Here is a 57671-nt window from a genome sequence, read left to right as displayed (position 1 = left end):
TACTAGAAACAAAAGAACGGCTTGTAGAAATAGAAAAAACGAAAGAAAAGTTATTTCAAGAAACCATTCTCTCGTACAAAAGGCAGCTGGACGAAAGTGATGCTTGGATTGCCGGTCATTTTGCTGATATTGACAGCCGGACGGCGGAACCGGCAGAAAAAGAGCTGGAACTTCCTTCTGCTGCGGCCGGGACTGTTCAGGCAGAAGACTTGCTTAAAGCGGTCACCGAACAAGTCATCTCCCTGCAAAAACAGTTTGCACAATCAGAGTCCCGTGATCAGTCGTTTGAAGAAAAGCTGGACGCGGTGAAAGAACGGGCTGATGAAGAAAAACCGTTCCAGAAATATGTCGTCAAGCTTGAAAAAAAGGCGTTAAAAGATACGCGGGACAGCACAAAAAAACTGCTTGAGTAACGCAAGCAGTTTTTTACTGTTTTATTCAGCAGCCGTATCATTTGCCGTTTCTTCTGTTTCCTGAGAAATTTCTCCCTCAAGAATATATTGGCCGCGGTATGGTTTTTTCACTTCCGGATACATTTTAATTAAACTTTGCATAAACGTTGTCATATTAGGAATTTCAAGGCCGCTTTCCTTCTCAATTTCCTTTTGCAGCTCCGAACTTTTGATCGCCGCATTGTGGCGCTTCAAAGTTTTAATGGCTGCTTCGCGCAGTTTTGCCGCTTTTGAACCCGGTCTTGCCGTCCCTCTTCTTCTTCTTGTAGAACCATCCGGAATGCCGGCGGGAAGGGACGTAATAGACTGCATTTGCGGCTGGGAGGATTGAGGCTGTGTCTGCGGCTTTTGGTAGCTTCTCATTTCCTGTGCCGCAAGCTCTGCAAGCACTGGGAGAGAGTCGCTTTTTTTCTCCGGACGAAACTCTTTTTTTGTATCAGACAGGCTGCCCGTATTGTCTAATTCTCTCAGTTTTGCATATATTTTATCTCGTTCTATTTGATATTCACGAATGACTTTTACCTCTGCCTCGTTCAATTGTTCTAAACGTAAGCGCAGCGCTTCTCTTTCATTAAACATGTGTAAAACCCCCTGTCAAAAATTTAAACGCTTTTATTTAGATATTAGATTACAAAAGTAATTTTATCAACTATTATTTTAGCATTTTACTATTTTATTTACTCTATGAAAAATTGCTTATTTTCTGAAAATGGTACTTTCTATACAAAAACCCTCGTCATATAGGGGATTCTGGGCGATGTGCCATTTTATTCAAACCCTTCAAAATATAACTTGAAATTACTTGTTTAATGAAAATTAGCGTAATATCTACAATTTTCGACTATAATATGTAAAAGCTAAAGATATGGAGAAAACATGCGATACAGCGTGTTTTCTCCCGTTTTTCTTCATTTTCGTTTTCACTCCAGCTCAACAATCACACATGTCATTTTGGAATTTTTTATCCGATAAGCACAAAAAAACCCTATTACCTAACGGCAAAGGGTTTGCAGAACCGAGACAATAGTCCGACGGAGATTGTCCCAATTATTCAGAAGCCTGCTCCATTTCTGAAAGTACGCGGCTGACGCGTTTTTCAAGCATTGTCATCCCGGCTCCTCCCGCTTGAAAATGACGGAGCTGTCCGGTTTTATCAAAAACGTAATAAGCCGGCACATATTGATTCTCAAATGCTTCAGTCAGCGTATGATCGCTGTCCACGTAAATCGGCTGAGAGATATCGTGTTCAGCCGCTGTTTCCTTGATTTTCTCAAGGTCAAGATCATCTTCGGAACGGGGCATATGAACGGCTACCACATTCAGCTGATCTTTATATTTATTACGAAGCCCGTTCACCTCAGGCATCGCTTCTTTACACATGCCGCAGCTGACGGACCAGAAGTGAATCAATGCCGGCTTTTCACCGATCAGCTGTTCCTTCGTGACTTCTCCGTTAATCCAGGCTTTGGCGCCTGTCAATTCAGGCATTTGCTGATGTAATTTCATCTGATGTCCCTCCTTATGAAAAAGATTTGTGATCTTTCGTCCGCACTCTCACTTCGCTCGGGCAACATCCGGCTGTTTTCCCTCCAAAGTAAATGATTTGGCTGAACCGACATGTTAAAATGAGAGCGGAGATTCTTTAGTTAGTATCTTCACGAAAATAATGAGATTGAAACCGTTCAATAGAATAAATCATAACTGTAAATAACTGATTTCTATTAAAAGGTTTATCCTATTGTAAAACGGGTAAATAACTTTTAGCTTTTTCTGCAATAGACTTGAAAGGAAGACATCACTATGATTGATTTAAAACACTTTGATTGGGCCGGGCTCATCACTTCTGCGGGGATTTTCATCATAAAGCTGGCACTTATTATTTTAGCGTATTTTATTTTCAGAACGGCAGGCAAAAAGCTGATCAAGCATTTGTTTCTGAAATTCGAGAAGCAAAACAACCTCTCCACAGGCCGCGCTTATACTTTGCGGAGTCTCGCGCTTAATGTGTACGGATACATACTGATTTTCGTTTTTATCGTCATGATATTGGATTTATTCCACTACAATCCGAGCGCTCTCATTGCCGGTGCCGGCGTGGTCGGTCTTGCAGTCGGCTTCGGCGCTCAGGGACTTGTCAGTGACATTGTCACCGGATTTTTTATCCTTTTGGAAAAACAGATCGATGTCGGTGATTATATTACAGTTGCCGGCTACAGCGGCATTGTCGAGCAGGTCGGTCTGCGTACGACGCAAATCCGGAGCTTTGACGGCACGCTTCACTATCTTCCCAACCGGGGGATCACAAATGTGAGCAACCATTCTCGCGGAACGATGCAGGCGCTTGTCGATATTAAGGTGCCGCTTGAAAAAAATCTTGATGAAACCATTCAAGTCCTGCAAAACGCCTGTGACAAAGCAGCCCTTGAGCTTCCGCAGATTAAGGAAGGACCGGACGTCATCGGGGTTCAGGATTTAAGCACATCAGAAATGGTCATCAGAATCATCGCCAAAACAGAAAATATGGAGCAATGGCGGGTTGAACGCGTGCTGCGGAGAGAAATGAAAATCGCGCTCGACCGGTTGAAAAGCGCCTCTTCTGCCGAATAGAAAAACCGAAGCGTAAGCTTCGGTTTTTTCTTTTTAATGAAATTTTTTTTCTACTTCGCTGCAGATTTCGTCAGCTGTCATTCCGGAAGCCGTAATGACGGGAGCCTGAGTTGACGTATCGGCAATGCCTTGGACATTGCTGTCAAGTCCGGTTACGACACAGCAGTCACAATCCTTCGCATCCTCAGGAGTCTTCATCATCACTACGTCATATCCCTTTTGTTTTAACGCCTGTTCTACATCCGATAAAGATTGTTCAATTCCAATTTTTTTCGTCATATTGAACACCTCCGTTACGTAGAATGCTCAAGTTTTGTTAGATTATTCTTCTTTTCGGATTTAATTGGCATACTCCGAAAAATATCCGACCATGACATTTACTGCGGTTTCCATCGCAGCTTCATCCGGATTCAGCTTTGCGTGATGAAGCCCGTGGGAAGAATCGGCACCGAGCCAGAACATGAAGCCGGGATATTTTTTCAGCATATACCCGAAATCTTCTCCGGTCATCGCTTCTTTCGCCGTCTTCACTTCTGCAAGACGATGATCACTGACAAATTGCATAAATTCTTCGGTCAGGCCGCTTGTATTATAAACTTGATGATAAACGGACGGGTACGTGACCTTCCCTTTGCAGCGGAAGCCGATTTCAATTCCTTTGACGAGTTCTTCAATCCGCTTTTTCACCATATACATTGATTCTTCAGAAAGCGTCCGGATCGTTCCTTCCAGATGAGCACGCTCTGCGATAATATTTTGCGCCGTGCCTCCGGTAATCGTTCCGACAGTAATTACCGCGCTGTCAAGCGGGTCCGTATTTCTGGATATGACCGTCTGCAGCTGCGTGACAAGCGTGCTTGCGGCGACGACCATGTCATCTGCTGTATGCGGATATGCCGCATGTCCGCCTTTCCCCTCAAGGTCGATGACAAGCTCGCTCGTATTGGCAAACAGCAATCCGCTTTTGGTGGAGATTGTGCCGACCGGCAGTTCAGGTGCTATATGGAGAGCCGTGATCAAATCCGGCGTCCATTTTTTCAGCACATCGCTTTCAAGCATCGGTTCCGCTCCGCCCGGTCCTTCTTCAGCCGGCTGGAATAAAAAGAGCAGATCATGCTTGACCGGGTGATGGACAAAGTGATCAATAATGCCGAGCGCGATGGACATGTGCATATCGTGGCCGCATGCGTGCATAAAACCGGGATGTTCAGATGCAAACGGAAGCCCCGTCTGTTCTTCAATCGACAAAGCGTCTATATCCGCTCTGTAGGCGAGCATTTTTTCCGGAGCCGTGCCGTTGACTTTGACAAAGATGCCGGTTCTCCACGTTTCGATTTCAATTCGTTCTTCCGAATATTGTTTCAATATATTCAGCAGGTACTGCTGTGTTTTATATTCCTGAAAGCCGATTTCCGGGATGCGGTGCAGATCTCTCCGGATCGCTATGAGCCGCTCTTTTTCCATATGTATTCCTCCTTAAGATAAGAATAAGGCGTGGATTTTATCATCCACGCCCATTCTATCAAACCATTCCTTACAGCTGGCGTAATTCCTGTTTGATTTCTGTTTTGCCTTTTGTTTTTTCATCGATATCTTTGATTTTTTTCGCTGGTGTTCCTGCTACAACGGTATATGGCTCAACGTCATTTACTACGATAGCTCCCGCAGCGACAACCGCGCCTTTTCCGATTGTTACGCCTTCAAGCACAACCGCATTCGCGCCGATTACAACGTCATCTTCTACGACAACAGGCTTAGCGCTTGGCGGCTCAATAACGCCCGCTAATACAGAACCCGCTCCGATGTGACAGTTTTTTCCGACAGTCGCGCGTCCTCCGAGCACAACGTTCATATCAATCATTGTGCCTTCGCCGATGACTGAACCGATATTAATGGACGCCCCCATCATGATAACGGCATTGTCGCCGATTTCGACTTGGTCGCGGATAATAGCGCCAGGCTCGATGCGCGCTTTTACATCTTTCAAGTCAAGCATCGGAATCGCAGAGTTGCGGCGGTCATTTTCAACGACGTAATCCTCAATTTTTTCTTTGTTTTCTTCAATTGCCGCTTTAATGTCAGCCCATTCGCCAAAAACAACGCCGGATTGGCCGTTCAGGAATGTTTTAGCGGAATCGCCAAAGCTGATTCCCTCAAGATCGCCTTTTACATACACTTTTACAGGCGTTGATTTTGTACTATTTTGAATAAATGAAATAATTTCATTTGCATCCATCATTTTCATATGTATTGTCCTCCTCTGATTTTCTACCTCATTACTGTAACAAAGGAAGGATGCAAAAACAAGAAAAAAAGGAACAAGCCTTTATTCTGCCGGCTGTCTGCACAGTGCGGCAAACTGTCTTCCGAATTCCCTGAGCTCTTCTTCCTCGCTGCCTTCAGGGTTGTTTTCAATTTTGACCGGTGGCAGCACCACCCGTCCTCCCCGAGCCGTGATCACTTTTTCTAATTCGTCAACCGCTCCGCAAAAAAACGCGTAGGACGTATCTCCGGAACCGAACAGAGCAAAGGTCTTCCCTGCAAACTCCAGGTTATCCATATCTTCAGCGATATCGAGCATTTCATCAGGAAGATCCCCGTCTCCCCACGTATATGTGCCCAATAAAATATACTCATAGTCATTAAAAAGTTCGGCATGGATATCCATCGCTTCATATCTGTCAACAGATGCTTGTGCTTCGATCAGCCCTTTTTCAATCAAATCCGCCATTGCCTCGGTGTTTCCTGACATTGTCGCATAAACAAGCAATACTTTCCCCATCTCCGTCTCTCCTTTATGTATAGAAACTAATGTGCGAGCCGGCCCGCCTCATACGGTCTGACAAACTTACATTCGTAAAGGCCCGCGCAAAAAAAGCTTTCTTTCTGATTGGCCACCCGCCATCCGTGACCGCGGATCGTATCAAACCATTTTAATTCTCCGGCGGCGAAATCAGCTTGGTAAATGCGCGAAAATCCGTTTTCGTCCTGTGACGAAGTGACATAAATAATACCGGCATCCTCAGAAACGTCGAGAAATGATTTTTCCCGTACGGCAGGCGCGGCTGAAATGGCAAACGCCTCGTCCGTCCGCACGTTTCGGACGGCAACCTCGCCCCGTTCTCCCTTTGCCGCACCCTTTGCGGCAATGAGCCAGTCCTTCTTGTACATAAGCATGGAAGCCGTCATGCGCTGTCTTTCACGGCTTATACGCCGGATGCGGCCTTCTGTCAGATCGTACGCCCAAATGCCGCCATAATTCATATGAATCCGGGTGCCGATATAAATCGTCTGAGCGTGCAAACAAAGCGAGCGGATGACAGGCGGTTCCTTTAAATGTGCAAAGGGCTTAGCCACATGCCAAGTGACGCCGAAATCATCAGATAAGTAGAGGCAGTGCGTGCCGTGTGCACAGACAACCCCGTCATTCCGCCCGGCAACGGCCCAAACGGAGGCGCTGGTCGGAAATCGGGATGCCGTCCAGGTCTTTCCCTGATCGGCCGATCTGAGGACGGCGCCTTTTTCCCCTGCCGCGAATATGTAAGGCCCGATGTAGGTCAGCACATGAATCTTGCTTTTCATCCGGTACAGCCTTTTCCAGCCTTCTTCTGCAGAAAAATGAAAAATGCCTTCGCCTTTTACTGCGACAAAAAATCCTGAAGACACTGATGCCATGACAGCCGTCGCGCCTTTATGAAACATGGCACCGGTCTCCTTGGTGAGCGGCCCATGCAAGAAAACCGCGGACAAATTCTTTGCAGCATTCCTGATCCTCAGCCGTCTCAGGCGCCAATTCGATTTTCAGCGTTTCCGGATATAAATTGGCTCCGGCCTGTTCAAACGCATCGCAAAACAGCGTAACCGCTTCGCAAAACTTCGGATAGGCGTGATCGCCTGAACCGAAACAAGCCGTTTTCAGTCCGTTGAGCTGGCGGTGCAGAATATCTTCATAAAAATCTTCCGCTTCGTAAGGAAGATCACCATCTCCCCATGTGTATGTGCCGACAAAAACATAATCATATGCTTCGAGACAATCCGCACCTGCCTCATCCATGTCAAGGCAGTCAATTGCAATCTGATGCTCGCTCAGTGTTTCTTTTATAATGCCGGCAATATCCTCCGTATTCCCCGACATGCTTGCGTATATCATTAATGCTTTCTGCATATGATCACCCCGTAATTGATAATGATTTTCATTAACATATACATTACTTTAAATGATAATGATTTTCATTGTCAATAAAAAATAAAAAAAGACAGCCTATTGCTGTCTTTCTAAAAAGGGCTCTCCTGCTTCAGCATATCTTTGATGACAGAAACGAAAGCCTGCACCTGTTTTAATTCAAATGCCGGCTCATAACCGAGCAGCCATGTGTCGCGGCCGATCGGATGATCCTTTGCATCAAGCAGGGGCATTTTATTTACTTTGTCTTCCTCATCTAAGGTGACTGACGGCAAAATGGCATAACCGATTCCGTGCAGCGCCATCTGCTTGCACGTTTCAATCTGATCGACGAGGATCGTCTGTTTCGGCGAGGTTTTGAATTTTTGATGCCACCAATGCTGAATTTCCTGAAAATATGTACTGTCACTTTTGAACTGGATAAACGGCCGGTCGGTATGGGCTATATCATCAATGCAGGAAATTTCCGTATCGACCAAATATAAATGATCGGTCATTAGATATTCTTTTCGGCCTTTCCATTCCGGGTTTCCCCGGATGATGCCGATATGTACCTGATCTTCATACAGACTTTTCAGCATTTCGCTGCTCCATCCTGTAATGAGGGAAACCTTTGCATTCGGATAACGCTCCACATATGTTTTTAACACTTTCGGAAGCCAGTGCTGCCCGATAATGGAGGCGACGGCAAGCTTCAATGTGCCGTGAATTTCCCCTTCAAGTTCATCAATATTTTCTCTTATTCTCTCTTGCCGGTCCGTGACATCATTTGCAAATTGTATGATTTTTTCTCCTGCCGGCGTTACCGTGAGTCCTTTTTGAGATCTTAGAAAGATCTTTGTTCCCCAGGCTTTTTCAATGGTCTGCAATCGCTGGGACAGAGCCGGCTGTGACACGAATAACCGTTCGGCAGCCTTCCTCATGTTTAATTCCTCAGCTAAAATTACGAGCATATGAAGCTCTTGAAGCTGCATGTCGTCCTCCTTTTCAATGCCTTTTCGTATTTCTTATCTACCATTCTAATAAATTAAAGGCTGCCGAAGCAAGTGCGACCAATATGTATACGTTTTCTTTTTCTGGCATGCAAAGAACAAATAGGCTGATCGTGCGAGCCTACTTATTCAATGACCTGATATGACTGCTCAGCTGCTTTAATACGACTCTTCTCGTAAAGATGCCTTCAAAGACGCCTTCATCATTTTCAACGCAGACAAAGCCGTTGTTAATGACCATGCTGAACCCTTTTATAATCGGATCATTGATGTGGAGACGGGGAATGTCTTTCAGCATGACCTCCTCAACCGTAATTTGATCCAGCTTCTCAAACTCAATCCGCTCAAGTCCGAAAATGTTGTTCATAATCATATTTGTGCCGATCAAACCGTGCAGACGGTACGAAGCGTCAAGGACTGGAATAGCGGTATAGCCGGTTTTCGTCAGCACTAAAAGAGCATGCTCAAGGTTGTTTCCGACTTGTACGTGCGCCACTTTATCCGCCTCGATCATAAATTGTCCGACTGTTGCATCAAGAAGCTGATCTGATTGTAAGCTAATCATGTCACTTCGACCCCTTTACATTTTTCATCAAACCATGTATTCCCTATATCGCAATAATATAAACATTATCATTTTTTGTCGAAAAGTTTCCGTCAATAAAAAAGATACTCTTTGCAATCGAGTATCAATTTATAGGCCGCTGATTAATTTTCGTTCCGGAAACGGTCATAAAGCGTTACGAGTTTTTTATAAGTGGTTCCATCAACGCTTTTTGACCCTGCTTCTATATCGTTGATTTCGCTGGTCAAAAGCTCAATGGCATATTCATGATTGATCAGGATATTCAGCAGAAGTTTTTGTTCTTCTTCCGTAAATCGTTCACCGATAAGACTCATACGTAATCAGGCCCCCTATTTTTAACTGAATACCTCTGAAAGCAAGATGATATTTGCTTTCAGCTCTACCGCTAGGATAAGTAAACAGAAAAAAATCGTCAACCGCATAATTCGACAATTTGCGGATTCTGTATGACATATTATTTTGTGTAACGATTGGCATAACTGAATGCTGTGCAGGAATCGGGCTTGATTTTCGCTTCAATGCCCATCGAGGTAATACGGCCGGTCATTTCTTGTATCAATTCTTTTGTCAGCCCTTTTTGGCCGATATCCAAGTGCACTTCAAATGTAAGATCCGCTCCTTCATCAGCGAAAGGCAGGAGCAAATCAGTAATTTCCATGAAACGTCCGTCGAGGATATGCGCAGCCATCTCCTGGCTGAATGCGGTTTCCAGCGAAATTTTTTCGCGAAGGCTATGTATCGGTCTGGCGAGATCGTGATTTTTCAAACAGCCCCAAGCTCCCTTGCCTGTACGGTGCAAGTGTATAGCCGTAATAAACTTCGTGAAGTCGCGGTAAACTTGTGAATCAGTCCCCACAGACAGCACGTATGCTGATCGGGGGTCTTTATTGACAAAGCGTTTCAGCCGCTCCATCACGTCTTGAAAGGTCATCTGTGCCTCAGAAAGATTATAAAACAGAAAAGAATCAGCCATGTACGGACACTCCTCTTTCCAAAATCTACAACCAAACGAACGAGCACGGTTCCTTTGCATGATTTAATAAAGCTCCGCTTGCGGAAGACGGGAAGCTTGGTCAGCCTGAAAAATCAAACCAAATTACTGAAGGAGCTCAAAAATTTCAATAGAAATCATGTCAATGTTATCAAACGGATATGTGTTAGGTTTTTCACCTTTTTGGAAAACCGTCAGCTCAAACGTTTGATTCTTTTCAAAATATTTAACACTGCATATTTTCTCACCATTTACTTCGAAGTAACGCTGCATCGGCTCATTAGCCGCTTCGGCTGTTTCTTGCAGACTTTGCAGCCGTGTGATGATACCCATTAATTGTGACATTCTAAAAAAAGACTCCTTTCAAAAAACAACTTCAAATCAACAAGTATTTATTATAATACAAGTTCTACAGAGCATCATACCATAAAGTAGACCGGGATGGCATTTTCCCGCTGGATTTTCAATAAGAAAATAAACGGGAAAACCGTGTTTTCGAATAGTTTGAAGCTTTTTTCGGAATGTCATACACCTTTTATAAATGATTTTTCGCTTTTTGAGCCGCCATTGTCAGATGTATGTGAGAAGAAGCCTTTTTATGCGCAGGACGGCATAAAAAAACTTGGCGGGGGTAGCGCCAAGCTTTTTCGGATCTTGATCTGATAGAGGGGTTGGGGAACAGAGAGTAACTTCTCTCTATAACTAAATGATAATGATTATCAGTATCATTGTCAATCATTTTTTTAAACTTTTTCACATTTATAAAAAAAAGCGGCTTACAGCAGCCGCTTTATAGTAATCCGTCCTGTTCATATAAATAAGAGTAAGGCAGATCGATAAATAAATACATATTGTCATCCATCGGGTATGAAAAGGTTCTGATCATCTCACCCGTTTCAATATCACTGTACAGGTCACTGAAAAAGCCTTTTCTTGAATTACGCATCTTCATGATGTTTTCTAGAAAGTACGGACGCCAGCTCCAGTTTTTCTCCATGTATTCAGGCTGATAAAGCCATTCGCCTGATTGCTTGAACACATTTCCCGTCAGCTGATAGCCTTCTTCATCACACATATAAATTCTGAAGCAGCAGTCCGTCAGGTTTTCCGCCAGTTTCTTAATAAACTCATCATCCGCCTGATGGGTTTTCTTCAGCTCGGAAACTGCCTGATTGACCCGCTTATAAAAATTCTCAGAGTGTTCGTATACTGTCTCCAGCTTCTTTTTTTCTCTCGTGATAAATTGCTGAAACTCTGTTTTCAAGCGTGCTTTTAACAGGCTGCGGTCTATAAAATCGCCGCTCGGCGCCTGCAGATAATAGCCTTGAAAAAATCGGCCTCCGTTTCTCCATGCGTACTGGAGCTGGAAATCAGCTTCTATATCTTCATACAGCAGCGCGGCGCCGATTTTTCTCGCCAGCAATGAAATGCTGTACAGCACATGCTCATAGGATGGTGACGGCTGAGATACCTTCAGCGCCTGCAAATCTATTTTCAGAAGGTCCGGTGAAAGGAGCGCGATTCTGTCCAGGTTGCTGCTCTCCTTACCTATATTGTCCACCGCGATTTTAATGCCGTATGTACGATAGTAGGCAAGCATATGGTACAGCTGTTCAATGTCGCCTTCGAAATTGTGCTCGGTGATCTCAAGCACAATACGGTTCAATTCAATGCCCTGCTCTTCGTATTCTTTCAAAAGCTCAAGAAAGCTTTCGCCGTGGTCAAGCATTAATACATTCGCATCCTGATTGATAAAAATCAACAGATCACGATCAGCTTCTTTAAACCTCTCCAGCGCCTGCCTGATGACTCTGTCATCGACCTCAAGCTTATATTCTTCCGGAATGCCGGAATCTAAGAAAAACGGCCCTAGGCTCTCAATCTCCGCATCTGCCAAAATCCGGCCAAGCACTTCGTAGCCTACGACTCTTTGTTCCTCAGCGTTAAAAATCGCTTGGTAATACGGAATGACATCATCAATATTCGTCAGTATATCAAGTGGGTCCAACATGTTATCACCTGCTTCTCTATCTTTGTCTGATTATACACAATTATATCAGCACCACAAATGTTTAGATTAGGGGAAAAGGAGGCAGTATGGCAGCAGCTTAAAGTAAAAGGGGGACATTTTTAAGATCACTCTTTAGAACGGTTCATTAAGGACGTTGTTCATTTGTTTCACAATCACAAATAAAAGTATAAATATAAGAGCATTATAACCGGCAGCTGTCCAAAAATAATGGCTCCAATCAGTTCTGTTATATATCCAATCATCCTCATGTTCCAACTGAAAGAAAGTTCCTTTTTTATCTAAAGTGCCAAATGTAAGAGTTGTTAACCCGCCAACACTCTTGGAAACGTCAACTCCATACATTGAACCGGCATGATCAGTATGATTTATTGGCATATACGTATAATCAGATAAAATTGTTTCCGCCAGCTTAGTTGGCAGAGACACATATAATACAGCCGATGTATCGCCTCCGAGCCCGCTCAAATACTCCCTGGCTTTAATAAATTTCGTTTCATCAGGAAAATCGATGTGATATAGCTTTTCAAATCTGATTATTTCATCAGATGTAAGATGGGTATTTTGATAATACTCTGGAGTAAAAGCACAAATCATAAAGTACCAAATATTAAAGATGATAACTAAACTGCTTAAAAATAGTACAACAAACCATTTTAATAATTTCTTCAATTAATCGCCCCTTAATCTTTCAAAATTATATCATAATTTTGAATAGAAAATAAAACAAGCGAACGGCCGGCTTTGACGTTCGCTTGTTTTGCAAAATAGTCAATATACATACGAAAAATTAAAACGGATAAGGATTCAGCCACTGCCCGCCGTCCATTGTGATACAATCCCCGTTTATGTAGGACGCTTCATCAGAAAGCAAAAACGCTGCCAACGCGGCGATTTCTTCCGGTGTGCCCAGCCGGCCAAGCGGGACACTGTTCATAGTGCGGGACATTGCTTTTTCCGATTCAAACAGCTTCTCCGCACCGCCTGTTCGTTCAATCGGGCCTGGGGCTATCGCGTTTGTGCGGATGCCGTATTTGCTCCCCCATTCAACGGCCAGCGTTCTTGTCAGTGACAATACCCCCGCTTTGGCTGCAGCGGAATGAACGACCCCTGCTCCCGCTCCCCATGCGTATGTGGCGGCCATATTCAATATGACACCCTTCTGCTTTTGCTCGATCCAATGCCTTGCCGCGGCTTGGCTGCAAAAAAAAGTGCCGTTTAAAACAATCTCAATAACCGCTTTCCATCCGTTGGGCGTCAGCTTTTCTGCCGGGCAAATAAAATTACCGGCCGCATTGTTAATCAGCGCATCAAGCCGGCCAAAGACCTTTACCGCTTCTGTCATCATGTCTGAAGCGGCGGATTCTGAACGGACATCCATTTGAAAACAGGCGACCTGTCCCTCATAGGTCTCAATTTCTTTTTTTGTTTCCTCAAGTGCTTCCTGGTTCCTCCCTGTCACCATGACGTGCCATCCCAGTTCAGCCTGTTTTTTCGCCATTGCTTTTCCCATGCCGCTTGAACCGCCTGTAATGATTACCGCTTTCTTATCCATAATAACCCCACCCCTTTTATTGAATGAATAATCATTCATAATTCTATCACAGATGTCTCTGCCCGTCATTACATGCTGAGAAGGGATTTTCCGGCCAAGCTGATGATATAATAGAAAAACTCTGACAAAGGTTGGTTTTACATATGGAGAAAATGACGAGAAGAACATTTTTAAAAAGAGGATTCGGCATTTTTGGCGCGGCTCTTGCGACGGCTTGCGGAGGCTACGGCTATGCCCGGTATATTGAACCGCGTATGATTGAAATCACCCGGCATACAATTACCAGCCGCCTGATTCCACGCGGCTTTGACAATTTTAAAATCGTTCAATTCAGCGATACGCATCTCAGTGACGTGTTTACAACCGAAGACTTGAATAAAACAGCGGAAAAGATCAATCAGCTGAAGCCTGATCTGCTTATCTTTACGGGAGATTTAATTGATAAGCCGCATTTATATCATGATCATCAGCATGCGCTCGCCGTGCTGGAAAGGCTTGAAGCTCCTTTCGGCAAACTTTGTGTATACGGGAACCATGACCACGGGGGCTACGGCACGAACACGTACAAGACCCTGATGGAAGCGGCTGATTTTCAAGTGCTTCGAAACGGCTTTCGTCAGGTGCAGATGGCAGATGGGAGCCGGATTGAACTAGCGTCTTTGGATGATTTAATGCTCGGAAAGCCTGATTATGAAGGCACTCTATCCCGTCTTTCCGAAGACGCGTTTTCCATTTTACTCGTTCACGAGCCGGATGCCGCACTCAAAATCGGCGGACATCCCGTAAACCTGCAGCTGTCGGGACATACTCACGGCGGTCAGGTGCAGCTTCCGTTTTTCGGGCCTCTCATTACGCCCCCTTACGGAAAAACGTATACCGACGGCATGTATACGCTGCATGACACAACCGTTTATGTCAATCGCGGGCTCGGTACGACAAGACTGCCGTATCGATTTTTAGCAAGACCGGAAATCACGCTGTTCACATTGAAAACCGTACAAAAATAAGACTTTTATCCCGATGCACAAACAGCCCCTCCTTAATATGTATATGGAAAAGAACAAAAAGGAGGGTGATGAAACTGCTGACCTATCAAGTGAAACAAGGAGAAACCATCTCAAGCATTGCGCAAGACTTCAGAATAAGCACGGCCGCTCTCCTTCAGGCAAATCCCTCAATCCAATCGGTCATTTATGCGGGACAGCATATTATCATACCGAATCTTCCCGACCCATCCACTATTCCCTATTCCATTGTCGTGTATATCGGAGCGAAGAAACTGGAGTTATACCGCCTTGGCAGGCTCATCCGTACGTATCCGATCGCAGTCGGAAAAATATTGACGACCACACCGACCGGGGAATTTTACATCGTGAATCGCCAGCCTAAGCCCGGAGGTCCGTTCGGCGCTTATTGGCTCAGCCTCTCTAAGCTCCATTACGGCATTCACGGGACAAATAATCCTTCCTCCATCGGCAAAGCGGTATCAAAAGGATGCATCCGCATGTATAATCAGGACGTCACTGAACTTGCCGCTACCGTCCCTAATGGAACAAGGGTGACGATTATAAGATAGAAAGATCTCATTTGTTTATGGAACGAGCTGATGATAATATATTACAGTGGGACCTTTAGGGTAAGGAGCGTGTTTATGGATATATTTAAAAATCGCAATTTTGTCCGTTTATTTTTCGCAGCACTCGCTTCTCAAATGGGAACGACTGTAGGTAATATGGCTTTCGCTTTTTACTTGCTGGATCGCTTTGCCAACCAGCCGGCATACACGACTTTGGCAGAGCTGATGTATTCGCTGCCGACAGTTTTCGTATTTCTGATTGTCGGTGTCGCAGCTGACCGGCTTGACAGGAAAAAGGTCGCAGAAAATTGTGACTGGATCAGGGCGGGACTGACGATCGTATTGTTTGCGGCATTATACAGCGGGAATATTCCTCTCGTGTTCTGTATTTTGTTCATCAGAAGCGCCGTGACCAAGTTCTTTTTCCCGGCGGAAGCCAGCCTTGTACAAGCTATTCTGCCTAAGGAGCATTATGCGAAAGCAGCGGGGCTTAACCAGATCCTGTTCAGCATCTTTATGGTATTCGGCGTCGGTATGGGTGCGTTTATGTATAAAACGATCGGTGTGCACGGAGCCATTATCCTTGATTTTGTCAGCTTTATTGTGTCAGGCTTTCTGATCCGCGCCTGCCGCATTCCGATAGAAGCCCGTCAGCCGAACGGCCCTTTTAAATGGGGAGATTCATTTCTGAAAGACTCGGTCGCTGATTTTAAAGAAGGGATCGTATATATTATTAAAAACAAATTGCTTGCTTCTCTTATTTTTGGCTTTTTTATTTTTGGGTTTGTCAACGGCGGCTTTGCCGTACTTCCGATGTTTACGATGAAATACGGACTTGCGCCCGATCATTACGAATCACACACTTCTATCTTCACCGTCGCACTCGGCGTCGGTTTGCTTGCCGGAAGTGTAATCGGAACGATGATCGCGAAAAAAGTCAAACCGCATCATTTGATGTCGCTTCCGATTTTGGCTGCCGGACTGCTCATTTTTGTCCTCGGCTATACGGATCAGCTGTGGATTTATTATGCGGCGGCTTTTGTCCTCGGCATGTGCATCGGCCCTGTCAATATCGCCATCGGCGGCTGGATGCCGAAAATCGTTCATCCGAAAATAATGGGCCGGGTCAGCGGCTGGCAGGATCCCTTTATGATGTTTGCCCAATCGATTACACTCGGACTTGTCGCCCTGTTATTTCCGAAATTCGTTTCCAATATTGATTACCTTTATTACGGCATGGGAATCGTGATTTTGGCAGTATTTGTGTTCTATTTTATCGCCCTTCCGAAGTACAGCGCCGAGGCGGCGGAAATCGATGTGCAGCAATCATTAAAAGCTGATTCTGAAAAAAATGCGAATCCTGTCTAATAAAGGAAAAAAATGCGCCCTTTTCATCAGAAAAAGGCGTATTTTTATATTCAATATTTGCATTTCAACGCTAAAAAAGTATAATCTATATATGAACTTGATCAATGCAAAGGAGAGAAATAATGGACGACCACGCTTATTCGAAAGAGCTGCAGCCAACCATCGAGAATCTTTCAAAAGCTGTTTATACTGTGAACCGCCATGCAAAAACCGCCCCCAACCCTAAATACCTTTATCTGCTGAAAAAACGGGCATTACAAAAGCTTGTGAAAGAAGGCAAAGGGAAAAAAATAGGGCTTCACTTTTCAAATAATCCCAGGTTTAGCCAACAGCAGTCAGACGTACTTATCTCTATCGGAGACTACTATTTTCACATGCCTCCAACAAAAGAAGACTTCCAGCATCTTCCGCATTTAGGTACGTTAAATCAATCGTACCGCAATCCTAAAGCACAAATGTCTTTGACAAAAGCGAAAAACTTATTGCAAAAATATGTGGGCTTAAAGGAAAAACCGCTGGCCGCCAACAGGCAGCAGCCCGCTTATCATAAACCCGTGTTTAAAAAACTTGGTGAGAGTTATTTTTAATTCCGCCGCAAAAAAGCCGATGCATGACGCATCGGCTTTTTTCTATTCAATCACGTACGTATCCACTTTTTTAATTAACTCGCTGATTTCAGGCTTGCTGATCTGTTCATCCGCTCCGACGACTTCGCCCCGGTGGCGCAGGTCATCCGTAATCAGGGACGAAAAGATCATAATCGGCACGTCAGAGCTTTGCGGGTTATCCTTAAGGAGCTTCGTCAAACGGTGCCCGTCCATTTTCGGCATCTCAATGTCACTGATGATCATGTCAATATGGTCTGACAGATTTGCTCCTTTATCCGTCAATTCCATGACATATTCATACGCTTCTTTTCCATTTTCAAACGTAACGATTTCACTGTACCCCGCTTCAGTCAGTTCATCCGTCAAAAGGCGCATAAGAAGCGGCGAATCTTCTACGATAATTAGTTTTTTACCCGCCCGTCTTTCATCAAATCCTTCCTGATGGACATGGTAAGTCTCAACTCCGGATGCCGATTCAATGTCGTAAATGATCTTTTCATAATCAGGTAAAAAGATCATCGTATCTTCCAGTTTAATGATACCCGTTAAGTGCCGCTCCATGCCCTGATTCAGCGAAGTCGGCTTTTCAATCGCCTCCCAGGACACCCTGTGGATCTGTGATACGGAACCGACATGAAAGACGATTTTCCGCTTGTTGAATTCCGTCACGATATATTTATCGTCTTTTGCCCCTTCGGCATCAACGTTGAAAAAGGTGTACAGGCTGATGACGGGAAGAATTTCGCCTCTCAGCTTAATCATCCCTTCTACGTCTTTGTGAGACTGTGGCACAGATGTGACATCTACCGGCTGAATGATTTCCCGGACTTTCATCACATTTATGCCAAATGTATTGACGCCTACTTCAAATTTGACGATTTCTAATTCATTTGTGCCTGAATCCAATAAAATATCGTATTGTTGTAAAGACAATTCAATCCCTCGCTATCCGCATTCAGTATTGTACTGTTTATATCGGCTGTAAACGGAAAAAGTGAATGTATTCAGGCCAACTGGCCATTAACTCTTTATAAAAAGATTCTTTTTTCCGATATCCCATTGACTTTTTGACATCGAGTGGTAAAATAGTCAAGGATTTTTCAGGAAGAAGGGTGTAATAAATGGGTACAGTAGTTATATTCGACCAAGATCAAATGACGGTGTTAGAAGATATCAGCAAAACGGCTTACCTGCAAATGAAAAAAGAAGCGAATGAGTGTCCCGATAAGCCCGCTCCGTATATCGTATGGCGGGAAAACATCAGCTTTGAATACGGGTATTAATGACATTCGCCACATATCACAATAGATAGATCATGATACAATGAAGACAATCATTTCAGCTGGTTGTCTTATTTTTTTCTGAAAGAAGGTATGTTTTCACATATCGGACATATACTCGGGATAGTTCACTTAAATAGATGACAAATGCTCAGCTAGTGGTAAAATAGGATAAACTCAATATATAGTATAAGGTGATGAATTATGGAACATTTGCTTAATCCGAATGTAAAAGAAATTGAAATTTCAGGAATTCGCAAATTCTCAAATCTTGTAGCTCAGCACGATAATGTGATTTCGCTTACGATCGGCCAGCCGGATTTCTTCACGCCGCACCATGTCAAAGCGGCGGCCAAAAAAGCAATCGACGAGAACGCTACGGCGTATACTCCGAATGCAGGCGGTCTTGAGCTGAGACAGGCCGTACAGCTTTATATGAAGAAAAAAGCGGATCTGAATTATGAAGCCGAAACGGAAATCATCGTCACAACCGGGGCGAGCCAAGCGATTGACGCGGCTTTGCGGACGATTTTATCTCCCGGCGATGAAGTCATTCTGCCCGGACCGATTTATCCCGGCTATGAACCGATTATCCGCATGTCAGGCGCCGTTCCCGTTCATGTGGACACGACGACACACGGATTTAAGCTGACAGCGCGGCTCATTGAAGAATCGCTGACGCCTAAAACAAAATGCGTCATTCTTCCTTATCCGTCAAATCCGACCGGAGTGACATTGTCAGAAGAAGAGCTGAAAAACATCGCGGCCGTGCTGAAAGGCAGAAATGTTTTTGTACTGTCGGATGAGATTTACAGCGAATTAACCTATGACAGACCGCATTACTCAATCGCGTCTTTTTTGAGAGACCAGACGATCGTGATCAACGGGCTGTCAAAATCACACAGCATGACGGGCTGGAGAATCGGTTTCATTTTCGCACCGAAAGACATTGCCAAGCACATCTTAAAAGTTCACCAGTACAGTGTGACCTGCGCGTCCTCGATCTCCCAGAAAGCGGCGCTTGAAGCGGTGACAAACGGCGTTGATGATGCGCTTATTATGAGAGAACAGTATAAAAAGCGGCTTGATTATGTATATGACCGTCTTGTGTCAATGGGGCTTGACGTCGTAAAACCGTCAGGCGCATTTTATATCTTCCCTTCCATTAAGTCATTCGGAATGTCATCGTTTGATTTTAGTATGGCTCTTTTAGAGGATGCAGGTGTGGCTCTAGTGCCCGGCAGCTCGTTTTCAAAGTTGGGTGAAGGGTATGTGAGGCTGTCATTCGCATATTCACTGGATACATTGAGAGAAGGTTTGGACCGGCTGGAAGCATTTATTTTAAAAACGAGAGAATCCATGCAGACTATTTAAACAACGGCGTTACGCCGTTGTTTTTTATTGTTTCGGGAATGTAATGTGAAAAGCCGTGCCTTTATCCGGCTTGCTGTCTACTTGGATGGCTCCCTGATGGTTTTTAATAAGGTTGAATGTGACCATCAGCCCCAGGCCGGTTCCTTTTTCTTTCGTTGTCAGAAACGGTTCGCCTATCCGTTTCAGCACGTTTTCCGGTATCCCGTCACCCTCGTCTTTGATCGTCACATTGACGGAATACTCATCTTCTGTCATGAGAATGTGGACCGTTCCCCCATCGGGCATCGACTCAACAGCATTTTTTATCAGATTGATAAACACCTGCTTCAGCTGATTTTGATCACCGTTAATAAACATGCTGTCCCGTTCGTAATCCGTTTTGATGAAAATCCCTTTAAGATTCGCCTGCGTCTCTAAAAGAGCGGTCACTTCACTTATAATTTTCTTTAAGTTTACACGCTCTTTTACGGCATTTTGCTGAGGTTTGGCAAGCATTAAAAGTTCACTTAAAATTAATTCGATTCTGCTCAGTTCAGAAAACACAATGTCAAAATAATGTTCGTTTTCTTCCATCGTCGGCTTCATGAGCTGTAAAAATCCTTTGATCGCCGTCAGCGGGTTGCGGATTTCGTGAGCGATTCCCGCCGCCAGCTGCCCTGCGATAGACAGCTTTTCCGACTTCAGCATTAATTCCTCCGTCTGCTTCCGCTCAGAAATGTCACGCAAAATGACCTGCACGGCCGTTTCTCCGAAAAACGTCGTCGGAATGCAGACCATTTCCGTGTAGATCAGCCGGTTTTTAAAAGTAAACCACGATTGTTTAATGATTTCGGACTCGGTCTTTCGGTCGATAATATGTTGAATCCGCTGTTTCACGTCGTCATGATCACAGGGATGAAGCTGATCATAGATGTTTTTTCCGATTAAATCTTCATAGGTTTCGGCTTCAAACAGCGAAATGCCCGACTCATTCATGAATACCCATTTGTCATTGTGAATCACGGCGATCGTATCAATTGAATTCTGAATGAGGAGCTGATAACGCTCTCTGCTTTTTTGAAGAATCGTTTGGAATTTTTTCCGTGAAGAAATATCAATCAGAAGCAGTAATTCCGCCCGCTGATTTTTATATGTCGTCGGCGCCGCCTTCACTTCTAAATGAATGGGCGTGCCGTCAAGCCTTCTCCACGTCTGTTCAATCATTCCGACTTCCATCCCTTTTTGCATCCGCACAATTCGGTTTTTCACAATGTCATGATACTCTTCTTCGATAAACTCATAAGAGCGTCTGCCGATCACCTCATCTTTGCTGTCGGCTCCCAGCATGGCAAGCATCGCGTTATTGGCGTAGGCGATTGTGCCGTTGATACTGACGTATAGAGGATTCGGCAGCGTTTCAACAAGACGCTCAAATTCGCCGTTTCCAGCCGCTTCTGCTGACTGTTGTTCCGCCTTTTGCTTCTTTTGTTCATACATATAAGACCTGCACGGTGTCTTCTCCTCAAGCACCTTGATTTTAAGGATAATTTCCCGATCTGTCCCCTCCATTTGCGGTGTGACAATTTCCACACCTGCTTCAAGCCAAACAATGGTATGATCTTTTTTAATAAGGCGAAAGGTGCAAGGCATTAAATGATGCTCATTATAGAAGTAACTTTCAACCAAAAATTGATCTTCCTCATGCAGGAACGTTTTGAGAAACGATCCGATCATCTCTTCCTGGGAATAACTGAAATACGATTTACAGTTTGCAGAAATATACATAATACGCCCATTAGACGTCAAAACGGCATGAAGATCGGTTTTCGATTGAAGCTGTTTGACATGCTGAGTATCCTGTTCCACAGAATCCCTCCTTTGCATTTTACTCACACTTCAGGCTGGTCACGGGCTGATATAAAAAGAAATTCCACTAGATTGATTCGCTAAAAAATGAGCATTCTCCTTCTATTCTTATTGTGAACGTCAATTTTCCTGAATGAAAGAAAGGGCGCACGAGATGTTCGGCCGCCCTTTCATTTGTTATTTTTTATTGTATTTCTTTTCAAGCTCTTTGTAAGCGTCAACTGCTCCTTTGGCAATGTTTTTACTGACGGGATCGTGATCATCTCGAACAGACGGAACGACGACGCTGAATGCCACTCGTGGATGTTCTGACGGATAATAGCCGACAAAGGTCAAATTATACGGCTCTTTTCCCCACCAGTTTCTGTTCGTGCCGTAATAGTGCGTCTGCGCGGTTCCCGTTTTTCCGGAAACATCAGCGCCGGAACCTTGGAATGTTGAATAAGCCGTTCCTTGAGGTGAGCTTGTGACCAATTTCATTCCTTTATGAACTTGATCAAAATCGCTCGGGCTGTTATTTACTTTGTTCAAAACTTTAATATCGCGCTGTTCAATCGCTTTTCCAAGTTTGTTTTTGCTGTCCGGTTCATGAATGCTTGTAACAATCCGCGGCTGGACGCGATATCCGCCGTTTGCGATAGTCGAAATATATTGAGCCATTTGAAGCGGCGTATATGTATCAAACTGTCCGATCGCAAAATCCAGCAGCAATCCCCCGACCAATTGCGGATTTGACTGCATTCCTGCTGATTCCTGAGGAAGGTCAATCCCGGTTTTGACACCCAGGCCGAATTGGGCGTAATAGTTGCGCATTTTTTTAATATCGTCTAATCCGGCCGGCAGTGTGCCGTACGGCTTGTAGGTAATGCCGGCGATATGCATGGCCACATGAAACATATATACGTTTGAACTTCTTTGCAGCGCGGTCAGCTCAGTAATGGCTCCCATTTGTGTCCACGATTGTTTTTTCGTTCCGCCTTTAAACGTAAGGGGCGCATCGACAAACGTTTTATAATGCGGGAGGCCGCTTTGGTAACCCGCAAGAACAGTCGCTCCTTTAACAGAAGATCCCATCTCATATTGGGTCGTAAATGCCCCGATCGCAAAATCCTGTGTTTTATTTGTTTCGGGATCAATGCGTTTCCCCGCCATTGAGAGAATATCCCCGTTGTTCGGGTCCATCATGACGGCAAATCCTCTGTCAACCATATAGTTGCCGGCGGCGCGGCTTCTTCTCAGCTCTTTTTCAATGACTTTTTCGACTTTCGACTGTAATTCCATATCGAGCGAGAGCTGCAGATCGTAGCCTCTGCTGCCTTCATCGACGGGCTTTTGGCTGACGACTTCACCTTTGCTGTTTTCCACATACTCTACTTTTTCTTTATGTGCGTTTAAATAGTCTTCATACTGATATTCGATGTAGCTTTTTCCCACCCGGTCATTCAGTGAGTAACCTCTTGTGACGTAATAATCTTTCCGTTCGCCCAACAATCCCTGTTCCGGTGTCGTCACACCGCCGAACAGAGAGTACAGCGTTTTGTCGTACGGATATTTCCGCGTCCAGTCATTGATTACGTCAATGCCGGGGAGCTCTTTCAAGTGCTCGGATACGACGGAAACTTCTTCATATGTCAGGTCGCTTTTCGGTTTCTGTTTGTTGTTTTCATGTTCGTCAAGCAGTGAACCGCTGTTTCCGTTTCCGTTCAGCTTATTCGGGTCCATTGATTTGACGACTTGCGGCTGATAGGCGTTGCCGCTTGAAAAACGCGTATAAATCGCCGCAATTTGCAGCTCTTTTTTATCTTTTTTGATCGCATCAATCTCCTGCTTCGGGACGCGTTCAATCTGGCGTTTGTACACTTCTTGGGATTTCAGGCTGTTTTCTGAATCCTTCATAAGCTTTTCCGCCTTCTTCGGATGTGCGGCAAGCCAGTAATCAATGATATTTCGATCCTTCATAAATTCAGTATCAATATGGATCAGTGCGGCGAGATTTTTTGCCGTTTTCAATTTGTCCTTTGCCGAGGTTTTTGAGGTAGAAACGTATACAATTTCAGGCACAGCCTGGTTATCAACCGCCACCCTGTTCCGCTTGTCATACATCTTTCCCCGCGGTGTCGGGTAATAGGCGGTTTTTGCATTTGCCTTCTCCGCATCCTGGCGGTGTTTATCCCCTTCGACAATCTGGACGATGCCGAGTTTAAAAATCAGTGCCGTAAAGAGAAGGAAAACAACTAAAAAATAGAGATTCATTCTCAGCGCTCTGTAACGTTTCGTTTTTTTCTTTGGTTCACGCGCGACTTCAGCCACTTTCTGTTACACCTCTCAAATCATTGAATATATTTACATAAACAGATTTTAATTGTAACATTTTTGTAAAAGTTGTTACAGCGAAAACGGGTAAAAAAAACTGTCAAGATCAAATTATCTTAAAAAATATCTAACACTTCAAATAACTTGAAGTAATGTAACGGATTTTAAAATATAAATACAGATCGTTTCTCCTGATATAAAGCCATTTTTCTATGCTCAATTACAATTATGACAAGAGATTGTTGTCAAAGGAAATGAATGCCTGCATTATGACAAAAAAGCTGTGATAAGATTTTTCATGTAGAAAAAAACAACTTCTCTGGGAGGCTATAAACTTATGAAAAAAGCATTTCTCTTATCTGCCGCCGCGGCAGTCAGTTTGATTACATTCGGAGGCATTCAGCAGGCATCTGCCAAAGAGCTGTCATGCCAGCACGTCGTTACTGTGAAAAAAGGAAACACCGTACAGCATCTGACTCTTCAAGAGGCTGTTGAAAAACTACATATGAAAAAGAGCGCGAAACAGCTGAGCTTTAAAAATGAGAAAGAACTGAAACAGCAGCTGCAAAAACAAGCAAAGCATTCCGATATGACAGTTAAAGACGTTCAAAAAGAAACACCTGCAAAAACGGCTCCGGCAGCTGCTGAAAAACCGAAAGCCGATCAAAACCAGACGGCTGACAATGCAAAACAGACAGATAACACAAACAACAGCAGCGAGAAAACTCCTTCATCTGTCAGTGCGTATGAAAAGAAAGTCGTTGAATTGACAAACGCAGAGAGACAAAAGCAAGGCTTAAAACCTCTGCAGATTGATGATAAACTAAGCAAATCAGCTCACGCAAAATCACAAGATATGAAAGACAAAAACTATTTCGATCACCAAAGCCCTACTTACGGTTCACCTTTCGATATGATGAAGTCTTTCGGAATCACTTATAAAACAGCCGGTGAAAATATCGCCAAAGGACAGCCGACTCCTGAAGCTGTCGTTAAAGCTTGGATGAACAGTGAAGGCCACAGAAAGAACATCCTGAACCCCGAGTTCACTCAAATCGGTGTCGGTTATGTAGAATCAGGAAACATCTGGACACAGCAATTCATCGGAAAATAAACAAAAAAGATTGCCCCGCGGGGCAATCTTTTGTCTGTCGAAAAAGTGGCTGAGACGGCGAAAAAAGGGCCTAACACTTTATAAATTTATAAACATTTGAAGCTCCCGGCACGAGGTGCCGGGAGCTTTTTTGTAAAATCATAAACGTGAGGATTAAAATGGTTTTGCTACCCTTTACTTCTTTAGTAATACTTTTTTATAATAAAAAGTAGAATTTACCTATTTTCCGTTGAATATTTTTTCAAAATTTAGTAATATATTGAATGGATTTCTAAATAAAAATGGAGAAAGGAAGTTTCAGTTGAAAAAAATTGTAATGACACTATTCACAGTTGCTCTTTTGACATTCGGGATTTTCTCAAACAGTTCAGAAGCGTTAGCCATGACTTCAAAAGGAGCAATTAAATTCCAAACAGATGCTAATACTTACTCAAAACACGCTACTTCTATAGTCGTAACAGGTACTGTGCCTTCAAAATATGAGGTAAACTGGGGTGTTACAGTTTTTCTTGAAAATAAAAAAGGAGATATAGTCAAATATATAGATGTTAATAGACATAATGTTCGCAATTTTAAAGTAAGCTTTTTGACGAAAAATATTCCAGCAGGCAAGTATGATGTGCAAGTAGCATTGACCTGGGGAACTCAAACCCATATAGGAGAACTGAAACACTATATTACTGTACAACATTAAAATTCATATTGCTAACAAATGGATTTAACGTTGATTTCATCTGGAATTCTCAAAAAACAACATGTAATGATGAAATCTCTGAATCGAGGATGTTTTCGTAAATCTCTTGAATTTTTACGATACATCCTCTTTTATTTTTCAGTTTTGCTAGAAGGCTAATCTATAGAATTTCAATTTTGGATGCCAAATTATTAGGTTTTAATTGCGGGAATCAACTCGATTTATTACTATGTACATTTGGGTTACTCGAATTCATAGTTGAATCAAACATGATACATCCTACTGTTGGAAAGTTGTATTAATCCTTATAATTATTCGGAAATCCCCCTTTTGATTTATAATAGACAGTCTGCATCAAACAAACGAGGGGGATTCCAAACAGTAGAATATTATAAACGGATACACATTAATACATTATCCTGCCAAGTTCCTGTCTTCATTAAGGCCCTAAGAATACAAGATTTGCAGATCATTGTTTATAAAACACTACCAACAATACCGTAAGTATTCGCTTCCTCAGCATCCATAAAATAGTCGCGTTCGGGCAATCTTTTTTATTTCACCCAAAGCTTATAAATGCTTTGAGTCCCGCTGTTTTCTTCTCCTTGCGCGGAAAGCTTGTCGTATAATGATTTGGCCAGCGCCAATCCAGGCATTTCTTCTCCCATGAGCTCCGCTTCTTCAAGAGCAATTCCCATGTCTTTAATAAAGTGTTTCACGTAAAATCCGGGTGCAAAATCGCCTTTCAGCATACGGGGAGCGAGGTTGGACAATGACCAGCTTCCGGCAGCTCCGGTTGTAATGCTTTTCAGCACTTGTTCTGGGTTCAGACCGGATTTTTCAGCGTAAGCCATCGCTTCAGCCACTCCGACCATTCCCGCTGCAATCGCGATCTGGTTGCACATTTTCGTATGCTGGCCGCTCCCTGCCGGCCCTTGATACTGAATATTTTCCCCCATTACGGAGAAAAGCGGCAGACATGCTTCAAACGCTTCTTTTTCTCCTCCGGCCATAATGGCAAGTGTTCCGTTTTGGGCGCCGATGTCACCGCCGGAAACGGGTGCGTCCAGGGCGTGAATCGATTTTTCTTTGGCTTTCTCCGCAATCTTCTTCGCCAGAGACGGTTTTGATGTCGTCATGTCAATGACAAACGCCCCTTCTTTTGCATGACGGAGAATGCCGTTTTCACCGAGATAGATTTCTTCGACATCACTCGGATAGCCGACCATGGTAATAATGATGTCAGCTTTCTCCGAAAGGTCTTTGACCGTCTCCTGCCAGACCGCTCCCTTATTCAGAATCTCTTCCGCTTTTTGTTTCGTCCGCGTGTAGACTAAAACAGGATAGCCCGCTTCTAAAATGTGCGATGCCATACTGTTTCCCATGACACCTAAACCGATAAATCCGACCGTTTTGTTCACTGCGTTTTCCTCCCCTGCTGCGATTCATATATACGATTTCATGTCTATATTACCATATGACAGGCTGATAGAGTCTGCGTTACAAGGTGAATTTAGAAATGGCGCTGATCAGATCTTCGCTCGCGCTCTTTAACATGTCGGTCGATTGCTTCACTTTTTCAAGCGTAACGAGCTGTTCATCAGTTGAGGCATTCACTTCTTCCGCGGCTGCCGCTGATTCTTGAGAAATGGCGGAGATGCTTTGAATCGCTTCTTGGATCGCGGCTTGTTCTTCACTCATTTTTTGAATGTCATTGTAAATATGATCTATTCCTTGAACGAGAGACTGCATTTCTGTCGTAATCAGATTAAGCACTTCGCCCGTTTCATGAATGGCGCTGTTTTGTTCATCATTCATTCTGCTTGCCTCGATCATTGCGTGCGACGCTTCTTTCGTCTCTGATTGGATCAGCCGGACCGTCTCACTGATATGGCCGGAGGAAAGAGCTGATTGTTCAGCAAGCTTGCGGACTTCTTCAGCGACGACGGCAAAACCCCGTCCGCTTTCTCCCGCTCTTGCGGCTTCAATACTCGCATTCAGCGCCAAGAGATTTGTCTGGTCCGAAATGGCGGATATTGCCGTTACGACTTCCTCTATGTTTTTCGTTTGGTTTTCCAGGTCAGTCAGCATGGCCTCTACTTTTTTCGTTTCTGAATTGGCTTCATTTGACTTCATCAGCAGCTGGCCGAGCGCATCCAGGCCTTTGTAGCTGGCGTCCTCTGAAGATTTTGAGAGTTGTTTTATGCTGCCCGCGCGATCGGCAATTCCTCTTATTTTGACTGAGAGATTTTCAGATTTTTCATTGATCGTCTCAACCTCTGACGCTTGCTCAGTCGCTCCGGCGGCGACTTCCTCTATCGCTTTTGCGATTTGTCCGCTCGTTTCATTTGTCTCTTGTGAAATGACTGTTAATTGGTCAGATGTATCGGACACTTTTTCTGAAGAAGTCTTGACCTGTTCGACCATTTCTTTCATATTTTCAACCATTTGGTTAAAGTCTTTTGTTAATTCGCCTACTTCATCTTTTGATTTAGTCTGGGCGCGGACGGTTAAATCTCCCGCGGAGACCGAATTTGTTTTGGCGATCAGCTGCTGAATCGGCCCGGTTATCGTTTTCGCAAGGAAATAACTGAGCCCGATCGTAATCACAAGAGCGATCAGTGACATAAAAATACTCACTGTATTCATTTTGTCGGCTACTCCCATCAGCTGATCTTTTTCAAACTGCGTTCCGACCTTCCATCCTGTTTCTTTTATCGTTTGATAGACGACCATATTCCCTTGCAGCTCTTTGATGCCTTCTTTGTCTGAGCTGATGTCTTTTAACGCCTGATCTTCCGAAATATTTTTCCCCTGTTTTGACGGATGCGCCAGAAGAGAACCGTTTTCATCCGCTAAAAACGCAAATCCTTTATACGGAACCTTTTGCTGATTGACCATGCTCTGAATGGATGACAGCTTCAAATCTAAGCTCGCCACTCCGATGACGGTTCCGCTGTTTTGAATGGCTTTTGAAGCCGTCACGATCATATCTCCCGTCACAGCATCTTTATAAGGCTCAGTCCAGACAACCGTATCGGGTTTTTCGGCCGCCATTTTATACCACGTTCTATTTGTCGGATCATAGTCTTTGGCAAAGTCAGCCTTCGGATATGTAAACATTTGTTTGTCTGCGGTTCCGACGTATGCAAGCGCGACATATTTGTCATTCTGTCCTATCTGCTTTAACTCATCGTTAAAGAGCCGCGCGGTTTCTTTATTCCCATCTGTCAAAAATGTGCGGGACAATTCACCGCCTGCTAATCTCAATAATACAGTCTCATCATTTTTCAGCTGAAGCTCAATGTTCTGACCGAGTGAATTGGTGACATTTTCTGTCGTGCGTTTTGCTTCATCTGTCATCATCGGCTTTAATGTCAAATATGAAGATACCGTTAAAAAAACAACCGTTACGATAAGCATTGCCGATACAAACACAGCAATTTTGATATGCATTTTTTTAAACATAACCATCCCCTCCTGAGAGTTATATCGGTCTTTCGGCCAAGAAAATGAATAAACCTTGAAATAAATATCAAAAATTTCCGTCATTTGACGCAGCAAAAAAAAGAGCCGTCATGCCGACAGCTCCGCCTTACGTAAAATATTCGATTTTCGCTTTCGGAAAATAAGTTTCGATATAAGACTCAAGCGTTTCCCTTAAGGTAAGTTCTTCGTCCTTTTGGTATATATATTTGCCGATTCCGTAACGCCCCCATTTGTACCTTCGCTTTTCTTCATCCAGCTCAAGCTTTGTTTTTGGATAGTTCTTCTCGATCACCCGTTTGGCCGGTTTTGTAAAACGGTGCTGGATCAGTTCAAAGGTAATGTCATGCCGGACATCTTCATCAAGTGCCGCATCCAGCTTCTCAAACAGTTCCTTATAGCCTTCCTCCCAGCCATCATGAATATAAATGGGTGCCACGATGAAGCCGAGCGGATAGCCCGCTTTAGCGACTTTGACGGCGGCTTCAATCCGTTTGTCGAGCGGAGAAGTTCCCGGTTCAAAGTTTTTAATGACATAATCCGCATTGATGCTGAATCTGAATCTTGTCTTTCCGTTATGCTTCGCATCAAGCAAGTGATCGACATGATGAAATTTGGTCACAAATCTGAGCTTTCCCAATTCGCTTTGTCCGAAATGCTCAATGGCTCTTTTTAATGTATGTGTCAAATGATCAATTCCGACGATATCAGACGTACAAGAGGCTTCAAATCTTGTAAAGTCCGGCGCCCGTTCTTTCATATACTCATCGGCCTGATCCAGAATCTCTTCCACATTGACATATGTCCGGATGTAAGGCTTTGACCCCATCGTCGTCTGCAGATAGCAATAGTGGCAATGCCCCATACAGCCCGTCGCAAACGGAATGGCATATTCGGCGGATGGCTTTGAAGAATCGAATTTCAATGTTTTCCGGACGCCGATCACCAAGGTTGATTTCGCGTTCCGGTATTGCTGCAAATGATTTTTCCCCGGAATATTCCGGACTTGATTATGCGATGTCGTTTCTCTGATCTCAAGCCCCATGTTTTCAAACTTATGTTTCAGCTCTTGTCCTAACGGGTATTCGAGCGCTCTCGGTTCAATATAAACAAGCTGGGGAACAAACGGCTTCAGCATGGACACACACTCCCTTTACATAGTCTCATGTTGTTACTTTCCGTCCAAAAGAGAGTGAATATGCGTTGTAAACATTTCCTTTGATCAGCGGTGCCGGTCTTCTTCAAAAAGCTCGCTGTAAAGCGCTTCCGCTTCTTCATATGTCGAAAAGACCGCATCATCTTCGGCCAGCGGATGATAGGTTTCGTGTAAAAAAAGAGACAGTTCCCCCTCATGGTATGGGTGATGAACGATCTCCGCCTCTTTAATATGGGCAACATTGGCCGCATGCGGATTACGGTAAATGACGTAGACCGTATCCCCCGCTCCAAATGATTTTGTCATGATAATCCCTCCTGTTGAAAGTTATTGTTCCCCCCTTTTTTCCGAATATGAAAAAAACCAGACGGCTTACACCGTCTGGCTGTTGTATTACTTATTGAAAGTTTCTTTAACGAATGCGACAACCTCTTCAGTCGTGCTCATTGACAAGATTGTTTCTTTGAATGATTCAGCTTCTTTTTTAGAAAGCTTGCTGATCTGCGTTCTTGCCGGAAGGATGGATGTAGCGCTCATTGAGAACTCATCTAAGCCTAAGCCGAGAAGAATCGGAATCGCAATTTCGTCTCCTGCCATTTCTCCGCACATGCCGACCCATTTGCCCTCTTTGTGAGCGGCTTCAATGACAAGCGTGATAAGACGGAGAATCGCCGGATTGTATGGCTGATACAGATAAGCCACGCGCTCATTCATGCGGTCAGCAGCCATTGTGTATTGGATCAAGTCATTTGTTCCGATACTGAAGAAGTCAACTTCTGTGGCAAACTGATCTGCGATAACGGCTGTAGACGGAATCTCTACCATCATACCGACTTCAATATCGTCAGAAACCGTTACGCCGGCTTTGACGAGTTTTTCTTTTTCTTCAAGAAGAATCGCTTTCGCCTGTTTAAACTCGTTTACTGTCGCAATCATCGGGAACATGATTTTTAAGTTTCCGTATGTACTTGCACGAAGCAGCGCACGAAGCTGAGTTCTGAAGATTTCTTGTTCTTCAAGGCAAAGGCGGATGGCTCTGTAGCCCAAAAACGGGTTCATTTCTTTAGGAAGCTGCAGGTAAGGAAGCTCTTTGTCGCCGCCGATATCCAATGTCCGCACGACTACTGATTTTCCTTCCATACGCTCAAGAACCGTCTTATAAGCGTCGAATTGCTCGTCTTCTGTCGGAAGCTGGTCGCGTCCCATGTAAAGGAATTCCGTACGGTAAAGCCCTACAGCTTCTCCTCCGTTTTCAAGAACGCCTTTTACATCATCAGGGGTGCCGATGTTTGCGGCAAGCTCTACATGATGGCCGTCTTTTGAAACAGTCGGTTCATTGACGAGCTTAGCCCATTCAGCTTTTTGCGCCAGGTAGGCACTGTGCTTTTCTTCATATTTCTTTAACGTTTCACTGGAAGGATCGATGATCACATCACCATCGATGCCGTCTACGATCACCATAACACCGTTTTCAATTGTGCCTGTAGCCGCTTTTGTTCCGACAACAGCCGGGATTTCAAGCGAACGGGCCATGATTGCGGAGTGTGAAGTGCGTCCGCCGATATCAGTTGTAAAACCTTTTACAAACTGACGGTTTAATTGCGCCGTATCAGACGGTGTCAAATCTTCAGCCACGATGACAACCTCTTCTGAGATCATGCTCGGGTTCGGAATTTCCACGCCCAGCAGGTGGCCTGTCACACGTTTTGTTACGTCACGGATATCCGCCGCACGCTCTTTCATGTATTCGTTATCCATTGATTCAAACATGGTCACGAACATGGAAGCCGTTTCTTTCAAAGCGAATTCCGCATTAACTGAATCTGTGCTGATTTTTTCCTTTACCGGGTTTAACAGCTCAGGATCACTCAGAACCAAAAGGTGCGCGGAGAAAATATCAGCTTTGTCTTGTCCCAGTTCTTTTAAAGCATGCTCTTTAATTTTCTCAAGCTCTTCTTTAGAACGTACAATCGCTTCATCAAAACGGCTTACTTCAGCCGCAGCATCAGCAATGTTTTTCTTTTCAACCGTTAAGTCCGGCTCTTCAAGCCGGTATGCTTTTGCAATCGCAATTCCGGCTGAAGCGCCTATTCCTTTTAATTCTTGCATTACTCGCCGAGTCCTTCGCTTTTCATTGTTTCTTCTAAAGCGTTAAGAGCGTCGTTTTCGTCAGCGCCTGCAGCGGAAATTGTGATTTCAGCGCCTTTAGCGATACCTAGAGACATAACGCCCATGATAGACTTAAGGTTTACTGTTTTGCCGTTATATTCTAAGTTTACGTCAGCATCATATTTGCTTGCAGTCTGTACAAGAACTGTCGCAGGACGAGCGTGGATTCCGGAATCTGCTGTTACTTTAAATGTTTTTTGTGCCATGATTATCATTCTCCTTTAAATTAAAGCTATTTTACTACACAATATTATATCATACAGCCGTACTTGTCATCTGACAAGCACGGCGTATTTATATGCTTATTTTCCGATTTTCACAATATCTTTTTGTTCCCGTTTTACAGTACCTTCGGCCGAAAGGGAAATCGTTTCACCCTCAGCAAGATTTGTAAAGACAATCGGTGTCATTAATGAAGGAACATGAGGTTTAACCGCCTCAAGATCAACTTCAAGCAGCTTTTGCCCCGGTTCAACCCGGTCACCCTCAGAAACAAAAGAAGTGAATCCTTCACCTTTCAGGCTGACTGTATCGATTCCGAAATGAATCAGAATCTCTCTTCCGCCGTCAGACTGGAGGCCGATCGCATGTTTTGTCGGGAAAACATTCAGCACTTTTCCGCGGACAGGCGATACGACGATTCCTTCTTCCGGAAGAATCGCAAAACCGTCACCCATCATTTTCCCTGAGAACACCTGGTCAGGCACATCCGTAATCGGATGGATTTCGCCGGTGATCGGAGAAACGAACACTTCTTCACCCTGCTCGTTTTGGAGCGGATCCGCGATAACCTCTTCAACCTGCTGGCTGACTTCTTCTTGTGCGGATACTTTCGGTTCAGGGCGCGGCGTGCGTCCAGCGATGATATCCTGCATCTGAGTTTTTAAACCGTCAGAGCGCGGGCCGAAAATGGCCTGAATGTTGTTTCCGACTTCAAGGACGCCTGATGCGCCAAGCTGTTTCAGGCGGGCCTTATCCACTTTCTTCTGGTCGTTGACCGTCACACGAAGTCTCGTGATACAAGCATCAAGGTGTTTAATGTTTTGCTGATCACCCATCGCCTGAAGGATTTCATAAGGAAGGTCGCCGGCTTCGCCTGATGCGCCTGCCCCTTCATCTGCAGCTTCTTCTTCACGGCCCGGCGTTTTCAAGTTGAACTTCCTGATCGCAAACCGGAAACCGAAGTAGTAAATGAGGGCTAATCCTAAGCCGACCGGAATGACTAGCCACCAAGCCGTCCGGTTAGGCAGAATTCCGAACAGGAAGTAGTCAATCAGACCCCCTGAGAAGGTCATACCGATTTTCACATGCAGCAGCTGCATGACCATAAAGGAAAGCCCCGCGAATACGCAGTGAATCGCAAACAGGATAGGAGCTACAAACAAGAATGAGAATTCAAGCGGCTCGGTGATTCCCGTTAAGAAGCTTGTCAGAGCGGCAGAACCCATGATTCCGGCTACAAGTTTTTTCTTTTCAGGCTTCGCTTCATGATAGATTGCAAGCGCTGCCGCCGGAAGGCCGAACATCATAAACGGATATTTCCCCGTCATAAATGTACCTGCCGTCAGCTGTACGCCGTCTTTAATCTGAGCCATGAAAATCCGCTGATCTCCGCGAATAATGTCTCCAGCGGCATCTTTATAGCTGAAAAATTCATACCAGAACGGCGAGTAGAAAATGTGATGAAGACCGAACGGAATCAATGACCGTTCAATCATTCCGAAAATAAAGGCCGCCAAGGTTGGATTCGCTTCCACAAGTCCCGTTGAGAAGGAATTCAGACCATGCTGGATCGGAGGCCAGATTACTAACATAATAAGACCGAGAATTAATGCGGAAATTGATGTAATAATCGGGACGAACCGCTTACCCGCAAAGAATCCGAGGTACTGCGGAAGTTCAATTTTATAAAACTTGTTGAACAATAACGCGGCCAGAACCCCGACGATAATACCGCCGAACACGCCCGTCGCCAAAGTGGGTATCCCCAGCATGTTAATATAGGCCGGGTGGTTTTCCGCAAAAAACTTAGCGCGTTCAATTTTGTCAGACGGAATACTGCCGTTTGCCATAAGCACGGCGCTCATGGATACGTTCATGACCAAGTATCCGATAATGGCCGCGATTCCGGCAACACCGTCTCCATTCGCAAGACCGATCGCAACCCCTACTGCAAAAAGAAGCGGCAGGTTGTCAAATACGATTTGGCCGGCGCTTTCCATAACGTTCGCCACAAGCTGAACGTTATCATTGCTTAAGAAATGCATGACTTGGATCATATCTTTGTTCTGCATGGCATTCCCTAACGCAAGCAAGATCCCCGCAGCCGGTAAAATCGCAACCGGAAGCATAAGAGCACGGCCGATTTTTTGGAGAACGCCGAATAATGCTTTAAACATAAAGAATGTACCTCCCCTGTTAGCTAGTGTGACCTTACAGCGAAAATTCATGACAACGAATTCACAGGCGCAAGTCTTCAGTTTAACCGTTTACATTTGCCCTTTTACACAACAAAAAGCATGAGTAAAAAAGGGTGTGCAAAATAACGGGGCCGTTCTTCCCGTTTTTTACCCTCAATCACTCATGCCTGATCGAATCAGTGACACGTTTTTAAAGGTCTCAACTGAAATTATGAAATTTTATTGGTTAATCGGTACAGATGAAGCGTGAGATAAACCGCTTCCGCCTCATGAACTGGTTTTTTCAGCATTTGCTGTAAGATTTTTATCAGTTTCCAAGCAGTATTGTAGCATAGCGGGTATTCATTTTTCAATAATAACATTAACTTTTCTGGTTCTTTTGTCTGCTCTTCCCGTTTAATCCTATCTATGGTAAATCTGATATGCCGGATCAGCCGCAAATAGTGGACGCTTTCTTTATTGACTTTCATTTGGAAAGATTCCTCTATCACCTGAACGAGCCGGGACATCAGCTGCGAATGCTGGTTGACCTCTGAAAGGGACCGATTCGTCAGGGCGGAGTGGATATGAAGAGCGATAAAGCCGATCTCCCCTTCCGGAAGGCAGATTCCAGTCTTTTCATTAATCATGCCGACGACTTCACGGGCAATCTGAAATTCTTCCGGATAAAGCGTTTCGGTTTCCATAAGAAAAGGGTTTTTAATGTCAAAGCCCTGCTGCAGCCGCTTTACCGCAAAGGCGATATGATCCGTCAGCGCAATATGGATATGTTCATTTAACGGTTGGCTTGTTCGGTTCCTGATATGATAAATGACGTCATTGGAGATGTCGACAAGTGTCTCGTCCACATAACCGAGGAGCTTTTTAAATTGTTTTTGTTCTTTTTCATCCTTTAAGATGAACATCTTGTCATACCCTTTATCCTCAATGACATCCGCTTGTTTTTTTCCAAAGCCGATTCCTTTTCCGATCAAGACGACCTCACTGTATCTATCATGTGTTGCGATCAGCACATTGTTATTTAATACCTTCTCAACTGTAAAGGACCCCTTCATGATCCTCAGCTCCTTTGTCATTCAATACCTCATATCGTACAAAACGAACAGAAAGCGCGTCAATTCTTTTTTTAGACGGTTGATCGTTCAATAAGACGGTAATCAAGAATCTTCCTTGCCGGAGGCCCGCCGCTGATCCGATTCTTAAGCATGTGAAAAGCCTGCTTTCCCATTTCTTTCGTTTGTATATCTATTGTGGAAATACCTAACATCTTGCTGATATCATGATTGTCAATGCTCAAAATCGCCAGCTCTTCCGGAATGCGCGTCCCGTTTGCCTTGGCTTCAAGGTAAAGACCGGCAGATACTTGATCATTCGCCGCAAACAGCGCAGTCGGTTTGTCATCCCAGCTCTTCCATCTGTGAAAAAGGGCTTTCCCGTCAAGCAGCGTCAGCGCCTTTTCCACAACCAGCTCTTCCCTGTAAGGCCGGCCGATCTTCTTCAGCGCCTCTTTGTATGCGGCAATGCGGACTTGACTGTTTTTTCCCTTTTTTCTGGCCAGGCTGATCGCTATTTTTCGGTGACCCTTTTCTATCAGATAATCCAGGCCGTGCCGAAATGCTTCCCCATGCGGATTACTGATTGAGGACAGCTCAGCGGCATCAGTGTGCTGGCAGAGAATAATGGGTTCTTTCACGGTAAGCAGCTGCTCATCGGAAATTGCTTTGGAGCAGATAATCAGGCCATCTACCTGGCGCTCCTGTAATTGTGATAAAGCAAAGCGTTCTCTTTGCTGCTGATAATCCGTCTGGTATAAAGAAAGATGCACGCCTGACGCTTCGGCAGCCTCGGCAATACCGGCGACAAGGTCTGCAAAATACGGAAGATTCACCGACGGCAGCACAACGCCGATCATATCGGAAAAGCCTTTGGACAAATGCACGGCATGGATGTTGCGCGTATAGCCGAGCGATTGTACCGCTTTTTTCACTCTTTCTCTTTTGTCTTCGCTTACATAAGGATGATCGTTTAATACTCTTGATACTGTTGTAACAGAAACCCCGGCAGCGCCGGCAATGTCTCTGATCGTAGCCATGGCGTCCCCCCTTTCTTTTTTTCCTTGATCTGGAATGCGTTTCATACAGTAAGCTAAAAACAAATACAGCCTATTCATTTGAAAGGAGATTAACAGTGATGGGGATTCTTTGCTTAATCGGTTTGTGTCTGGCTATACTCGGCGGCAGTTATCTTGCTATGCGGCCGCTGCGGGAAAAGCATGATATCAAACCATTTCAGCATTTTGATGACTTTTTCATTTAACAAGGTGATAAAAAAGGACGCTGCGTTCCAGAACCGTCCTTTTTTATCACAAAGCTTTCTATTTCAGGATCATTAATTCTTTCGGATATTGCGTTAATGCTTCGGCGCCGTCTTTTGTGACAAACACATCGTCTTCAATGCGCACGCCGCCTACATCCGGCACGTAAATCCCCGGTTCTATCGTGTACACCATACCTTCTTTGAGGAGCGTGTCGTTCGCGCTGCTCATTGATGGATATTCATGAACCGAAATCCCGAGTCCGTGGCCGAGGCGGTGGGGGAAATAGTCTCCGTATCCGGCTTTTTCAATAATGCCGCGGGCTTTTAAATCAAGATCGCCGATTCTCACACCGGGTTTGCTTAATTGAAGCGCCGCCTTTTCAGCTTTAAGCACCGTTTCGTAAATCTCTTCCTGTTTCGGGCTGATTGATTGGTATGCGAATGTTCTCGTAATGTCTGAGCAGTAGCCGTCAAGAATAACACCCAGGTCAAACAGAACGAAATCGCCTTTTTTCAGACGGTCTGTACCCGGATTGCCATGAGGCTGGCCTGATTTTTCTCCGAACAGCACCATCGTTGAAAACGACATGCCCTGCACGCCTTTTTTCTTCAGCTCAAACTCAATCTGCGCCAGCACTTCAGTTTCACTCACGCCCTCTTTAAGCGCTGCGACACCGACTTCAACTCCGAAATCCGCAAGCTTTGCCGCTTCCCTGAGAATGCTGATTTCTTTCTCATCTTTTACGAGACGGAATTGGTTGAGCGTTTCTTCTGCCGAAGCGAACGCGGCGCCCCCTGAAGCATGCTTGAGTTGTTCTGAACGTGAAAGCGAGATCGAATCCTTTTCAACCGCGATGGAATCAAGGCGCACATTTCGTTTTGTGAGCTCGGCTTTGATCAGCTCCCACGGGTCTTCGTGATCGCCGTAGCCGATAATTTCATGCTCCCACCCGGCACTGCGGGCTTGTCCGGCTTCCATTCCCGGACAGACGAAAAACGGCTCCTGTTCTTGAAACAGGAACAATCCCATTAACCGCTCATGCGGATCCGTATAAAAATCAGTCAAATAAAATACATTTTCCTTTGTATGTATAAACGCCGCATCGTGTCCTTCTTTTTTCAGCCAATCTGAAACACGTTGTAATCTGTTCATTTTTGTTTTTCCTCCTTACCAAAGTGGCTCTTTATTCATTCTATCAGTTTTCCGGCGTTTATGCTGTGAACGAACATTTAAAAAAACAGCCGCCCGATGTGCGGCTGTTTTGTTTATTTTAATAATCTGAGTCCGTTCAGTATGACCAAAATCGTGCTTCCTTCATGCCCGATAACGCCAAACGGCAGTTCCATCACCTGCAGGAAGTTGGCGCAAATCAACAGGCAGATGACCGAGAGCGAAAAAACGATGTTCTGCTTAATAATCCGGTTCATTTTCCGTGAGAGCCTGCACATTTTCACAAGCTTATGAAGATCATTTTTCATCAGGACCAAGTCAGCCGTCTCTAAAGCCACGTCCGTTCCCCCTCCCATCGCAATACCGACGTCAGCGGTTTTCAGAGCGGGCGCGTCATTAATGCCGTCTCCGACCATCGCGATGGTGCCGTACGTTTCTTTCAGTTTCTTCACTTCCTCTGCCTTTTGGTCAGGCAGACAATCGGCAACAACCGTCGTCATGCCAGCCTCTTTTGCGATGGCAGCCGCTGTTTCAGGCTGATCTCCGGTAAGCATGGCCGTTTTAATCCCAAGTGATTCAAGCTCAGCCATTACGGCTTTTGCTTCTGGCCGGATTTGATCCTTTAACGCAAAACAGCCCGCTATCCTGTCATCTTTCTTAACAAAAACCAGCGTACAGCCTTTATCTTTTAACTCATTTCCCGATGTTTTCAAAAAAGCGTCTGCATCCTCTTTCCCTGCAAATCCAGCTTTTCCGATCATCCATTTAGCGCCTTCTATATCGGCCTGAACACCGAATCCGGACGTCTCGTCAATCGATGTATGGCCTGCAGGCACAGCGCCCCGGCTTTCGGCAAATTCAGCTATCGCCTTTGCAAGCGGGTGGCTTGATTGCTTTTCAATCGCATACACCGCTTGCATGATCTCATCCTCATTCACATATTCCGCCGCTTGGAATGCAGCAACTGCAGGCTGTCCCTTTGTGACCGTGCCTGTTTTGTCAAAAGCAATCATCCGGACGCTTCCCAGCTGCTCTAAAAACACACTTCCTTTAACCAACAATCCGTTGCGGGCTCCATTTGAAATAAGAGAAAGCGCAGCGGGCATAATGGAAGCGACAAGAGCGCACGGGGAGGCGACCACCATAAACACCATCGCCCGATAAAAGGTTTCACTCCAGCTCCAGCCTAAAGCAAAATGAGGAACGAATAAAAGCAAAGCCACGGCTAAAAGCACGCCTTTTACATAGACACTTTCGAAACGCTCAATAAATGCCTGAGCCGGTGACACGCTGTTTTGAGCCGATTCCACCAGACGGATGATTTTTCTGAATAGAGACTGCTCATTTGTTTTCGTAACTCGGACCGTTAAAGAGCCGTTTCCGTTTACCGTTCCTGTAAACACAGAATCTCCGGCTGTTTTTTCCGCCGGCATCGATTCACCCGTCAGCGCCGATTCATCAAGACTCGTCGCGCCTGACTCGATGATCCCGTCTGCCGCTACGCGTTCGCCCGGCTTAATGACGATCATGTCGCCGATCTTGAGTTCAGCGGCCGGCACCCGCTTTTCCTGTCCGTCTTTAAGCAGGGTCGCTTCCTCCGGTTCCAGTTTCATCAAGGAGGTTAAATCACGGCTGCTTTTATTCATCGTATACGTTTCCAGCGCGCCGCTTAACGAAAAAATAAAGATAAGAACAGCGCCTTCCGCCCAATACCCGATAAGGGCAGAGCCGACAGCCGCAAAAATCATCAGAAGTTCAACATTTAAAGCCTTCGTCTCCAGCGTATCTTCAATTCCTTCTTTCGCTTTTGCAAATCCGCCGATCACAAAGGCCAGGATATACAAAGTAACGGACAGGCCTTTTGCTTCGGTGAAAAACCAGGCCGCAAGAATAAGGGCGCCCGATACGAGAGCCGCAATGAGTTCCGCATGCTGGAGCCACTTTTTTCCGGACCGCTCTTCTTGAGTCTGCTGTTGTGAATGGGTTTGAGTCACCACTTGTTCATTCATTATGAATTCTCCTCTCTAATTGAGAACGCAAATCATCTTCATTTCCCTGATAAAAGCAAAACTGCCGCCTTACAGGCAGCATTTTCACAGTAATATCGCGGTGTTTTTCTTTATTATAGCACGCCGGCGAAAGATTTCAATTATAATTGTTTTAATTTCTTTTTGATAATAATTATCATTATAATCCCTTCAGCTGTTCATGATATGCAAAAAAGGAGCGGGAGGAAATCCCCCCCCGCACCTTTTTATTTCTCAGACCATTCTTTTAATTGTGAAGCGGTCATCGGACCGACGATCTTTTTTTCGATCTCTCCTTTTTCATTCAGCAGAAATGACGTGGGAATCGTCATGATCCCGTATTCCTTCATAAGCTCGCCCTTAGAGTCAAGAACGACCGGGAATGTGAGATGGTGCTGATTGACAAAGTTTTGAACGGCCTCTTTGTTTCGCTCAGCATTCATGAGATTTACCGTTACAAGACGTACATCATCGGATTGATGCTGTTCATAATACGTTTGAAACTGCGGCAGTTCTTTTTTACACGGCGGACACCACGATGTCCAAAAATGCAAAATGGTTTTCTGCCCTTTATTTGGGACCGATATCTCGTCTCCTTCAATCGTCTTCATCAGAAACACGGCGGGAACTGCCTGTTTTTCTGATGAGGCTTTTGCTTCAGGCATCCAGAGAGCGGCAGCTATCAAAAGGACTGCGCATGCAATAAGACGGTTTTTATGCATAAGATCTTCCTTTCACGCGTTTCGGATAGCTTGCCCCTCCTTACTGAAATGTATCAGCCTTTTCAGCTCTCGATCCGGGGCGCTGTTCTTCCGCCGCCGGTCAGGAACACGGAGACACCGAGGTCTTTGCAGATCGTCGCGTAATGTAAACTTGTCAGAAGAATCATGCCGGTATTCATACCGAGTATAATGCCGAGCATTTGCAGATTCGGCATAGAACCAAGCACATACATCATCGAAAGACCCACAATGCTGCTCCATACATTATGATAAAACGCCGTTTTCACATGACCGATGCCGATCAGACAGGCTTGAAGCGGCATCACAAACAGCTGAAAAAGAAAATACGGCCATAAAAGCTGCAAAAAATACTGCGCTTCCGGAGACTGAAAAAATAAATGGGTCAGCGGGCCGGCGAACTGAAACATGAACCAGACTGCCGGAATGCCATAGCCGAATGTAATAAAAATCGCTTGTCTCAGCCGTTTCAGTACAATGTCATATTGAGACAGCGCGTACGCTTCTGAAATGCTCGGAATCATGACGACCATCAGTGAATGAGCGATAAATGCGGGAAACGAACCGATCGTCACCGCTACACCGGCAAGCATGCCGTATTGATCAATCGCGGCTGCCCCGGCCGCCCCTGAGGCCAGCAGCGCTCCTTTTACTAAAAAAGGTTCAATGGCATTTGTCACCGCGTGAAAAATACGAAGCCCCGTTGTCGGAATGGATACCGCCAGAAGACGTTTCCGCACATCCTTGCCGCGGAGATGAATGTGCTGATGGCCGGAAAGCGTCCTCCTCGCCAAAATAAACTGCGTATACAAGTATACGAACACCACGACATCACTTGCGACCAGCACAAATAACGAGATGAGCACGGCCATATCAATTTCAAAAGAGTACCATTGAAAAAAGATAAACAGACAAAGCACTTGAATGATTTTTTTCAAAACATTCGCAACCGCGATTTTCCCCATCTGCTGCACACCCATAAAATAGCCTCTGGCGATGGATGTAAAAGCGACGACGGGAATCAGCCCGATGACAATCCCTTTAATAAAAGGGTGGTACGTATCGAATACAGGAATGAACGGCAGCGCGATGCTTGCGGCCGCGGTTGAAAACGCGGTAAATACGGCGGTCATTCTGAAGGCATGCCGGAGCATGCTTTCATGCAGCTTCTGATTGGATTCCGCGATGAATTTTGAGATGGAGATCGGAAGCTCCAGACTGGCGATCACGATAATGAGAAAAATGGTGGGCAGAATGCTCATGTAAAGCCCCATCCCATGCTCGCCAAGCTCCCGCGCCAGTATCATATTCACGACAAATTCCAGACATTCAGCGAAAAAGGCGGCGATGGATAAAAGAATGATCCCTTTCACAAATCGATTCATGGTGTCTCTCCTTGTCTCTCGTTCTTTCATCATCATATGAGACAAGTTCTGAAAATATTTTCGATTTCTTAAAATTGAAAAAAGCATAGCCGGGATATTTGTCCCGCTATGCTTACATAGCAAATACGTGTCTGCCGATCCGTTCGATAATTTTTCGGGAACGGATCCAGTGGTCAGAAGCTGTTTTCGGATTGTAGAAAAACAATGCGTTCGTTTCTCTGCCCGGATGGTTAAGCGCCTCATTTGCGGCGGCGATGGAATCCTTATCCGGCTTTTGATTAATGCTTCCGTTTGCTACCGGTTCAAATGCATTCCTTTGATAAATCACACCCCGAATGGTATCCGGGAAGCCTTTCTTTTCAGTCCGGTTCAGCACGACGCTGGCTACCGCGACCTTTCCTTTATAAGACTCACCCTTCGCTTCTGCGTGCACGAGACGTGACAGAAGTTCCCTGTCGGCACTGGAATACGTCTTTTTCGGCGGCTGATAAGCCGTTTTCTCCGGTTTGGCTTTCTGCTCAAGATGAGATGACAGCTTTATCAGATGGATCGAATGCTTCTGGTCAGTTTTTGAAAACTTCGGAACCGAACTATTTCTATTTAAATCAGCAACCAGTGTGCTGGATTCTTGCTTTGGCTTCTTCGCTAAAGTAAACAGAGCTTCTGTATGTTCAATTTTTGTTGCAGGCATAAAACAAAGAAAAAAGACAGCCAAGGCAGCAAATTTTGTCGTCATACGCTTTCCTCCTTAAATACTTCACTACCTTAACAAGAGCAGTGCGCAAATTCACGGTTAAAGATTTTCCAGCACTCCCAATCAGCTTTTATGATGGAAGAAGTTCGTTAACGGCCTTATTATTGGCAGAAAAACGGCCGTCATTTTCACAACATTAACCAAATTGCAGTAAAAGTATCCATCGGAGGGATTTTACATTTTGTTTACATCTGTTACAGCAAGATGAAATGAGCAGCGAAAACAAAAAAAGACTCCTCATATGCGAGGAGCCGTCAGCTTCTTGGCTGTTCTAAATACTGGAAAACAACATCTCCGCCCTGCTGTGCAATACCGCGGAAATGCTTAAAATCTTCCTGCTTCGATAAAACCGCTCGAAATGCAAGAAAATGTTCTTTCTGCACCCTGAATTCTTTGATTTCACCGGTGCGCATTTGGTTGATACGTTCAGATATTTCTTCAGGCAGCAACGAACACAGCCTCCTTTTCTCGGCTTTTTCCCGAAAATCAATATACCATCTTTCCCCCGCCGGGACAATGATCGAGCAGGCCGATACCCATATCGCTTTACTTCTTAAAGAAAATACTGCAAAATATTTTCAAACAGGATTTATGATAAAGGAGAGGAAGCTCGTGAAAATTGCTAAGGTTGGAAACGTCATTGAATTTAAAAACGGATTAACCGGTGTTGTTGAAAAGGTAAATGAAAACTCCGTCATCGTTGATGTAACCATCATGGATAATTATCGTGATCTTGAATTAGATTCCCTCACTGTCGTCAACCATAAAAATTATAAAATCATCAGAGACTCCTATTAACCCCCACTGAACAATCCGAACCATTTACATATCCCGCACAAAAGCTGCCGCCCGGCAGCTTTTTCAAATGATTTCAGATTTCCGTCATTTCAATGAAAAAATCTCCGGTCTCATCTTTATTGTAAAGATTTGTGATGGATGTATGGTAGTTGGTTATTTTGCCGCGGAATTCAAGGCCCCGATCGGGCGCCTTAATTTCAAATGTTTTTTCATACAAAAGGACGGCAATGTCATGATACGTTTCAGAGGTCACCTTCAATATAAATGAGATGACGCGGCCGTTTTTGCCCGCACTTTCTTTACAGTCATACATTTCAAGCCTTACACCGTTTAACTCTAACGGCTCCATGACGAACACTCCTTCTTTTTACAGGACATGCTATCATGCTGATCATTCATTTACAATTGTTCCGCTCCGGATAAGAAAAAAACGGCGCAGGCCTTTACAAACATACGTTCCCTATTTTATAATGAAACAGACGAGCTGCCATCCAGCACCCGTCACGTAATGAAGCGGCGAGTACACTCCCCCCGGGTTTACTCGTCTTTTTCTTTTCTCCAGATGATTTCTCTTTTCATTATACAAGGTCTGTGCGGATATCATGCACCTTTCCGGCGGCGCACCACAGACGAAAAATACCCCCGCTTAAAAGGCGGGGTTTAGGTTGTAGAGTTTGTAGAGGAGAATTCTACAAACCGTTAAACAAAACCATTGAAATATTGGATTGTCCAAATTTCGGACAATCAAAAGTATTGCAATAGCTGTTATACTGTAAGGAGAGGTGAACGGGATGGAGAAACAAATATTAGAAGCTATTCAGCAGTTATCAAAGGACATTGCTGAAGTTAAACAGGATGTAAAGGAAATCAAGGATACAGTTTCCCGTATAGAGGAAAATGAACCTGAAGAAGTTATGTCGATGCTCAAATTGATCAACAAGAACATCGAACTTGATCATAGTTATAACGATAAGAAATTCTCTAGTTTAGAAAGACGTATTCATGAATTAGAAGAGAGATTGAATAACTGAGTATTTTCGCAGACGTCTGCGAATTTTGCTACATCATAAGTTAAAAAGACCCCCTCACATCTAAAGTGAGGAGGTTGTTTTAATTATTTAGTCCTTATACTCCTCAGAAAAGCACTTCTGTTCTCTGTAGCATTTGTCAGCATTGTCGCATTTTCATTAAGCCTTTGTACTAATGCTTCTTTAGCTTTACCTTCAAATGAAGAGAGTAAAGCAACATACACTTCAGCTATAACCTGTTGTGCTGAAGAAAAGTCTGATGCGTTTTTTGTGTCTTCTTTTAGGTTCTGGCAATGAGTTTTTAAACTTGAACCCACAATTTTTTTTAATTCCTCATTCTGTTGTAACCGTCTGTAAAATTCATCTGCATCCATATTAACTCCATATGGCAATTTAAATCCCCCTTATAACCGTAACCAGCTTGCTAATTCATTATCCTTATCTTTTAAATCCTCAGCCATTTTAACAATAAACTCACTAATATCCTCTAAATCTCTAATCAAATAATGAAGAGAAGCCTCAGTTTGATACTGTTCTTCTGAGTCATAAAATGCTGCCCCATCTTTCACATAAGGTGCGTGAAACAATACAGCTTTATCAACATCGCTTGGTTCTAGATCCTTGAATTCTCCCAATCTCTTACCACAAATCGATTTTACGTCATACACCATTTTGCTGTGATCATGAGGGAATCGTTCAATTGCTTGTTTCTTTGTTTTTAAGTCTTCGATAGCTGCCTGTAATCGTTTAGCTAATTCTTTTGCATATTTAGCATCCACTTTAATTGTCTGGCCATTTATGCCTGAGAAAGATGAGAATGATTCGATATTCTGGTTATAAACACCTTTGCTGCCATCAACACTCTGGATATTACCATTCTTATCAAATTTAAAATTCGAATCATTTAAACTATGAGTATCAGGATTTTTTGCAAATGCTTGGCCATAGAAAGAAGTAATCAAGTTGGTCAAAATACCAGGAACTCCGTAAGAAGAAATTAGTCTTTGAGCTCGATCTTGACGTGCGATGCTTGGATCTTTCGTATATATGGTTGTTCCGTTGTGTCTGTCGTATTCTAAAAACCATCCTGAGCCCACCATATCATCAGGGTTAATAATTGCCTTATGATACAAATCAAATTCGCCATTTTTGATTTTATTCTGTGTTTCTTCATCGTGCAGTTTAACAATGGAAGGGTTGTTAAAAGCTACACTGTAAACGTTATTGTTTACACCAGCGTATTCCGCATCTGCCCCTCCAAGTGAGTGACCTGTTGTCGAAATCACTGTGTTAGTGCCAGCATACTTTTTCACTTCATTGGCAACGAGCTTATCACCTTGATCAAATTGAGATGTCTTAGTGACAATTTTGTATTCTCCACTCTTAATCATCATTGCTTGTTCCATACTGCCGTTATACTTGGCAATAGCTTTAGAGTTTTCAGACGCATCCTTTTTCATTATGTATTGGACTTTCTTTTTCGGGTCTTTACCCATGACTACGTTGCCGCCATCTGCACTTATAACATCAGCTTTAATTTGTTCCTGATTTGTTCCTTGAAAACCAATAACGACATTTTCTGGTTCTTTTGGTTTTACCCATTTGCCTTCTTTTTTCTTTGCTTGGACAAATACGTAAACATCTAGGCCTGTGTCTGGGTCTTTTTTGATTTTATCTACGTAAAAAGCCTTTTTTGAATCATTTACAAGTGGTGTCTTATTTTCATAGGCTTTTTTCATTTTCTTTTCACTGTATGTATTTTGACTGAGAGAAAAATAGTCTTCATCTGATAGATTAGGTATGTCGGTCTTTGTATTCATGTACAATGCCCCTTCCCTCATGTAAAATGTAAGACAGAAAGGATGGTTTTATGAAAAAATACATAATTATCCTTATATCTCTGGTTATTATAACACTTGGAGGGATATTTATGAAGGAACAACACGACAAAAAAATGGAAGCCCAAGAAGCTAAAAAAGAAGAATTGTATTCTTTGGCTAAAAAAAGAATGACTGACTTTATTAAAACAAACTATAAAGGTATTGAACAAATTAATTACACTGATGATTATGAGGTAAACCCAATGGGTGGCATTGAAATCAATGGTTACCTCAATGGAAATAAGAAAAAAGAAATATGGGGAATCTATGATAAAGGTAATGACAAAGTCATATCTTTCACTGTAGATGCAACCGAGAAGCCTGAGTGCGAAGATAACGTATGTGAGTATTAAGTAAAAAAATGCTCTATCCAGTTAAGGATAGAGCTTATTTAATCCTGAATTGTTGTTAATCCACCATCATCAAAATATAAATATCTGTTGCCGCTATATATCCATTGTTCATTAGTTCCATAAGCCGTTGTTGTTTTGTTTACATCCATCGGCTTTCCCCAGTCATCTAATAACAATACATCTGATTTAGACATTCCAATTTGAATTGTTTTTTCGTTATGGTCTGTCTCATCTTGGCTTAGTTTCACTTCTGTTGTATTAATAAGAGTTAATTCTTTATCATCGTTTTGACACCTATAAACCTGTAATACATTATCTTCAGGTTTTGCAACTGGATCATATTTTAAGGTATAACTGTGTGCCTTATCATTTTTATTTGGCAGCACAAATACTTCATTTATTGAGCATGTTTAATTCCTTCCACATTCAATAACATTTAACCTTAAATTCTCTTGAATTGTATCAGTGACATTCCCCAACAATATTAACCTTTTCCTCATCCGATAAGTTTTTGAAATTGGATTTTGCTGATAACGAGATATCATAAACTTGGTCAGGTGATTTTTTCATTTCATTCATCCATACATTATCAAAATACTCACTTACTTTTTTATTATCTTTAGTTTTTCAAGCAATTTCATCTAACTTTGTAGTGTCTAATCTGTTTATGTACATAGGTACGCTACTGCTAACCCTAGTATAACTATAAGGAGAGACACAAGCCCAATAACCTTCTTTTTTTCATACAGACGCCCTCCTAAAAAGGACTCCTATTGGAATCCTTATAAATAAAAATCACTTATTTGTATAGGGGGACTGCCCCCATAAGATGAGACAAATAAAAAAACACCTTCAAGTTTGGAAACGGATGATTGTTAGCCGAAATTAGACTTGGAGGTGTTATTTCTATGGGGACAAGAGTGAGTTATCCGGTTGAAGTGAAACAGAAGGCTGTAGAAATGAGATTGGCAGGCGTGCCTGTGAAGGAGATCATGCAGGAATTGAATATTAAGAATAAGACACAGGTTCAGACATGGGTTAGATGGCATAAGACTGGGGATACACATCGATTCGAACAGCCTGTCGGAAAGCAATATACTTATGGAAAAGACCCGGCGTATTCTTCCGAATTAGAGAAACTGCAGGCAGAAAATCGTTATCTGAGACAACAGAATGAAGTGTTAAAAAAGTACAACGAATTGGAAAGGAAGTTGATAGGGAAACGACAATCAAACTGGTAGAAGAATTGCGTTCTGTTTATATATCTTATGAGTATCAGAAAGCTGTTAAAACAAAAGGCATTACCATGAGCATATCCCGCAAAGGGGCGCCCGCTGATAATGCCTACATCGAATCGTTTCATTCCTCACTAAAGTCTGAAACGTTCTATCTTAACAGCATTGATCGAACTACGACGGCCATCGTAGAACGTACTGCCATAGAATACATTCATTATTATAACAATATTCGTATTCAAACGAAACTAAACAGCCAATCACCGATACATATCGGCAATTGGCTGTATGAAGGTGTTTTGATCCCTGTCTCAAAAACGGGGGTCAGTCCCTATTGGGTCACACTTTTTGACGCAGTTCCCACGAGTAGAGCCATTTTCAGATGTGACTTTTCCCACTTTTACCGTGTCCCCACTTCGTTTCGCACTCCGTATCACACAACGGAATGATTAACGGTTGTCAATCGTCTCCGGATACATATCATGATTCATCATGCGATGTTCGGCCATTTTTTCATATTTTGTTCCCGGTCTGCCGTAGTTTGTATACGGGTCAATGGAGATTCCGCCTCTTGGCGTGAATTTGCCCCATACTTCAATGTAGCGGGGGTCCATTAATTCGATCAAGTCATTCATGATGATGTTCATGCAGTCCTCGTGGAAGTCTCCGTGGTTGCGGAAGCTGAAAAGATACAGCTTTAACGATTTGCTTTCCACCATTTTTTCGTCCGGAATATAGCTGATGTAGATGGTTGCAAAATCCGGCTGTCCCGTTTTCGGGCATAGCGACGTAAATTCCGGGCAGTTGAATTTAACGAAATAATCACGGTTCACGTGTTTATTCGGAAATGATTCCAAAACCTCCGGCGCATATTCAAATAAATAGTTTGTCCCTTGATTCCCCAGGAGCGTAACTCCTTCTAATTCTGATTCTTTTCTTGTCATGTAAATTCTCCCTTTCTATTAAACTCCCCGTTTATTGCCCCAAAGCAATGTATGAAGCTGAGGCAGGACTCTGACGAGATTCAGATCTGAATCAGCAGAAACCTTATCAACGAGTTTTTCATATTTTTCGAGCAGATGCGCAATTAATGCCCGGTCATCTGTCGTGTGGACATTATCGTTTCCGACCTGAAGATAAAACGGGATATTCGGATACCGCTTATGCACGGTTTTCGCGAATTGCAGATCTTCATCATTAAAAATGACGACCTTTAAGCTGACTGCGCTAAGCCTTTCAGCCGCATCAAGCGAAGATACGATGTGATCGAGCTTTGCAAAGTCGGTTGTCATCCCTGAACTCGGCGGCTTCGGTGAAATCGTCAGGTCGTTAATCATTGTAAACCAATCCTGATAGACCGTTCCCTGCGTTTCTAAAGCGGCGCGCACACCATGTTCTTTCAGCAGCAGAATCAGCGCGTCAAGCTGCTTTAAGAGCGCCGGGTTTCCTCCTGAGATGGTAACATGGGAAAAGGCGTCTCCGCCGATTTCTCTCAGCTCGCGGTAAATGTCTTCCGCCGTCATCCAGCGGATATCTTTTTTGGCTGAGCCGTCCCATGTAAAGGCGGAGTCGCACCAGCTGCAGGAGTAGTCACAGCCTGCCGTGCGGACGAACATGGTTTTCTGGCCGATGACCATGCCCTCTCCTTGTATCGTAGGTCCGAAAATTTCTAAAACCGGGATTCCTTTAGCCATTCAAATCACCTTTTTTCGGGCGGTATACGCAATAGCTTGTCGGGGTTTCCCTGACAAAAACCTGGACGCAGACCGGCTGATTCTCCAGTGTTTCAAGGTAGGACTGAACTTTATCGTAAATCGTTTTGGCTACGACTTCGGTTGTCGGCAGCGAATATCTATCATCATCGGAAAATTCATCATGGTCATTCAGCAATGTATGATCATAAGCGCCGTGCACCAATTTCTTCAGCACGCTGAAATTCACGAGAAAGCCTGAATCATCCAGTTCATCCCCTGCAACTGTAATATTTACTGTATACGTGTGGCCGTGGACTCTGCTGCACGCTCCGGCACTTTCACGGGGAATAAAGTGCGCTGCTGAAATGTGCATGTCCTTATTCAGCTCAAACGAATAAGGATGCTGAACCTGCGGGTAAATTTGAGAAAGCAATTAGTTCCGCTCCCCTTTCATTTTCATATATTCATCATATCCTTTATTGCGGAGCAGGCATGCCGGGCATTCTCCGCATCCGTCCGCAATGATGCCGTTATAGCAAGTCAATGTGTTATTCTTTACAAAATCAAGCGCGCCGAGCTCATCAGCAAGTTTCCATGTTTCCGCTTTGTTCAGCCACATAAGCGGCGTATGAATGACGAACGGCTTTTCCATCGCCAAGTTGACGGTGACATTGCAGGACTTGACAAACTCGTCCCGGCAGTCAGGATAGCCGCTGAAATCAGTCTCGCATACACCGGTGATGATGTGGCGTGCGCCGATTTGATATGCAAGAATCGATGCAAAGGATAAAAATACGAGGTTGCGCCCCGGCACAAACGTTGTCGGCAGTTCTCCGTCCTTCGCTTCAATTTCGATATCATCCCGTGTCAGCGCGTTTGGCGCAAGCTGGTTTAAAAGAGACATATCAAGCAGATGATTTTTGACACCGAGCTTTTCGGCAATCGATTTAGCTACATCAATTTCTTCTTGATGACGCTGATTGTAATGGAATGTAACGGTTTCTACTTCTTCAAAGTTTTGCAAAGCCCATAATAAACACGTCGTGCTGTCTTGGCCTCCGCTGAATACCACAACCGCTTTTTCTTTTTTCATGTCTTTCTCTCCCTTATCTATCATTCAATAAAAAAAGCGCCTTTCTCGGAGAAGGCGCCCTAAAAAACATAAAAAAACCGTATCCAAGGATACAGCTCGTCCTTAGTTTTTTATAGAGGGTGTAGCTAGAACCTCTCCCGCATCAATACGGATTTTCTTCTTTTTTTCACTTTTGCTATCATACCATAATGCCGCTTCCCGTGACAATAAAAAAAACAGCCTGAAACATGTGTCAGGCTGCAAAAACCGATTTAAGCCCGGCTTTTCTTTTTCGGAAATGCCATCAGTGCAATCCCGATCAGCACAAATAAGGCAGGCCAGAAAACAGAAACCGGGATGATCGGCTGATACATCATCGTAAAGCATAGCGCAGTCAAGGTCAGAACCGCAACCGGAATGAGCAGCGCCTTTTGTTTCCCGCCGAACAGCCACAGTTCAAATAAACCGAATGCCGCTGCCAACAGATAAACAGGCCATGTCACACCGGAATAGGCCCAATGGGTCGCCGTTTCAAAAACAAACAAGATCCCCGTAACCAATAAAATGCCGCCCGGTACGAGAAGTCCTGCGTTTTTGACCGGTTTCGGACCGAAAATCGGAATGTGAAAAGCGGCTGCAAGCAAAAGAATGAGTGCGGGCCAGCCGCGTTCGCTGATGACTTCATTTACATTGGTGAATATGCCGAAAATCCCCATTGCGCACAGAATCGCAGCAGCAGCCAAAAGCCCTCTTTGCTTTCTGCCGAACAGCCAGGCTTCAAACAGGCCGAATGCAACGGCAAAGAGGTAGACAGGTGATGTCATAGTTGCGTATGTCCAATCCGTCAGCGTTTCAAACCATAACAATCCGCCAATCACAAGCAATGTTCCGCCCGGAATGAGAAGGCCCGTTCTTTTTTTCGGCTGCATGAAGGCAGCGGCGTGAAACAGAACCGCTACTGCAATGATCAAAAGCGGCCACAGCCCTGTCAACAGCATACCGGCAAAGCATAGGGCACCCGTCCCTGCCAAAATCAAAGCAGGAATCAATACGCCGACCTTTCTCCCGCCGAAATACCACAGTTCAAACAGACCGAGAGCAGGCGCCCATATATAAACAGGCCACGTCACGCCTGAATACGCCCATCCCGTTGCGGTCTCAAAACAAAACAGGCAGCCCAGCACAAGAAAAAGACCGCCGGGAACGAGCAGTCCCGTCTGTTCAGGCGTTTTTTTCGAAAAAACAAATCCGGCGTGAAACCCCGCGGACATTATAATGAAAAGAAACGGCCACGCCGAACCGGCGGAAAGATGTATAACTCCCGCCTTCTGTAAAAAAAACGCAATGCCGATACAAATAAAAATAAATCCCAATAATACACGTCGATCTTTCATCTCTTACTCCTCCCCATCATTTCCCAATTCATTATACAGAAGTGGCAGGAAAAAAGAAGGGGAATTCCCAAAAAATACAGACATTTTCCTTATTTACATTGTTTTTCTTTCGGGACTTTTTTGCAAACCAATGCGCCGATAAAAGCCAGACTCACATACCCAAACACCGGATAAACGGTAGAAATCAGCTGTCCGTAGCCGATTTGACTGACAATAAACGCAAACATCAAAATGCCGCCGTAAATATATGTACTTTTTATATGAAGAAAACTGTTTAATTGTTTTTCCAATCCGTATAAATTGCCGATAACCGACGTAAACACTTCCCCGAAAATAATAAACAAATAGATGATATGGAGCGAGCGCGAATACAAATACACAACTTGAGCCATCGGGATGTCAAACTCCAGTACATCCGGCAGCACCGATAATGATAAGAAGCTCGCGGCAAGCACCAGTGTCAACAGAGCGCCGCCTAAATAAGCCCCCCTTCTGATCACTTTCTCTGATGACATTTCATTCGCAAGCGGCACAAGAACAGCTTGGGCGAGTGATAAATTTAACGCGCCGTAAGAGACGGCGGACAAAACCCAATTCCACTTGTCAGGCCATACCCATTCGTCCGCATTTCTCGTGCTTGTAAATACAAATGAATCAGCTGTCACGATAAAAGAGAAAGAAATTAAAAGCGGCACAACCAATATATTGACGCCGAACACACCTTTAACACCGCTTGTCATGACGGCAAAGCTCAGTACGATCGTCAGAAGGATCCCCGCCTGTGCGGGCCAGCCAAGCTGCTCATGAAACAGCGCTCCAGCTCCGGACAGCATGACGGAGGTCACTCCAAGCAAGATAAACATCATAAATATGTTCACGGCGCGGCCGATGGACCGGCCGAATAAATATGTGTTCAATTCCTGATAAGATGCTGCATGAATCCGTTTGGAAATAATCATGATTTTGGCGCCTAAATATGTAAACATTAGACCGCTTACCATAATACCGAACAGACCGATCCAGCCAAACCTCAGAAAAAATTCAACGATTTCCCGTCCCGTGGCAAAACCGGCTCCTACAACCGTTCCTACGTATACGAATGCAAGCTGACTTGCAGAACCTTTTCTTTGTCCCATTTCACCCTCCGGCTATGCGCAGATTTGTCCAGGCCTTTTTATCAGCATATGAGACAAGTCGCCTGAAAAGAAGAACAAATCATCCTTCCCCAAAAACGAATTCAGCTCTCCCCTTTAAGCAAAAATATTGAAAGAAAAAAAGGACCGGCGTATACTCTTCATCAAGAAAGGTCAAACATTTGGAAATGCCGCTTTTCATGCTGTAAACTTTGATTTTTCGCGGTTTAAAACAAAACACTTGAAAGTCAAAGAAGGTCAGAGTATACTATTAATCAAAGAAGGTCAAAGTTAAGACCTTATTTTCTAATTCATTTGGTCAAAGAAGATCAAACAAGGAGGTTTTGGCAAATGCGTTGTCAACACTGTCAGAAAAACGAGGCGACGATTCGCCTGAACATGCAAGTCAATTCCATTCAAAGACAATTCGTTTTATGTGAAACATGTTATACAGAATTAACCCGCAAACCGGCTATGAGCATGGGTCCGCAATCTTTCGGATTCCCGTTTGAGCAAGGCTTCGCTCCCGGTCAAAATAAACAGCAGGACAGCCGTAAAAAGGGTCTGCTCGATGAGCTCGCTCAAAACGTCACAAACGGCGCAAAAGCAGGTCTGATTGACCCTGTGATCGGACGCGATGATGAGGTGGCGCGCGTAATTGAAATTTTGAACCGCCGGAATAAAAACAACCCGGTGCTTATCGGTGAACCCGGTGTCGGCAAAACGGCTATTGCAGAAGGTTTGGCACTTAAAATCGCTGAAGGCGATGTGCCGAACAAACTGAAAAACAAAGAACTTTATCTGCTTGATGTCGCTTCCCTCGTCGCCAACACAGGAATCAGAGGCCAGTTTGAAGAAAGAATGAAACAATTAATGAACGAATTAAAAGAGCGGAAAAACGTCATTTTGTTCATTGACGAGATTCATCTTCTCGTAGGCGCCGGCTCTGCCGAGGGATCAATGGATGCTGGAAACATCCTGAAACCGGCGCTGGCCAGAGGCGAACTGCAGGTCATCGGGGCGACAACGCTGAAAGAGTACCGCCAGATTGAAAAAGATGCAGCGCTTGAAAGACGCTTCCAGCCTGTCATGGTTCATGAGCCTTCTATCGAACAAGCCATCAGCATTCTTGAAGGCATAAAAGATAAATACGAGAAATACCACGGCGTCACATTCAGCGATGAAGCGATCAAAGCGTGTGTTACACTTTCTTCCCGCTACATTCAGGACCGCCATCTGCCGGATAAAGCGATCGACTTGTTAGATGAAGCCGGTTCTAAGGCAAACCTGGAGCTTGATACCGTAAATGAAGAAGATGCGGCTGAGAGACTTAAAGCAATTGACGCGGAGAAAACAAAAGCGCTTCAGGAAGAAAATTATGAGCTTGCCGCGAAACTGCGCGATGAAGAAGCGGCGTTGGAAAAGCAGCTGGCGCATGAAACACCGGCCGCTTCTTCAGAAATCGGGGCGGAGCATATTCAAGCCATCATTGAACAGAAAACAGGCATTCCGGTCGGAAAACTTCAGGCTGATGAACAAGTCAAAATGAAGGAACTTGAAGAGCGCCTTCATGAGCGCGTCATCGGTCAGGAAAAAGCCGTGAAAAAAGTGGCGAAAGCAGTCAGACGAAGCCGCGCCGGCTTAAAATCAAAAAACAGACCTGTCGGCTCCTTCCTCTTTGTCGGACCGACCGGGGTCGGAAAAACCGAGTTATCAAAAACACTCGCAGATGAACTGTTCGGTACAAAAGATTCCATTATCCGGCTCGATATGAGTGAATACATGGAAAAACACGCCGTTTCTAAAATCATCGGTTCACCGCCGGGATATGTCGGACATGATGAAGCCGGGCAATTAACGGAAAAAGTGCGACGCAATCCGTACAGCATCGTGCTGCTTGATGAGATTGAAAAAGCGCACCCTGACGTCCAGCATATGTTCCTGCAGATTATGGAGGACGGCCGTCTGACAGACAGCCAAGGCAGAACGGTCAGCTTCAAAGATACCGTTCTGATTATGACAAGCAACGCGGGAACCGGCGAAAAACAAGCAAAGGTCGGGTTCCAATCTGAAGAAAGCGTCATGGAAGAACAAACGCTGATTGATTCACTGAGCGCATTCTTCAAACCGGAGTTTTTAAACCGGTTTGACAGCATTATTGAATTCCAATCCCTGAAAAAAGAACATCTCGTAAAAATCGTCAGCCTGCTTCTCGCAGAGCTTGAAGACACATTAAAAGAGCGCGGCATCAGCCTGAGCGTCACCGATGATGCGAAAGAAAAAATCGCTGAAATCGGCTATCACCCTGCTTTCGGAGCACGCCCGCTCAGAAGAACCATCCAGGAATTGATCGAAGACGAAATGACAGATCTCTTATTGGATGACAATGAAATAAAAGCCTTCCATGTCGTAATGGAAGAAGACGGCATCAAAGTCCGTGCACAATAAGAAAAAGCGGTTCCCTGTCCGGGGAGCCGCTTTTTTGTATCTTTTTCCATGCCGGAGGGCAGAAACTGTGAAGAATTCGGCAACAATTTCGCATTCACCCTAAAGTTCCATCCACTGCCACCGATATTAACCATAGAAAGCTAGTATAAAGGATTTGGTGAAAACTATGGATAAAACATCGATTATCGGTATCATCCTCGCCCTGATTGCTTTAAGCGTGGGCATGGTGCTGAAAGGGGTCAGCTTAAGCGCACTCGCTAACCCGGCAGCTATTCTGATTATTTTGTTCGGTACGATTTCAGCGGTGATCATCGCATTCCCCGGAAAAGAAATCAAAAAAGTGCCTGCCCTTTTTAAAGTGCTGTTTAAAGAAAACAAACAGCTGACCATTGCGCAATTAATTCCCATGTTCTCTCAATGGGCGCAAATCGCCAGACGGGAAGGTCTGCTCGCATTGGAGGCAAGCATCGAAGACGTGGATGACGCGTTTTTGAAAAACGGACTGAGCATGGCGGTTGACGGACAAAGCGCAGAATTTATCAGAGATATTATGACTGAGGAAGTTGAAGCGATGGAGGACAGACACCAGGCCGGCGCGGCTATCTTTACCCAAGCCGGCACATATGCGCCGACACTCGGCGTTTTGGGTGCGGTCATCGGTCTTATCGCCGCTCTTTCCAATATGAACAATACCGAGGCGCTCGGACATGCCATCAGTGCGGCGTTTGTCGCCACCCTTCTCGGGATCTTTACGGGATATGTACTATGGCATCCTTTCGCCAACAAGCTGAAACGGAAATCAAAACAGGAAGTCAAACTGCGTGAAATCATGATTGAAGGCGTTCTGTCGGTGCTTGAAGGACAGGCGCCGAAAGTGATCGAACAAAAACTTCTCATGTATCTCCCTGCGAACGAACGAGCAAAAGTCATTGAACAAGAAGGAGAGGCAAACAATGGCGAGAAAAAAGAAGAAGAAGCATGATGACGAGCATGTGGATGAGTCTTGGCTGATCCCGTACGCGGACCTTCTCACCCTTCTTTTGGCTCTGTTCATTGTATTGTTCGCCATGAGTTCTGTCGACGCGGCGAAATTTCAAATGCTGTCTAAATCATTTAACGCCGTTTTTACAGGAGGCACGGGGGTCCTTGAATATTCAAGCGTCACTCCTCCTGAAAACGAAAAAGACGGCGTTGATCAGTTAAAAAAAGACAAGGAAAAAGATAAAGAACAGAAAAAGAAAGAAAGAGAAGCAGCCGACCGCGAAGAACTTGAAGGCGTGCAAAAGCAAGTCAATCAATTTATAAAAAACAAAAAGCTTGAAACTCAGCTGGAAACAAAGCTGACTAAAGAAGGACTCTTAATTACCATTAAAGACAGTATCTTTTTTGATTCCGGACGGGCGGATATCCGTCAGGAAGATATACCGCTTGCCAAGGAAATCTCG

Annotated in this window: 61 protein-coding genes, 2 pseudogenes and 1 riboswitch (2 of these 64 running past the window's edge); of the genes and pseudogenes, 18 read left to right on the top strand and 45 right to left on the bottom strand. The window is 44.3% G+C overall.

Annotated features, from left to right (window positions below):
* Positions 1-413, top strand: the 3' end of a protein-coding gene (locus tag ICW23_RS02790) for a coiled-coil domain-containing protein (RefSeq protein ID WP_016936291.1). The gene continues 562 nt to the left of window position 1, outside the view; the window shows 413 of its 975 coding nt (coding positions 563-975); its start codon lies beyond the left edge, outside the window; its stop codon occupies positions 411-413.
* 21 nt (positions 414-434) lie between these two features.
* Here the strand turns inward: ICW23_RS02790 and rok are convergent, their stop codons facing one another.
* Together rok and ICW23_RS02780 are read right to left on the bottom strand one after the other, a co-directional pair.
* Complete coding sequence (gene rok / locus ICW23_RS02785) at positions 435-1031, bottom strand: transcriptional regulator Rok (protein ID WP_047475244.1); 597 nt, start codon at positions 1029-1031, stop codon at positions 435-437.
* Positions 1032-1499: 468 nt separating this feature from the next.
* Positions 1500-1958: a TlpA disulfide reductase family protein gene (locus tag ICW23_RS02780; RefSeq protein ID WP_047475246.1), complete on the bottom strand. Its 459-nt coding sequence runs from the start codon at positions 1956-1958 to the stop codon at positions 1500-1502.
* Positions 1959-2252: 294 nt separating this feature from the next.
* Here ICW23_RS02780 and ICW23_RS02775 point away from each other — a divergent pair, with 294 nt between their 5' ends.
* Complete coding sequence (locus tag ICW23_RS02775; protein WP_188154010.1) at positions 2253-3059, top strand: mechanosensitive ion channel family protein; 807 nt, start codon at positions 2253-2255, stop codon at positions 3057-3059.
* Between the two features lie 33 nt (positions 3060-3092).
* On the opposite strand, the gene ICW23_RS02770 is transcribed toward ICW23_RS02775, so the two are convergent.
* The 14 genes from ICW23_RS02770 to fadH all read right to left on the bottom strand — a co-directional run bounded on the left by ICW23_RS02770 (position 3093) and on the right by fadH (position 13395).
* A complete protein-coding gene (locus ICW23_RS02770; protein ID WP_013352084.1) occupies positions 3093-3338 on the bottom strand; it encodes a YkuS family protein in 246 nt (81 codons plus the stop codon).
* A 60-nt stretch (positions 3339-3398) separates the two neighbouring features.
* Positions 3399-4523, bottom strand: a complete 1125-nt coding sequence (locus ICW23_RS02765) for an N-acetyldiaminopimelate deacetylase (protein WP_188154009.1) — start codon at positions 4521-4523, stop codon at positions 3399-3401.
* Between the two features lie 70 nt (positions 4524-4593).
* Positions 4594-5304 (bottom strand): 2,3,4,5-tetrahydropyridine-2,6-dicarboxylate N-acetyltransferase, encoded by a 711-nt coding sequence (dapD, locus tag ICW23_RS02760; protein WP_047475251.1) that lies wholly within the window; start codon positions 5302-5304, stop codon positions 4594-4596.
* 81 nt (positions 5305-5385) lie between these two features.
* Complete coding sequence (locus ICW23_RS02755) at positions 5386-5841, bottom strand: flavodoxin (RefSeq protein WP_047475252.1); 456 nt, start codon at positions 5839-5841, stop codon at positions 5386-5388.
* Positions 5842-5867: 26 nt separating this feature from the next.
* Complete coding sequence (locus tag ICW23_RS02750; protein ID WP_188154008.1) at positions 5868-6761, bottom strand: WD40/YVTN/BNR-like repeat-containing protein; 894 nt, start codon at positions 6759-6761, stop codon at positions 5868-5870.
* Complete coding sequence (locus tag ICW23_RS02745) at positions 6751-7224, bottom strand: flavodoxin (protein WP_188154007.1); 474 nt, start codon at positions 7222-7224, stop codon at positions 6751-6753. Before ICW23_RS02745 ends, ICW23_RS02750 begins: the two co-directional genes overlap by 11 nt.
* Before the next feature lie 110 nt (positions 7225-7334).
* On the bottom strand, positions 7335-8216 hold the full coding sequence (gene ccpC, locus ICW23_RS02740) for a transcriptional regulator CcpC (protein WP_045926908.1): 882 nt from the start codon (positions 8214-8216) through the stop codon (positions 7335-7337).
* A 139-nt stretch (positions 8217-8355) separates the two neighbouring features.
* Positions 8356-8799: a cyclic-di-AMP-binding protein CbpB gene (gene cbpB, locus ICW23_RS02735; protein WP_188154006.1), complete on the bottom strand. Its 444-nt coding sequence runs from the start codon at positions 8797-8799 to the stop codon at positions 8356-8358.
* 143 nt (positions 8800-8942) lie between these two features.
* Positions 8943-9134, bottom strand: a complete 192-nt coding sequence (abbA, locus tag ICW23_RS02730; RefSeq protein ID WP_013352076.1) for an antirepressor AbbA — start codon at positions 9132-9134, stop codon at positions 8943-8945.
* 140 nt (positions 9135-9274) lie between these two features.
* A complete protein-coding gene (locus ICW23_RS02725; protein WP_016936302.1) occupies positions 9275-9793 on the bottom strand; it encodes a ribonuclease H-like YkuK family protein in 519 nt (172 codons plus the stop codon).
* 123 nt (positions 9794-9916) lie between these two features.
* On the bottom strand, positions 9917-10156 hold the full coding sequence (locus ICW23_RS02720; RefSeq protein ID WP_003154613.1) for a YkuJ family protein: 240 nt from the start codon (positions 10154-10156) through the stop codon (positions 9917-9919).
* 445 nt (positions 10157-10601) lie between these two features.
* On the bottom strand, positions 10602-11822 hold the full coding sequence (locus ICW23_RS02715; RefSeq protein WP_007409615.1) for an EAL domain-containing protein: 1221 nt from the start codon (positions 11820-11822) through the stop codon (positions 10602-10604).
* Positions 11823-11954: 132 nt separating this feature from the next.
* Positions 11955-12512 (bottom strand): hypothetical protein, encoded by a 558-nt coding sequence (locus ICW23_RS02710; RefSeq protein WP_188154005.1) that lies wholly within the window; start codon positions 12510-12512, stop codon positions 11955-11957.
* A 118-nt stretch (positions 12513-12630) separates the two neighbouring features.
* Positions 12631-13395: a 2,4-dienoyl-CoA reductase gene (gene fadH, locus ICW23_RS02705; RefSeq protein ID WP_188154004.1), complete on the bottom strand. Its 765-nt coding sequence runs from the start codon at positions 13393-13395 to the stop codon at positions 12631-12633.
* 143 nt (positions 13396-13538) lie between these two features.
* On the opposite strand from fadH, the gene ICW23_RS02700 reads away from it, so the two are divergent.
* From ICW23_RS02700 to ICW23_RS02685, 4 genes are all read left to right on the top strand, one after another.
* The gene (locus ICW23_RS02700; RefSeq protein WP_064778833.1) at positions 13539-14402 is read left to right on the top strand and encodes a metallophosphoesterase; all 864 of its coding nucleotides are present in this window, start codon (positions 13539-13541) and stop codon (positions 14400-14402) included.
* A 74-nt stretch (positions 14403-14476) separates the two neighbouring features.
* Entirely contained in the window at positions 14477-14971 is a 495-nt protein-coding gene (locus tag ICW23_RS02695) for a L,D-transpeptidase family protein (protein ID WP_095240832.1), read from the top strand.
* 75 nt (positions 14972-15046) lie between these two features.
* Positions 15047-16339, top strand: a complete 1293-nt coding sequence (locus ICW23_RS02690) for an MFS transporter (RefSeq protein WP_188154003.1) — start codon at positions 15047-15049, stop codon at positions 16337-16339.
* Positions 16340-16461: 122 nt separating this feature from the next.
* Complete coding sequence (locus ICW23_RS02685) at positions 16462-16926, top strand: YkyB family protein (protein WP_013352067.1); 465 nt, start codon at positions 16462-16464, stop codon at positions 16924-16926.
* A gap of 42 nt (positions 16927-16968) precedes the next feature.
* Here the strand turns inward: ICW23_RS02685 and cheV are convergent, their stop codons facing one another.
* Positions 16969-17880 (bottom strand): chemotaxis protein CheV, encoded by a 912-nt coding sequence (gene cheV / locus ICW23_RS02680; protein ID WP_188154002.1) that lies wholly within the window; start codon positions 17878-17880, stop codon positions 16969-16971.
* A 188-nt stretch (positions 17881-18068) separates the two neighbouring features.
* Here cheV and ICW23_RS02675 point away from each other — a divergent pair, with 188 nt between their 5' ends.
* Positions 18069-18230 (top strand): hypothetical protein, encoded by a 162-nt coding sequence (locus tag ICW23_RS02675; protein ID WP_167388676.1) that lies wholly within the window; start codon positions 18069-18071, stop codon positions 18228-18230.
* 201 nt (positions 18231-18431) lie between these two features.
* A pseudogene (locus ICW23_RS02670) lies at positions 18432-19645 on the top strand (aminotransferase A).
* Here ICW23_RS02670 and ICW23_RS02665 read toward each other — a convergent pair.
* Together ICW23_RS02665 and ICW23_RS02660 are read right to left on the bottom strand one after the other, a co-directional pair.
* Complete coding sequence (locus ICW23_RS02665; RefSeq protein ID WP_188154001.1) at positions 19626-21446, bottom strand: PAS domain-containing protein; 1821 nt, start codon at positions 21444-21446, stop codon at positions 19626-19628. The pseudogene ICW23_RS02670 and the gene ICW23_RS02665 overlap by 20 nt on opposite strands.
* A gap of 177 nt (positions 21447-21623) precedes the next feature.
* Positions 21624-23756, bottom strand: coding sequence for a peptidoglycan D,D-transpeptidase FtsI family protein (locus ICW23_RS02660; protein ID WP_188154000.1), 2133 nt, complete (start codon positions 23754-23756; stop codon positions 21624-21626).
* 340 nt (positions 23757-24096) lie between these two features.
* On the opposite strand from ICW23_RS02660, the gene ICW23_RS02655 reads away from it, so the two are divergent.
* Entirely contained in the window at positions 24097-24873 is a 777-nt protein-coding gene (locus ICW23_RS02655) for a CAP domain-containing protein (protein ID WP_095240791.1), read from the top strand.
* Positions 24874-25174: 301 nt separating this feature from the next.
* Entirely contained in the window at positions 25175-25567 is a 393-nt protein-coding gene (locus ICW23_RS02650) for a hypothetical protein (RefSeq protein WP_016936317.1), read from the top strand.
* A gap of 476 nt (positions 25568-26043) precedes the next feature.
* Here ICW23_RS02650 and ICW23_RS19210 read toward each other — a convergent pair whose 3' ends face one another.
* The 10 genes from ICW23_RS19210 to ICW23_RS02600 form a co-directional block, all read right to left on the bottom strand.
* Positions 26044-26115 (bottom strand): ATP-dependent Clp protease proteolytic subunit, encoded by a 72-nt coding sequence (locus ICW23_RS19210; protein ID WP_349816684.1) that lies wholly within the window; start codon positions 26113-26115, stop codon positions 26044-26046.
* 6 nt (positions 26116-26121) lie between these two features.
* Complete coding sequence (locus ICW23_RS02640) at positions 26122-26988, bottom strand: NAD(P)-dependent oxidoreductase (RefSeq protein ID WP_045926895.1); 867 nt, start codon at positions 26986-26988, stop codon at positions 26122-26124.
* A 79-nt stretch (positions 26989-27067) separates the two neighbouring features.
* The gene (locus tag ICW23_RS02635; RefSeq protein WP_016936319.1) at positions 27068-29035 is read right to left on the bottom strand and encodes a methyl-accepting chemotaxis protein; all 1968 of its coding nucleotides are present in this window, start codon (positions 29033-29035) and stop codon (positions 27068-27070) included.
* Positions 29036-29162: 127 nt separating this feature from the next.
* A complete protein-coding gene (splB, locus tag ICW23_RS02630) occupies positions 29163-30191 on the bottom strand; it encodes a spore photoproduct lyase (protein WP_095240795.1) in 1029 nt (342 codons plus the stop codon).
* A gap of 84 nt (positions 30192-30275) precedes the next feature.
* The gene (splA, locus tag ICW23_RS02625) at positions 30276-30515 is read right to left on the bottom strand and encodes a splAB operon transcriptional regulator SplA (RefSeq protein WP_047475280.1); all 240 of its coding nucleotides are present in this window, start codon (positions 30513-30515) and stop codon (positions 30276-30278) included.
* An 87-nt stretch (positions 30516-30602) separates the two neighbouring features.
* A complete protein-coding gene (ptsP, locus tag ICW23_RS02620; protein ID WP_095240796.1) occupies positions 30603-32318 on the bottom strand; it encodes a phosphoenolpyruvate--protein phosphotransferase in 1716 nt (571 codons plus the stop codon).
* Positions 32318-32584, bottom strand: a complete 267-nt coding sequence (locus ICW23_RS02615) for a phosphocarrier protein HPr (RefSeq protein WP_010334034.1) — start codon at positions 32582-32584, stop codon at positions 32318-32320. Before ICW23_RS02615 ends, ptsP begins: the two co-directional genes overlap by 1 nt.
* A 96-nt stretch (positions 32585-32680) precedes the next feature.
* On the bottom strand, positions 32681-34777 hold the full coding sequence (gene ptsG, locus ICW23_RS02610; RefSeq protein ID WP_016936322.1) for a glucose-specific PTS transporter subunit IIBC: 2097 nt from the start codon (positions 34775-34777) through the stop codon (positions 32681-32683).
* 230 nt (positions 34778-35007) lie between these two features.
* The gene (glcT, locus tag ICW23_RS02605; RefSeq protein WP_016936323.1) at positions 35008-35874 is read right to left on the bottom strand and encodes a glucose PTS transporter transcription antiterminator GlcT; all 867 of its coding nucleotides are present in this window, start codon (positions 35872-35874) and stop codon (positions 35008-35010) included.
* A 50-nt stretch (positions 35875-35924) separates the two neighbouring features.
* Positions 35925-36890: a LacI family DNA-binding transcriptional regulator gene (locus ICW23_RS02600; protein ID WP_188153999.1), complete on the bottom strand. Its 966-nt coding sequence runs from the start codon at positions 36888-36890 to the stop codon at positions 35925-35927.
* A gap of 98 nt (positions 36891-36988) precedes the next feature.
* On the opposite strand from ICW23_RS02600, the gene ICW23_RS19080 reads away from it, so the two are divergent.
* Positions 36989-37114: a hypothetical protein gene (locus ICW23_RS19080; protein ID WP_016936325.1), complete on the top strand. Its 126-nt coding sequence runs from the start codon at positions 36989-36991 to the stop codon at positions 37112-37114.
* Between the two features lie 58 nt (positions 37115-37172).
* On the opposite strand, the gene ICW23_RS02595 is transcribed toward ICW23_RS19080, so the two are convergent.
* The 6 genes from ICW23_RS02595 to ICW23_RS02570 all read right to left on the bottom strand — a co-directional run bounded on the left by ICW23_RS02595 (position 37173) and on the right by ICW23_RS02570 (position 43640).
* The gene (locus ICW23_RS02595; protein ID WP_095240798.1) at positions 37173-38267 is read right to left on the bottom strand and encodes a M24 family metallopeptidase; all 1095 of its coding nucleotides are present in this window, start codon (positions 38265-38267) and stop codon (positions 37173-37175) included.
* A gap of 113 nt (positions 38268-38380) precedes the next feature.
* Positions 38381-40294: a heavy metal translocating P-type ATPase gene (locus ICW23_RS02590; protein ID WP_095240799.1), complete on the bottom strand. Its 1914-nt coding sequence runs from the start codon at positions 40292-40294 to the stop codon at positions 38381-38383.
* Between the two features lie 245 nt (positions 40295-40539).
* The gene (gene stoA, locus ICW23_RS02585; protein WP_095240800.1) at positions 40540-41034 is read right to left on the bottom strand and encodes an endospore biogenesis thiol-disulfide oxidoreductase StoA; all 495 of its coding nucleotides are present in this window, start codon (positions 41032-41034) and stop codon (positions 40540-40542) included.
* Between the two features lie 62 nt (positions 41035-41096).
* Positions 41097-42437, bottom strand: coding sequence for a polysaccharide biosynthesis protein (locus tag ICW23_RS02580; RefSeq protein WP_095240801.1), 1341 nt, complete (start codon positions 42435-42437; stop codon positions 41097-41099).
* A 112-nt stretch (positions 42438-42549) separates the two neighbouring features.
* Positions 42550-43173: a cell wall hydrolase gene (locus ICW23_RS02575; protein ID WP_016936330.1), complete on the bottom strand. Its 624-nt coding sequence runs from the start codon at positions 43171-43173 to the stop codon at positions 42550-42552.
* Positions 43174-43445: 272 nt separating this feature from the next.
* Complete coding sequence (locus ICW23_RS02570; RefSeq protein ID WP_012117423.1) at positions 43446-43640, bottom strand: hypothetical protein; 195 nt, start codon at positions 43638-43640, stop codon at positions 43446-43448.
* A gap of 163 nt (positions 43641-43803) precedes the next feature.
* Between ICW23_RS02570 and ICW23_RS02565 the strand changes: the two genes are divergently transcribed.
* A complete protein-coding gene (locus ICW23_RS02565; protein ID WP_003232446.1) occupies positions 43804-43989 on the top strand; it encodes a YkvS family protein in 186 nt (61 codons plus the stop codon).
* A gap of 73 nt (positions 43990-44062) precedes the next feature.
* On the opposite strand, the gene ICW23_RS02560 is transcribed toward ICW23_RS02565, so the two are convergent.
* A complete protein-coding gene (locus tag ICW23_RS02560) occupies positions 44063-44338 on the bottom strand; it encodes a DUF3219 family protein (protein ID WP_016936332.1) in 276 nt (91 codons plus the stop codon).
* A gap of 442 nt (positions 44339-44780) precedes the next feature.
* Between ICW23_RS02560 and ICW23_RS02555 the strand changes: the two genes are divergently transcribed.
* The gene (locus ICW23_RS02555) at positions 44781-45020 is read left to right on the top strand and encodes a hypothetical protein (RefSeq protein ID WP_021493770.1); all 240 of its coding nucleotides are present in this window, start codon (positions 44781-44783) and stop codon (positions 45018-45020) included.
* 83 nt (positions 45021-45103) lie between these two features.
* On the opposite strand, the gene ICW23_RS02550 is transcribed toward ICW23_RS02555, so the two are convergent.
* The gene (locus ICW23_RS02550; RefSeq protein WP_016936335.1) at positions 45104-45409 is read right to left on the bottom strand and encodes a hypothetical protein; all 306 of its coding nucleotides are present in this window, start codon (positions 45407-45409) and stop codon (positions 45104-45106) included.
* 12 nt (positions 45410-45421) lie between these two features.
* On the bottom strand, positions 45422-46837 hold the full coding sequence (locus ICW23_RS02545; RefSeq protein WP_188153998.1) for a lipase: 1416 nt from the start codon (positions 46835-46837) through the stop codon (positions 45422-45424).
* A gap of 50 nt (positions 46838-46887) precedes the next feature.
* On the opposite strand from ICW23_RS02545, the gene ICW23_RS02540 reads away from it, so the two are divergent.
* Positions 46888-47250, top strand: coding sequence for a DUF1433 domain-containing protein (locus tag ICW23_RS02540; protein WP_016936337.1), 363 nt, complete (start codon positions 46888-46890; stop codon positions 47248-47250).
* Between the two features lie 38 nt (positions 47251-47288).
* On the opposite strand, the gene ICW23_RS18875 is transcribed toward ICW23_RS02540, so the two are convergent.
* Complete coding sequence (locus tag ICW23_RS18875; RefSeq protein WP_223152191.1) at positions 47289-47636, bottom strand: hypothetical protein; 348 nt, start codon at positions 47634-47636, stop codon at positions 47289-47291.
* A 522-nt stretch (positions 47637-48158) separates the two neighbouring features.
* On the opposite strand from ICW23_RS18875, the pseudogene ICW23_RS02530 reads away from it, so the two are divergent.
* Positions 48159-48777 (top strand): annotated as a pseudogene (locus ICW23_RS02530) (IS3 family transposase).
* Positions 48778-48934: 157 nt separating this feature from the next.
* On the opposite strand, the gene queF reads toward ICW23_RS02530, so the two are convergent.
* The 6 genes from queF to ICW23_RS02500 all read right to left on the bottom strand — a co-directional run bounded on the left by queF (position 48935) and on the right by ICW23_RS02500 (position 53781).
* Positions 48935-49429, bottom strand: a complete 495-nt coding sequence (gene queF / locus ICW23_RS02525; RefSeq protein WP_003154673.1) for a preQ(1) synthase — start codon at positions 49427-49429, stop codon at positions 48935-48937.
* An 18-nt stretch (positions 49430-49447) separates the two neighbouring features.
* The gene (queE, locus tag ICW23_RS02520) at positions 49448-50179 is read right to left on the bottom strand and encodes a 7-carboxy-7-deazaguanine synthase QueE (RefSeq protein ID WP_016936344.1); all 732 of its coding nucleotides are present in this window, start codon (positions 50177-50179) and stop codon (positions 49448-49450) included.
* Positions 50172-50612, bottom strand: coding sequence for a 6-carboxytetrahydropterin synthase QueD (queD, locus tag ICW23_RS02515; protein WP_016936345.1), 441 nt, complete (start codon positions 50610-50612; stop codon positions 50172-50174). Before queD ends, queE begins: the two co-directional genes overlap by 8 nt.
* Positions 50613-51272, bottom strand: a complete 660-nt coding sequence (gene queC, locus ICW23_RS02510; protein ID WP_003154679.1) for a 7-cyano-7-deazaguanine synthase QueC — start codon at positions 51270-51272, stop codon at positions 50613-50615.
* Positions 51273-51368: 96 nt separating this feature from the next.
* Positions 51369-51413, bottom strand: a riboswitch (PreQ1 riboswitch).
* A 110-nt stretch (positions 51414-51523) separates the two neighbouring features.
* Positions 51524-52645 (bottom strand): hypothetical protein, encoded by a 1122-nt coding sequence (locus ICW23_RS02505; protein ID WP_188153997.1) that lies wholly within the window; start codon positions 52643-52645, stop codon positions 51524-51526.
* Between the two features lie 89 nt (positions 52646-52734).
* On the bottom strand, positions 52735-53781 hold the full coding sequence (locus ICW23_RS02500) for a YkvI family membrane protein (RefSeq protein ID WP_188153996.1): 1047 nt from the start codon (positions 53779-53781) through the stop codon (positions 52735-52737).
* Positions 53782-54129: 348 nt separating this feature from the next.
* Here ICW23_RS02500 and clpE point away from each other — a divergent pair, with 348 nt between their 5' ends.
* The 3 genes from clpE to motB form a co-directional block, all read left to right on the top strand.
* Complete coding sequence (gene clpE, locus ICW23_RS02495) at positions 54130-56226, top strand: ATP-dependent protease ATP-binding subunit ClpE (protein WP_049628371.1); 2097 nt, start codon at positions 54130-54132, stop codon at positions 56224-56226.
* 166 nt (positions 56227-56392) lie between these two features.
* Entirely contained in the window at positions 56393-57208 is an 816-nt protein-coding gene (gene motA / locus ICW23_RS02490) for a flagellar motor stator protein MotA (protein ID WP_013352039.1), read from the top strand.
* On the top strand, positions 57180-57671 hold the 5' portion of the coding sequence (motB, locus tag ICW23_RS02485; RefSeq protein ID WP_095240808.1) for a flagellar motor protein MotB. Its footprint extends 294 nt past the window's final position; the window shows 492 of its 786 coding nt (coding positions 1-492); the start codon lies at positions 57180-57182; its stop codon lies off the right edge, out of view. The genes motA and motB overlap by 29 nt, the downstream gene beginning before the upstream one ends.

Origin of the sequence: Bacillus sp. 1021 (genome assembly GCF_014534735.1) — a bacterium.
Taxonomy (GTDB): Bacteria; Bacillota; Bacilli; order Bacillales; family Bacillaceae; genus Bacillus; species Bacillus siamensis.
Note: the sequence above shows the minus strand (reverse complement) of the source record. Positions and strands in the feature narration are given on the sequence as shown.

Bases quoted from the DNA above. Each gene is read 5' to 3' on its own strand.
- rok (WP_047475244.1), bottom strand. From the start codon at position 1,031: ATGTTTAATGAAAGAGAAGCGCTGCGCTTACGTTTAGAACAATTGAAC.
- ICW23_RS02780 (WP_047475246.1), bottom strand. From the start codon at position 1,958: ATGAAATTACATCAGCAAATGCCTGAATTGACAGGCGCCAAAGCCTGG.
- ICW23_RS02775 (WP_188154010.1), top strand. From the start codon at position 2,253: ATGATTGATTTAAAACACTTTGATTGGGCCGGGCTCATCACTTCTGCG.
- ICW23_RS02770 (WP_013352084.1), bottom strand. From the start codon at position 3,338: ATGACGAAAAAAATTGGAATTGAACAATCTTTATCGGATGTAGAACAG.
- ICW23_RS02765 (WP_188154009.1), bottom strand. From the start codon at position 4,523: ATGGAAAAAGAGCGGCTCATAGCGATCCGGAGAGATCTGCACCGCATC.
- dapD (WP_047475251.1), bottom strand. From the start codon at position 5,304: ATGAAAATGATGGATGCAAATGAAATTATTTCATTTATTCAAAATAGT.
- ICW23_RS02755 (WP_047475252.1), bottom strand. From the start codon at position 5,841: ATGGGGAAAGTATTGCTTGTTTATGCGACAATGTCAGGAAACACCGAG.
- ICW23_RS02750 (WP_188154008.1), bottom strand. From the start codon at position 6,761: ATGTTTCATAAAGGCGCGACGGCTGTCATGGCATCAGTGTCTTCAGGA.
- ICW23_RS02745 (WP_188154007.1), bottom strand. From the start codon at position 7,224: ATGCAGAAAGCATTAATGATATACGCAAGCATGTCGGGGAATACGGAG.
- ccpC (WP_045926908.1), bottom strand. From the start codon at position 8,216: ATGCAGCTTCAAGAGCTTCATATGCTCGTAATTTTAGCTGAGGAATTA.
- cbpB (WP_188154006.1), bottom strand. From the start codon at position 8,799: ATGATTAGCTTACAATCAGATCAGCTTCTTGATGCAACAGTCGGACAA.
- abbA (WP_013352076.1), bottom strand. From the start codon at position 9,134: ATGAGTCTTATCGGTGAACGATTTACGGAAGAAGAACAAAAACTTCTG.
- ICW23_RS02725 (WP_016936302.1), bottom strand. From the start codon at position 9,793: ATGGCTGATTCTTTTCTGTTTTATAATCTTTCTGAGGCACAGATGACC.
- ICW23_RS02720 (WP_003154613.1), bottom strand. From the start codon at position 10,156: ATGTCACAATTAATGGGTATCATCACACGGCTGCAAAGTCTGCAAGAA.
- ICW23_RS02715 (WP_007409615.1), bottom strand. From the start codon at position 11,822: ATGTTGGACCCACTTGATATACTGACGAATATTGATGATGTCATTCCG.
- fadH (WP_188154004.1), bottom strand. From the start codon at position 13,395: ATGGATAAGAAAGCGGTAATCATTACAGGCGGTTCAAGCGGCATGGGA.
- ICW23_RS02700 (WP_064778833.1), top strand. From the start codon at position 13,539: ATGGAGAAAATGACGAGAAGAACATTTTTAAAAAGAGGATTCGGCATT.
- ICW23_RS02690 (WP_188154003.1), top strand. From the start codon at position 15,047: ATGGATATATTTAAAAATCGCAATTTTGTCCGTTTATTTTTCGCAGCA.
- ICW23_RS02685 (WP_013352067.1), top strand. From the start codon at position 16,462: ATGGACGACCACGCTTATTCGAAAGAGCTGCAGCCAACCATCGAGAAT.
- ICW23_RS02675 (WP_167388676.1), top strand. From the start codon at position 18,069: ATGGGTACAGTAGTTATATTCGACCAAGATCAAATGACGGTGTTAGAA.
- ICW23_RS02655 (WP_095240791.1), top strand. From the start codon at position 24,097: ATGAAAAAAGCATTTCTCTTATCTGCCGCCGCGGCAGTCAGTTTGATT.
- ICW23_RS02635 (WP_016936319.1), bottom strand. From the start codon at position 29,035: ATGTTTAAAAAAATGCATATCAAAATTGCTGTGTTTGTATCGGCAATG.
- splB (WP_095240795.1), bottom strand. From the start codon at position 30,191: ATGCTGAAGCCGTTTGTTCCCCAGCTTGTTTATATTGAACCGAGAGCG.
- splA (WP_047475280.1), bottom strand. From the start codon at position 30,515: ATGACAAAATCATTTGGAGCGGGGGATACGGTCTACGTCATTTACCGT.
- ptsP (WP_095240796.1), bottom strand. From the start codon at position 32,318: ATGCAAGAATTAAAAGGAATAGGCGCTTCAGCCGGAATTGCGATTGCA.
- ICW23_RS02615 (WP_010334034.1), bottom strand. From the start codon at position 32,584: ATGGCACAAAAAACATTTAAAGTAACAGCAGATTCCGGAATCCACGCT.
- ptsG (WP_016936322.1), bottom strand. From the start codon at position 34,777: ATGTTTAAAGCATTATTCGGCGTTCTCCAAAAAATCGGCCGTGCTCTT.
- glcT (WP_016936323.1), bottom strand. From the start codon at position 35,874: ATGACAAAGGAGCTGAGGATCATGAAGGGGTCCTTTACAGTTGAGAAG.
- ICW23_RS02600 (WP_188153999.1), bottom strand. From the start codon at position 36,890: ATGGCTACGATCAGAGACATTGCCGGCGCTGCCGGGGTTTCTGTTACA.
- ICW23_RS19080 (WP_016936325.1), top strand. From the start codon at position 36,989: ATGGGGATTCTTTGCTTAATCGGTTTGTGTCTGGCTATACTCGGCGGC.
- ICW23_RS02595 (WP_095240798.1), bottom strand. From the start codon at position 38,267: ATGAACAGATTACAACGTGTTTCAGATTGGCTGAAAAAAGAAGGACAC.
- ICW23_RS02590 (WP_095240799.1), bottom strand. From the start codon at position 40,294: ATGAATGAACAAGTGGTGACTCAAACCCATTCACAACAGCAGACTCAA.
- stoA (WP_095240800.1), bottom strand. From the start codon at position 41,034: ATGCATAAAAACCGTCTTATTGCATGCGCAGTCCTTTTGATAGCTGCC.
- ICW23_RS02580 (WP_095240801.1), bottom strand. From the start codon at position 42,437: ATGAATCGATTTGTGAAAGGGATCATTCTTTTATCCATCGCCGCCTTT.
- ICW23_RS02575 (WP_016936330.1), bottom strand. From the start codon at position 43,173: ATGACGACAAAATTTGCTGCCTTGGCTGTCTTTTTTCTTTGTTTTATG.
- ICW23_RS02560 (WP_016936332.1), bottom strand. From the start codon at position 44,338: ATGGAGCCGTTAGAGTTAAACGGTGTAAGGCTTGAAATGTATGACTGT.
- ICW23_RS02555 (WP_021493770.1), top strand. From the start codon at position 44,781: ATGGAGAAACAAATATTAGAAGCTATTCAGCAGTTATCAAAGGACATT.
- ICW23_RS02545 (WP_188153998.1), bottom strand. From the start codon at position 46,837: ATGAATACAAAGACCGACATACCTAATCTATCAGATGAAGACTATTTT.
- ICW23_RS02540 (WP_016936337.1), top strand. From the start codon at position 46,888: ATGAAAAAATACATAATTATCCTTATATCTCTGGTTATTATAACACTT.
- queF (WP_003154673.1), bottom strand. From the start codon at position 49,429: ATGACAAGAAAAGAATCAGAATTAGAAGGAGTTACGCTCCTGGGGAAT.
- queE (WP_016936344.1), bottom strand. From the start codon at position 50,179: ATGGCTAAAGGAATCCCGGTTTTAGAAATTTTCGGACCTACGATACAA.
- queC (WP_003154679.1), bottom strand. From the start codon at position 51,272: ATGAAAAAAGAAAAAGCGGTTGTGGTATTCAGCGGAGGCCAAGACAGC.
- ICW23_RS02505 (WP_188153997.1), bottom strand. From the start codon at position 52,645: ATGAAAGATCGACGTGTATTATTGGGATTTATTTTTATTTGTATCGGC.
- ICW23_RS02500 (WP_188153996.1), bottom strand. From the start codon at position 53,781: ATGGGACAAAGAAAAGGTTCTGCAAGTCAGCTTGCATTCGTATACGTA.
- clpE (WP_049628371.1), top strand. From the start codon at position 54,130: ATGCGTTGTCAACACTGTCAGAAAAACGAGGCGACGATTCGCCTGAAC.
- motA (WP_013352039.1), top strand. From the start codon at position 56,393: ATGGATAAAACATCGATTATCGGTATCATCCTCGCCCTGATTGCTTTA.